The 57,671-nt window shown below is 60.2% G+C and carries 49 protein-coding genes and 3 pseudogenes (1 of these 52 running past the window's edge); 32 read left to right on the top strand and 20 right to left on the bottom strand.

Annotated features, from left to right (window positions below; genetic code table 11):
* Both K9B37_RS18430 and K9B37_RS18425 read right to left on the bottom strand, forming a co-directional pair.
* Positions 1-265: the 5' portion of a hypothetical protein gene (locus K9B37_RS18430; RefSeq protein WP_224314998.1), read on the bottom strand. The gene continues 26 nt to the left of window position 1, outside the view; the window shows 265 of its 291 coding nt (coding positions 1-265); it begins with the start codon at positions 263-265; its stop codon lies beyond the left edge, outside the window.
* A 114-nt stretch (positions 266-379) separates the two neighbouring features.
* Positions 380-535 carry a DUF1127 domain-containing protein gene (locus K9B37_RS18425; RefSeq protein ID WP_224314997.1) on the bottom strand — a complete coding sequence of 52 codons (156 nt, stop codon included), beginning with the start codon at positions 533-535 and terminating at the stop codon, positions 380-382.
* A 288-nt stretch (positions 536-823) separates the two neighbouring features.
* Between K9B37_RS18425 and K9B37_RS18420 the strand changes: the two are divergent.
* A pseudogene (locus K9B37_RS18420) lies at positions 824-919 on the top strand (IS6 family transposase); the annotation flags it as partial.
* A 167-nt stretch (positions 920-1,086) separates the two neighbouring features.
* On the opposite strand, the gene K9B37_RS18415 reads toward K9B37_RS18420, so the two are convergent.
* Entirely contained in the window at positions 1,087-2,154 is a 1,068-nt protein-coding gene (locus tag K9B37_RS18415; RefSeq protein WP_224314996.1) for an ABC transporter ATP-binding protein, read from the bottom strand.
* 118 nt (positions 2,155-2,272) lie between these two features.
* Here K9B37_RS18415 and K9B37_RS18410 point away from each other — a divergent pair, with 118 nt between their 5' ends.
* The 7 genes from K9B37_RS18410 to K9B37_RS18380 all read left to right on the top strand — a co-directional run bounded on the left by K9B37_RS18410 (position 2,273) and on the right by K9B37_RS18380 (position 9,612).
* On the top strand, positions 2,273-3,454 hold the full coding sequence (locus K9B37_RS18410; protein ID WP_224314995.1) for a mandelate racemase/muconate lactonizing enzyme family protein: 1,182 nt from the start codon (positions 2,273-2,275) through the stop codon (positions 3,452-3,454).
* On the top strand, positions 3,454-4,194 hold the full coding sequence (locus K9B37_RS18405) for a GntR family transcriptional regulator (RefSeq protein ID WP_224314994.1): 741 nt from the start codon (positions 3,454-3,456) through the stop codon (positions 4,192-4,194). Before K9B37_RS18410 ends, K9B37_RS18405 begins: the two co-directional genes overlap by 1 nt.
* A gap of 74 nt (positions 4,195-4,268) precedes the next feature.
* Positions 4,269-5,537, top strand: a complete 1,269-nt coding sequence (locus tag K9B37_RS18400; RefSeq protein WP_224314993.1) for an ABC transporter substrate-binding protein — start codon at positions 4,269-4,271, stop codon at positions 5,535-5,537.
* 69 nt (positions 5,538-5,606) lie between these two features.
* Positions 5,607-6,464, top strand: a complete 858-nt coding sequence (locus tag K9B37_RS18395; protein WP_224314992.1) for a carbohydrate ABC transporter permease — start codon at positions 5,607-5,609, stop codon at positions 6,462-6,464.
* Positions 6,465-6,473: 9 nt separating this feature from the next.
* Positions 6,474-7,376, top strand: a complete 903-nt coding sequence (locus tag K9B37_RS18390; RefSeq protein WP_224314991.1) for a carbohydrate ABC transporter permease — start codon at positions 6,474-6,476, stop codon at positions 7,374-7,376.
* On the top strand, positions 7,373-7,819 hold the full coding sequence (locus K9B37_RS18385; protein WP_224314990.1) for a GlcG/HbpS family heme-binding protein: 447 nt from the start codon (positions 7,373-7,375) through the stop codon (positions 7,817-7,819). Before K9B37_RS18390 ends, K9B37_RS18385 begins: the two co-directional genes overlap by 4 nt.
* 11 nt (positions 7,820-7,830) lie before the next feature.
* Positions 7,831-9,612 (top strand): GMC family oxidoreductase, encoded by a 1,782-nt coding sequence (locus tag K9B37_RS18380; RefSeq protein ID WP_224314989.1) that lies wholly within the window; start codon positions 7,831-7,833, stop codon positions 9,610-9,612.
* A gap of 558 nt (positions 9,613-10,170) precedes the next feature.
* Here K9B37_RS18380 and K9B37_RS18375 read toward each other — a convergent pair.
* Positions 10,171-11,322 (bottom strand): acyl-CoA dehydrogenase family protein, encoded by a 1,152-nt coding sequence (locus K9B37_RS18375; protein ID WP_224314988.1) that lies wholly within the window; start codon positions 11,320-11,322, stop codon positions 10,171-10,173.
* Between the two features lie 181 nt (positions 11,323-11,503).
* On the opposite strand from K9B37_RS18375, the gene K9B37_RS18370 reads away from it, so the two are divergent.
* From K9B37_RS18370 to K9B37_RS18355, 4 genes are all read left to right on the top strand, one after another.
* Positions 11,504-12,715: a CaiB/BaiF CoA transferase family protein gene (locus K9B37_RS18370; protein ID WP_224314987.1), complete on the top strand. Its 1,212-nt coding sequence runs from the start codon at positions 11,504-11,506 to the stop codon at positions 12,713-12,715.
* Positions 12,716-12,768: 53 nt separating this feature from the next.
* Positions 12,769-13,371 (top strand): TetR/AcrR family transcriptional regulator, encoded by a 603-nt coding sequence (locus K9B37_RS18365; protein WP_224314986.1) that lies wholly within the window; start codon positions 12,769-12,771, stop codon positions 13,369-13,371.
* 105 nt (positions 13,372-13,476) lie between these two features.
* Positions 13,477-14,709, top strand: coding sequence for a pyridoxal phosphate-dependent aminotransferase (locus K9B37_RS18360; protein ID WP_224314985.1), 1,233 nt, complete (start codon positions 13,477-13,479; stop codon positions 14,707-14,709).
* A gap of 65 nt (positions 14,710-14,774) precedes the next feature.
* Positions 14,775-16,343, top strand: coding sequence for an acetolactate synthase large subunit (locus tag K9B37_RS18355; protein ID WP_224314984.1), 1,569 nt, complete (start codon positions 14,775-14,777; stop codon positions 16,341-16,343).
* A 744-nt stretch (positions 16,344-17,087) separates the two neighbouring features.
* Here K9B37_RS18355 and K9B37_RS18345 read toward each other — a convergent pair.
* Both K9B37_RS18345 and K9B37_RS18340 read right to left on the bottom strand, forming a co-directional pair.
* Positions 17,088-17,765, bottom strand: a complete 678-nt coding sequence (locus tag K9B37_RS18345) for an ankyrin repeat domain-containing protein (protein WP_439651753.1) — start codon at positions 17,763-17,765, stop codon at positions 17,088-17,090.
* 51 nt (positions 17,766-17,816) lie between these two features.
* On the bottom strand, positions 17,817-19,127 hold the full coding sequence (locus K9B37_RS18340) for an amidohydrolase family protein (protein WP_224314982.1): 1,311 nt from the start codon (positions 19,125-19,127) through the stop codon (positions 17,817-17,819).
* A gap of 333 nt (positions 19,128-19,460) precedes the next feature.
* Between K9B37_RS18340 and K9B37_RS18335 the strand changes: the two genes are divergently transcribed.
* The 5 genes from K9B37_RS18335 (at position 19,461) to K9B37_RS18315 (ending at position 24,628) form a co-directional block, all read left to right on the top strand.
* The gene (locus tag K9B37_RS18335; RefSeq protein ID WP_224314981.1) at positions 19,461-20,318 is read left to right on the top strand and encodes a LysR family transcriptional regulator; all 858 of its coding nucleotides are present in this window, start codon (positions 19,461-19,463) and stop codon (positions 20,316-20,318) included.
* A gap of 503 nt (positions 20,319-20,821) precedes the next feature.
* Entirely contained in the window at positions 20,822-21,028 is a 207-nt protein-coding gene (locus K9B37_RS18330; RefSeq protein WP_224314980.1) for a type II toxin-antitoxin system ParD family antitoxin, read from the top strand.
* Positions 21,006-23,267 (top strand): PAS domain S-box protein, encoded by a 2,262-nt coding sequence (locus K9B37_RS18325; protein WP_224314979.1) that lies wholly within the window; start codon positions 21,006-21,008, stop codon positions 23,265-23,267. Before K9B37_RS18330 ends, K9B37_RS18325 begins: the two co-directional genes overlap by 23 nt.
* 222 nt (positions 23,268-23,489) lie before the next feature.
* On the top strand, positions 23,490-23,795 hold the full coding sequence (locus tag K9B37_RS18320; protein ID WP_224314978.1) for a hypothetical protein: 306 nt from the start codon (positions 23,490-23,492) through the stop codon (positions 23,793-23,795).
* Positions 23,792-24,628 carry an LssY C-terminal domain-containing protein gene (locus K9B37_RS18315; RefSeq protein ID WP_224314977.1) on the top strand — a complete coding sequence of 279 codons (837 nt, stop codon included), beginning with the start codon at positions 23,792-23,794 and terminating at the stop codon, positions 24,626-24,628. Before K9B37_RS18320 ends, K9B37_RS18315 begins: the two co-directional genes overlap by 4 nt.
* A 173-nt stretch (positions 24,629-24,801) precedes the next feature.
* Here the strand turns inward: K9B37_RS18315 and K9B37_RS18310 are convergent, their stop codons facing one another.
* Both K9B37_RS18310 and K9B37_RS18305 read right to left on the bottom strand, forming a co-directional pair.
* On the bottom strand, positions 24,802-25,212 hold the full coding sequence (locus tag K9B37_RS18310) for a VOC family protein (RefSeq protein ID WP_224314976.1): 411 nt from the start codon (positions 25,210-25,212) through the stop codon (positions 24,802-24,804).
* A gap of 267 nt (positions 25,213-25,479) precedes the next feature.
* Positions 25,480-26,421 carry a helix-turn-helix domain-containing protein gene (locus tag K9B37_RS18305; RefSeq protein WP_224314975.1) on the bottom strand — a complete coding sequence of 314 codons (942 nt, stop codon included), beginning with the start codon at positions 26,419-26,421 and terminating at the stop codon, positions 25,480-25,482.
* Positions 26,422-26,626: 205 nt separating this feature from the next.
* Between K9B37_RS18305 and glcF the strand changes: the two genes are divergently transcribed.
* The 3 genes from glcF to K9B37_RS18290 all read left to right on the top strand — a co-directional run bounded on the left by glcF (position 26,627) and on the right by K9B37_RS18290 (position 30,594).
* The gene (glcF, locus tag K9B37_RS18300; RefSeq protein WP_224314974.1) at positions 26,627-28,015 is read left to right on the top strand and encodes a glycolate oxidase subunit GlcF; all 1,389 of its coding nucleotides are present in this window, start codon (positions 26,627-26,629) and stop codon (positions 28,013-28,015) included.
* Between the two features lie 29 nt (positions 28,016-28,044).
* Complete coding sequence (locus K9B37_RS18295) at positions 28,045-29,574, top strand: FAD-binding oxidoreductase (protein WP_224314973.1); 1,530 nt, start codon at positions 28,045-28,047, stop codon at positions 29,572-29,574.
* A gap of 129 nt (positions 29,575-29,703) precedes the next feature.
* Positions 29,704-30,594 (top strand): aldo/keto reductase, encoded by an 891-nt coding sequence (locus K9B37_RS18290; protein ID WP_224315040.1) that lies wholly within the window; start codon positions 29,704-29,706, stop codon positions 30,592-30,594.
* A 73-nt stretch (positions 30,595-30,667) separates the two neighbouring features.
* On the opposite strand, the gene K9B37_RS18285 is transcribed toward K9B37_RS18290, so the two are convergent.
* The 7 genes from K9B37_RS18285 to K9B37_RS18255 form a co-directional block, all read right to left on the bottom strand.
* Positions 30,668-30,904: a hypothetical protein gene (locus K9B37_RS18285; protein ID WP_224314972.1), complete on the bottom strand. Its 237-nt coding sequence runs from the start codon at positions 30,902-30,904 to the stop codon at positions 30,668-30,670.
* Positions 30,905-31,185: 281 nt separating this feature from the next.
* Positions 31,186-32,202, bottom strand: a complete 1,017-nt coding sequence (locus tag K9B37_RS18280) for an LLM class flavin-dependent oxidoreductase (RefSeq protein ID WP_224314971.1) — start codon at positions 32,200-32,202, stop codon at positions 31,186-31,188.
* A gap of 327 nt (positions 32,203-32,529) precedes the next feature.
* Positions 32,530-33,159, bottom strand: coding sequence for a hypothetical protein (locus K9B37_RS18275; protein ID WP_224314970.1), 630 nt, complete (start codon positions 33,157-33,159; stop codon positions 32,530-32,532).
* A 39-nt stretch (positions 33,160-33,198) separates the two neighbouring features.
* Positions 33,199-33,975 carry a molybdopterin-binding protein gene (locus tag K9B37_RS18270; RefSeq protein ID WP_224314969.1) on the bottom strand — a complete coding sequence of 259 codons (777 nt, stop codon included), beginning with the start codon at positions 33,973-33,975 and terminating at the stop codon, positions 33,199-33,201.
* On the bottom strand, positions 33,959-34,786 hold the full coding sequence (locus K9B37_RS18265) for a cytochrome b/b6 domain-containing protein (RefSeq protein ID WP_224314968.1): 828 nt from the start codon (positions 34,784-34,786) through the stop codon (positions 33,959-33,961). The genes K9B37_RS18270 and K9B37_RS18265 overlap by 17 nt, the downstream gene beginning before the upstream one ends.
* Positions 34,787-34,910: 124 nt before the next feature.
* Positions 34,911-35,576 (bottom strand): transglutaminase-like cysteine peptidase, encoded by a 666-nt coding sequence (locus K9B37_RS18260; protein WP_224314967.1) that lies wholly within the window; start codon positions 35,574-35,576, stop codon positions 34,911-34,913.
* 182 nt (positions 35,577-35,758) lie between these two features.
* Positions 35,759-36,820, bottom strand: a complete 1,062-nt coding sequence (locus K9B37_RS18255; RefSeq protein WP_224314966.1) for a class I SAM-dependent methyltransferase — start codon at positions 36,818-36,820, stop codon at positions 35,759-35,761.
* Positions 36,821-37,179: 359 nt separating this feature from the next.
* On the opposite strand from K9B37_RS18255, the gene K9B37_RS18250 reads away from it, so the two are divergent.
* The gene (locus tag K9B37_RS18250) at positions 37,180-37,944 is read left to right on the top strand and encodes an SDR family NAD(P)-dependent oxidoreductase (RefSeq protein WP_224314965.1); all 765 of its coding nucleotides are present in this window, start codon (positions 37,180-37,182) and stop codon (positions 37,942-37,944) included.
* Positions 37,945-38,289: 345 nt separating this feature from the next.
* Here K9B37_RS18250 and K9B37_RS18245 read toward each other — a convergent pair.
* The 3 genes and pseudogenes from K9B37_RS18245 to K9B37_RS18235 all read right to left on the bottom strand — a co-directional run.
* A pseudogene (locus K9B37_RS18245) lies at positions 38,290-38,724 on the bottom strand (DDE-type integrase/transposase/recombinase); the annotation flags it as partial.
* Between the two features lie 64 nt (positions 38,725-38,788).
* Positions 38,789-39,052, bottom strand: a complete 264-nt coding sequence (locus K9B37_RS18240; protein WP_224314964.1) for a hypothetical protein — start codon at positions 39,050-39,052, stop codon at positions 38,789-38,791.
* A 461-nt stretch (positions 39,053-39,513) separates the two neighbouring features.
* Positions 39,514-40,572, bottom strand: coding sequence for a LacI family DNA-binding transcriptional regulator (locus tag K9B37_RS18235; RefSeq protein ID WP_224314963.1), 1,059 nt, complete (start codon positions 40,570-40,572; stop codon positions 39,514-39,516).
* Between the two features lie 266 nt (positions 40,573-40,838).
* On the opposite strand from K9B37_RS18235, the gene K9B37_RS18230 reads away from it, so the two are divergent.
* From K9B37_RS18230 to K9B37_RS18195, 7 genes are all read left to right on the top strand, one after another.
* The gene (locus K9B37_RS18230) at positions 40,839-41,798 is read left to right on the top strand and encodes an ABC transporter permease (RefSeq protein WP_224314962.1); all 960 of its coding nucleotides are present in this window, start codon (positions 40,839-40,841) and stop codon (positions 41,796-41,798) included.
* Positions 41,799-41,857: 59 nt separating this feature from the next.
* On the top strand, positions 41,858-42,682 hold the full coding sequence (locus K9B37_RS18225) for an ABC transporter permease (RefSeq protein ID WP_224314961.1): 825 nt from the start codon (positions 41,858-41,860) through the stop codon (positions 42,680-42,682).
* Positions 42,682-43,719, top strand: coding sequence for an ABC transporter ATP-binding protein (locus tag K9B37_RS18220; protein ID WP_224314960.1), 1,038 nt, complete (start codon positions 42,682-42,684; stop codon positions 43,717-43,719). The genes K9B37_RS18225 and K9B37_RS18220 overlap by 1 nt, the downstream gene beginning before the upstream one ends.
* A complete protein-coding gene (locus K9B37_RS18215; RefSeq protein ID WP_224314959.1) occupies positions 43,712-44,641 on the top strand; it encodes an ABC transporter ATP-binding protein in 930 nt (309 codons plus the stop codon). Before K9B37_RS18220 ends, K9B37_RS18215 begins: the two co-directional genes overlap by 8 nt.
* Positions 44,625-46,157 (top strand): ABC transporter substrate-binding protein, encoded by a 1,533-nt coding sequence (locus K9B37_RS18210; protein WP_224314958.1) that lies wholly within the window; start codon positions 44,625-44,627, stop codon positions 46,155-46,157. The genes K9B37_RS18215 and K9B37_RS18210 overlap by 17 nt, the downstream gene beginning before the upstream one ends.
* Before the next feature lie 80 nt (positions 46,158-46,237).
* Positions 46,238-47,626 (top strand): FAD-dependent oxidoreductase, encoded by a 1,389-nt coding sequence (locus K9B37_RS18205; RefSeq protein WP_224314957.1) that lies wholly within the window; start codon positions 46,238-46,240, stop codon positions 47,624-47,626.
* Between the two features lie 478 nt (positions 47,627-48,104).
* Positions 48,105-49,142 (top strand): NAD(P)-dependent alcohol dehydrogenase, encoded by a 1,038-nt coding sequence (locus K9B37_RS18195; RefSeq protein ID WP_224314956.1) that lies wholly within the window; start codon positions 48,105-48,107, stop codon positions 49,140-49,142.
* 94 nt (positions 49,143-49,236) lie between these two features.
* Here K9B37_RS18195 and K9B37_RS18190 read toward each other — a convergent pair whose 3' ends face one another.
* Positions 49,237-49,446 carry a hypothetical protein gene (locus K9B37_RS18190; protein ID WP_224314955.1) on the bottom strand — a complete coding sequence of 70 codons (210 nt, stop codon included), beginning with the start codon at positions 49,444-49,446 and terminating at the stop codon, positions 49,237-49,239.
* 20 nt (positions 49,447-49,466) lie between these two features.
* Between K9B37_RS18190 and K9B37_RS18185 the strand changes: the two genes are divergently transcribed.
* Together K9B37_RS18185 and K9B37_RS18180 are read left to right on the top strand one after the other, a co-directional pair.
* Positions 49,467-50,948, top strand: a complete 1,482-nt coding sequence (locus K9B37_RS18185) for a mannitol dehydrogenase family protein (RefSeq protein ID WP_224314954.1) — start codon at positions 49,467-49,469, stop codon at positions 50,946-50,948.
* A gap of 140 nt (positions 50,949-51,088) precedes the next feature.
* Positions 51,089-51,223: pseudogene (locus K9B37_RS18180) on the top strand (IS6 family transposase); the annotation flags it as partial.
* Between the two features lie 469 nt (positions 51,224-51,692).
* Here K9B37_RS18180 and K9B37_RS18175 read toward each other — a convergent pair.
* Positions 51,693-53,729, bottom strand: a complete 2,037-nt coding sequence (locus tag K9B37_RS18175) for an oxidoreductase (protein WP_224314953.1) — start codon at positions 53,727-53,729, stop codon at positions 51,693-51,695.
* A gap of 1,440 nt (positions 53,730-55,169) precedes the next feature.
* Here K9B37_RS18175 and K9B37_RS18170 point away from each other — a divergent pair.
* Together K9B37_RS18170 and K9B37_RS18165 are read left to right on the top strand one after the other, a co-directional pair.
* Positions 55,170-55,793 (top strand): YoaK family protein, encoded by a 624-nt coding sequence (locus K9B37_RS18170; RefSeq protein WP_224314952.1) that lies wholly within the window; start codon positions 55,170-55,172, stop codon positions 55,791-55,793.
* Between the two features lie 431 nt (positions 55,794-56,224).
* Complete coding sequence (locus tag K9B37_RS18165) at positions 56,225-57,238, top strand: SDR family NAD(P)-dependent oxidoreductase (RefSeq protein WP_224314951.1); 1,014 nt, start codon at positions 56,225-56,227, stop codon at positions 57,236-57,238.
* Positions 57,239-57,671 lie beyond the last annotated feature (433 nt).

Raw genomic sequence — 57,671 nt, 5'->3', positions numbered from 1 at the left:
GCTTCTCCACCACGACCACTCGTCGCCTTGGACCCAGTTGGGATACCCTAGGGATCTGACGTGGGATGCTGACGGCGGGCGCCGCTTTCAAGATCGCGGCGCGGACCTCGTCCTCAGGCAAGCCCATCAGCATCGCGGCGATCTGTGTTTGGCCTTCAATGCCATCGGCGAGCCCCTGCGCGGCAAAGATCGCCTCGTCGAGTGTCGGAGGTTCATGGCGCAACCGCGAACGGGTGCTTAAGGGCTTGGTCTTGGTAGATGGCATTTGGTGGTTTCCGAGCAGATGATGAACTGTTCATCTGGCGCAGCAGTCGAGCGTTAACAGCGAACACCCACCATAAGGCGGGCGAGAGCCTCAGGTCGCGTGACGGAACGCGGCTTACGCGAAGGCAGATTGGCGGGCGACGCGGACGATGTCGAACCGGGCCAGGCCGAGGTCGGCCAGCTCACGGTCGGAGAGTAGCGCCAGCTCGCGCACGGTCTCCCGGTAGAGGATATAGGCGCGGATCTTGGACAGGACGTACGAGATGAACATGGAAAACCCCAGCAGGTAGCCGATCGTCCTGACCGGCAGCACTTGTTCTTGTTGCAATGCAGCATATAAGGGTGCGCTGACATTCTGAGGAGCGGAAATTCTTGAGGATAGCTATGCTTTGGCGGCATACCGATCCAACGCTCCTCTGCGTCTCGTCCTACGATCCAGGCTGCGAGACTTGGGTGCCGTATCTTCGCGTCTCAGTCGGACGGCTGGACAACCGGATTCGTCGCAAACCCTTTATTTCAGAGTTCAGCTGCTGCCCCTCGATTCAGGGACGGAGGTAGCGTGTTCAAGAGCAAGCATTTTGATCCATCCGCAATCCTGCTTTGTGTCTGGTGTTATTTGGCGTACAGCTTCAGTCTCCGTGATCTGGAGTCCATTCGTATCCGACAAAGCGCTTACCTCAGTAATCGGATTGAGCAGGCCCTATCAGGTCTACCCAGGCATTCCGGAGTCGCAGAACATTGCCTGAACTCCAGCCTCAGGGGCTGAATGCGGCCTTGTCTGAATTACGCACCGAAGTCCGCCACTTCCTTTCAGCGATCCCGTCAAAGCCGCGGGAGGCGTAATTGGCTCGTAGGGTCGAAAAGGTGAGCTTTTGATGGGTCAATCCGCAGCGGAATATGCTCGCCCGGCCTCGCGGAGATCCGATCACGGAGAACGACGACAATTTCCTGGTCGCCGATGGCGGCAACGAAATGAGTCTCCGAGCCTGTCGGCTCAATGATACGGATTTCGGCTGGTGCGCCTTCGGAATCGATGTAGATATGCTCCGGACGAATACCAAGGACCGCCTGTCCCTCCTGTACCCTTCGGGTTGGCGCAAGCGGCAGCTCGATATTGCCTTTGGCCCGGAAGACGGGATTGGTGCCAGCGACGATCTGCCCCTTCAGGAAGTTCATCGCAGGCGATCCCAGAAAGCCCGCCACGAACTGGTTGGCTGGGTTGTCATAGAGATCGAGCGGGGCACCGACCTGTTCGACGCCGCCGTCGCGCATGACCACGATCTTGTCGGCCATCGTCATCGCTTCGATCTGGTCGTGAGTGACATAGATGGTGGTGGTCTTGAGACGCTGATGCAGCCCCTTGACTTCGGATCGCATCTTGACGCGAAGCTTCGCGTCAAGATTGGAGAGTGGTTCGTCGAACAGAAAGACCTGCGGATCGCGTACGATCGCCCGCCCCATGGCGACGCGCTGGCGCTGGCCACCTGACAATTCCTTAGGGTAGCGCTTCAGGAGATGTTGGAGCCCTAGAATTTCCGCCGCCCTGTTCACGCGGCAGTCAAATTCACTTCGCGACGCCCCCCTTAGCCGCATGGAAAATCCCATATTCTCAGCCACTGACATGTGAGGGTAGAGGGCATAATTCTGGAAAACCATCGCAATGTCGCGATCCTTCGGCGGCAGGTCGTTGACCACCCGTCCGCCGATCTTGATCTCACCGCTCGTGATCGGCTCCAAACCGGCAATCATCCTGAGCAACGTCGACTTTCCGCAGCCGGATGGCCCGACCAGCGCGACGAATTCGCCATCCTCGATGGGAATGCTCACGCCATGCACGACTTCCAGCGAACTATAAGATTTGCGCACGTTCGCGATGTCGATTGCAGCCATTTCTCACTCCCTTGATCGCGGCAGCTGAAGGTCTGCCTGCGCTTTCTCTCGAATTCACTTGACGGCGACGACCCATCGAGTCTTATAAGTTATAAATTATAATTTTATCGGAAATGCAATGAAGATCGTCCGCCTGACCGGAATTCCGCTCCTTGCCTCCTTCGCCGATATTTTCGGCGGCAAGGACAAGATTCCTCCGCATATCTCCTCACCCGCCAGCCACTTTCGACGCATCAAACGCACCGGACAGGTCACAACCCTCGTCGTGGCACAAGGAGACGATGGCTCGATCGGCTACGGCGAGGCATTCGGGCTGCCCCACCCCTACGCGGCCAGTGCGATCGTCAACGAAGTGATAGCCCCGTTTCTCGTCGGCGCGACCCTCGACGATCCGGCGGAAATGATGAGCGACCTCCAACGCTACTTTTCGGCGCTCGGCAGCACGCGCGGTCCGGCGATGGAAGCAATCAGCGGTGCGGATATTGCACTGTGGGATCTGAAGGCGCGCGCGAAAGACATGCCCCTGGCCACCCTGCTGGGCAGTTCTCCGGGGCCGGTCGCCACTTATGTGAGTCCGGTCGGCATGCACGCAACGGTGAAGGAATCGGCGCATGCGGCGCAGGCCTTCGTCGAGCAGGGTTTCGTCGCGATCAAACTCAAGATCGGACGCGGTCGGGAGATCGATATCGCGCATCTCGCGGCGGTTCGTGACGCGATCGGTCCCGAAATGCCTCTCTTCGTCGATGCCAATTGCGCATATGATGTGGAGACCGCGATTTCGATCGCATCCGCCCTTGCTCCGTACGATGTCGGTTGGTTCGAAGAGCCGATTCCGCCGGAGAATCCACAGGCGCTCGCGGAAGTGCGACGTCAATCGCCGGTGCCGATCGCAGCGGGCGAGAACGAGTTCACAATTGACGCCTACAGGTCGCTTGTTGCAGCCAATGCAGTCGACTTCCTTCAGCCCAACATCACCCGTGCAGGTGGCGTATCGGGCTTGCTCGCCGTCGGTGAGCTTTGCGCCGCGGAAGGCATTCAGATGGCACCGCATGGCGTGGGTGGTTGTGCTGCTGTTGGAGCCACCCTGCACGCATGCCGCGCGGCGAAGGCATTCTATTCATATGAGGCCAACCGATTGCTCAATCCGCTGCGGGATATAATGGGAATACACCCGGCTCGACTCGAGGACGGCAGTCTGATTGCGCAGGCGCTTCCCGGCCATGGAGGAGAGCCCAATCTCACATTGGTCGCGAAATACCGCATCGACGGAGGCGAGAACTTGCAGAGCGAGGTCGCCTGATGTCCATCTCCGTCCGTGATCGCAGTCAGTTGGGGGAACTCATCGGCAAGCCCGGCGAGACGCTGACGGAGACCCTCTTCCGTACACTTCTCGAGATGATCATCTCCGGCTACTTCGAGGAGGGCTTTCGTCTCTATCCAGAGCGGCTCGCCGAGCATTTTGGCGTCAGCCTGACACCCGTGCGCGAGGCGCTCATGCGGCTAGCGGCAGAAGGGTTCATCGAGGCCGTGCAGCGGCGTGGCTTCCACGTCCGCCAGCCCGACGCCAAGCAGGTTATCGAACTTTGGCAGGTGAGACAGGGCCTTGAGCTCACGGCGGGAGAGATTCTTATCGATCGCCTGCTCTCAGGTGAAGTCTCCGCAGATTGCCTCGCGGAACTGGAAGAGATCCAGTCGGTGCTAGACACTACCTGGCAAACCATTAGCCATGGCGAGAAGCTTGAGCTCAACAGTGCCTTTCACAACAAGATCGTGGAGCTGAGCGGCAACAGGATGTTGGGATCGGTCTACCGCGGCATCCAGATGCAAGTACTCGGGGCCTGGGTCCAGCGTGGGCTTACCTCGTGGCGCGAGCGCATGATGGATGAGGCACAAGAGCATCACGCGATTCTCGACGCTCTGCGGGCAAAGGATAGAATTGCCTACGCGAAGGCAACACGGCGGCACCTCGCGCGGTCCCAAAAAGGAGCGCTCGCGGATCTCGCCCAAAAACGAGACGCAGAAGCGCCGAAACGCGCCTGAAGACTAAGAATAACGCAAATGAAGTTTGGAGGAATTCCATGAGACCTTTCGTTCGGGCGTCGCTCGCAGTAGCCGTGCTGTCCCTCGGCATCTCAATGTCGTTGCCCGCGTTCGCGCAGAAGGCTACCGTCCGAATGTGGACTTTCTTGAATCCCAGCGGCACGACCCCGCGCGAGGTCACCCTTGCCAAGATCATCTCGGACTTTCAGGCCGCGAATCCTGACATCGAGATCGTCACCGAGACACACGCCTTCGACCAATTGACACCAAAGTTCCTCGCTGCGCACGGCACCGGAAAAGCACCTGACATAATCTGGGCCGCCACCGATTTCCTCGGAGACGCGATCGCATCGGGATCGCTCGCCGATCTGAACGAACTCTTCATCAATAAATGGACGCCGGAGCAAATCGCCGACCGCAAGGGACCGTACTGGGATCTCACCCTCCGCAATGGCAAACAGTACGCGCTTTTCACCTCGCGCAACTACATCTCGCTGCTGTATCGCCCGGACTTTTTCAAGCAGGCTGGCGTCGATCCGGATTCGATCAAGACCTGGGACGATTTCGTCAAGGCAGCGAAGGCGCTGACGGTTACCGACACTTCGGGCCAGGTCGTCCGCTATGGCTTCGCCCAAGGCTACAGCGAACATCAGGCCGATCCCTTGCTAATGATTCCGATGGCGCTCGCGAACGGTGACGGAATTTTCAAACTAGACGGACGGGCCAACTTCGCTCACCCTGCCGGGGTTGCGGCCATGAAGTTTCAAACCGACCTAATCAAGGAGCATAAGGTATCACCGCCACAAGCTGCGGCATGGACGGTCGACGATGTCTATGAGCAGTTCGCCTCCGGACGTGCGGCGATGATCCTCGGCGCTAGCGTACGTGTCTCCACGCTGCAATCGAAACTTGGTGATGACAAGGTTGGCATGATGCTGTGGCCAGGCAGCGGCGAAGTAGAGCATGCTCCGGCCGTTATGGCAGGCTGGGCCGTCGGTGTATGGTCGGGAAGCAAGGTCAAGGCGCAAGCGGGCAAGTTTGTCGAATACATGCTTGGGCCCATTGGCGACAAAATGTGGGTCGAGAAAGGCGGTCAATCCCCCGGCCTTCTGTCTACACTTGCCAGCTTGGGCGATTTCATCAAGCAGCCAGGCAAGGACTATCTCCGCGTTGCTGCGGAAGGAAGTGCGAAGTTCGGATGGCTGGCGCCGATCGACTTTTCAGCGGGCGGCTATCGTCAGGCTCTCAACAAGGCAGGCCAGCGCATTCTCGTCAACGGCGAAGATGTGAAGGCTTCGCTCGAGCGCGCCGAGTCCGACTTCAATCGGCAGCACAAGCGCTGACGAAGCGGAACCGGGTGCGGCGATCGTCGCCGCACCCTCACGTCGATCAGTCTCGCACCGAGAGTCGCAATGCATTCGAAATACGCTGGCATTCATTACATCGTTCCCGCTTTCGCGCTGCTGACGCTCGTCCTGTTTTCACCCGTATTCTATGGCGTCTGGTTTAGCCTGTTCCGCATTCAGTACGGAAGTCCCACCGATTTTGCTGGTCTTGATAATTTCCGCGATCTGCTGAGCGATCCGACCCTTCCGGCAACTCTGCACAGGAGCGCCATCTTCACGGCGGCAGCGGTCTCGATTACAATCGCTCTGTCGCTTGCTCTGGCGATATGGATTCACAGGCTCGGCGAGAGGCGTGGGTTCCTCGTCCAGATAATCGTTATCGTTCCGTGGATCATTTCAACAGTCGTTGCAACATTGCTGTTCCGGTGGGTCTTCGTGAACGACATCGGCCTTGCCGGGTCGATCGCCCGAATGGCCGGTCTCGACGATATCCAGATGCTCAACAATCCGCACTCTGCCATGGCGCTTCTCGTCGCAGTGTCCGTCTGGAAGCGCATTGGATATGCGGTCATCATTCTCCTTGCAGGGGTGAAGGGAATCCCGGACGACTATGAAGAGGCGGCACTCATCGATGGCGCGACGCCCTTCCAGATTTTCCGTCGGATCACTCTCCCCTTGTTGAAGACGCCCCTGTTGCTGGTCGCCATCGTTCTGACCCTCTCCAATCTCAACACCGTTGAAACTCCTTTGGTCCTGACCGGCGGAGGGCCAGGTGATGCGACGCGCATCCTGCCGATGGATGTCTTCGATCGCGCCTTCATCACGTATGACCTAGGCTCGGCGACCGCGTTAGCGCTGGCGATGTTCTTCGGCAATGTGCTCCTCGTCCTCGCCTATGTCCGTCTGGCCAAGTGGAAGACCTGAGGAACGCCGATGACCGCACATACAGCTCTTCTTGCTTGCTCCCAGGGACAATCTGTGAAAATTCCCCGTGCACACCGGCGCATCCTTTCGACTGTAACCGGTCTCGTCGTCGCAGCTCTGTTCAGCCTCCTCGTGATCCTGAACCTCTTGCCCCTTATTTGGGGAATGCTGACGTCGCTCAAGGGTGAACCGGATCTATTCCGCTTTCCTCCGGTGATCTTCGACTTCACGCCGACTCTGGAGAACTACCAGCGGGTGATCGACAGCGGTTTTCTCGGCAACATGCGGGCGAGCCTCGTCTATTGCGTCGTGACGGTCGTCGCGGCTCTTACCCTCGCATTGCCAGCAGCTTATGCCTTCGACCGATTCAACTTTCCACTGCGTCAGCCGCTTTTTCTTCTGATTGTCGCGAGCATCCCGCTGTCGCTCGGTGCGGCAGCACTTCTGATCCCGAATTATTTGTACTTCACGAAACTTGGCCTGACCAATGCGTGGTTCACGCTGCCGCTGATTTACACGGCGCATCAGCTGCCAATGGCAATCTGGATCATGAAGGGCACCCTCGAGGGCATTCCGAAGGAGCTCGACGAGGCCGCGATTGCCGATGGAGCAACTCATTTCGAGGTCCTGCGCCATATCATCCTGCCACTTAGCAGACCCGCGCTAGGCGCTGCCGGCGTCCTTACCTTCGTCGGTTCCTGGAACGAGTTCGTCGCTAGCTCGGTAATGGTCGACAGCCCAGGGCTGCGGCCTATCCAACCGGCAATTTACAACTTCATCGGCTTTTTCGGACGCGAGTGGGGACCGCTAACAGCCTCCGCGATGCTCGCAATCATCCCCATTCTAATCACGTTCGCCCTTTTGGGCCGTTTGATCGTGTCCGGCCTCACTAAAGGGTCTGTAAAAGGTTGACTTCGAATATGTATACGATCCAGAGAATCAGCGACGCCGATGCTAGGGCGGTCATCGACGCAGCGGCGGCCTGTGCGACGCAAATCGGAGTGCCGCAGAACATCGCCATCGTCGATGAATCCGGTCATCTCGTCGCATTCCGGCGCATGGACGGGGCGAAGTTCATCTCGATAGAGATCGCGCTGGCCAAAGCGTTGACGGCTTCCGGCACGCGCAAGGCGACGCGCGACATTGCGCCGGTCACGATTCCTGGAGAACCAGGGTTCGGCATCCAGAATCTGGCTGGCGGTCGGTTCACGACTCTGGCTGGTGGCATTCCTCTTGCTACAGGGAATGTCGTGGTTGGTGCCATCGGCGTCAGTTCCGGCTCGACACATGAAGATCAGACCGTGGCTCAAGCAGGAGCCGATTTTTTCGCGGCCCGCCACCACGGTCAGCGATAAGGAAGACTGCTATGTGGGACATCATCATTGTTGGCGGCGGGAGCGCGGGTTGTGTTCTCGCGAATCGGCTCTCCGCCGATCCTCAGCGCAAGGTTCTCCTGATCGAGGCCGGGCGAGACGTCAAACCTGGTGAGGAGGGGTCGGCGATTCTCGACACTTATCCCGGTCGTGCGGCTTTCGATCCCCGCAATCATTGGCAGGGACTGAACGTCACCACTGAGCCCAATCTTCACAATAGACCGGGAGTGGCGAAGGTTCGGAAATACGAGCAACCCAAACTGCTCGGCGGTGGCTCGAGCATTAACGGCCAGATTGCGAATCGTGGCACACCTCAGGATTATGACACCTGGGTCGCGCTCGGCGCGACGGGTTGGAACTGGTCGTCGGTCCTTCCGTACTTCAAGAAACTGGAGACGGATCTTGACTTCTCCGGCCCCCTGCACGGAACCAACGGCCCGATCCCCGTCCACCGCATTCCTCGCGAGCGATGGCCCCTGATCTCTCGTGCCGCGGAAACGGCACTGGGTGAACTCGGTTATGCGAATATCGTCGACCAGAACGGAAATTATGGCGACGGCTATTTTGCGATGACGCTGTCTAACAACGGCCAACATCGCGTCTCGGCCGCCATGGCCTATCTCGATGTCAAGACACGTGCACGGCCGAACTTACACATCATGACCGATACACAGGTCCTCACGCTCATAGTTGAGGCCTCGCGGGTGGTCGGAGTGGAGGTTCTGCGCGATGGGCAACGTGAACGGATCGATGGGCGTGAGGTCATCGTTTCGTCGGGGTCTCTGCATTCGCCCGCGCTCCTGATGCGCTCGGGGATCGGTCCGGCCGTGGCGCTACGGAAACTAGGAATCACATGCCATATCGATCTGCCGGGTGTCGGACGAAACCTTCAGGAACATCCCGGAATCTCGTTGTCGGCATTCCTAAAGCCGGATGGTCGCCTGGGAAATACGACGCGCCGTCACATCCATCTTGGTCTGCGCTATAGTTCGGGGGTAGATGGATGCGGCCCCTCCGACATGTTCATGATGATGGTTGCGAAGTCGGCTTGGCATCCGTTAGGCAGGCGGATCGCAACTCTCATCTCTTGGATAAATACGGTTGAGTCAGTCGGCGAGGTTTCGCTCGTCAGCGCCGATCCGCTGGCGGAGCCGACTGCCAGCTTCAACTATCTCTCGGACGCACGCGACCTGCGTAGATTGTCAGAATCGGTTCGACTCATGGCGAAGGTATTCGCCACGCGCGCCTTGTCCGGATTGATCGAGAATCCGGGGCCGTCAAGCTATAGCGGCTTTGCGAAGTCCCTTGGACGACAAAACGTGCGGAACTATCTGATGACCGCACCGATCGCAGTTGTCATAGATCTTTTGCCTCCCGTGCGGCGAGAGTTCTTCCGGCGCGCGGTCTCCGGCGGTGTAACGCTCGAGCAACTTCTCTCGGATCAAGATGCGGTCGAGGACTACGTGCGTGCCAACGCCTTCGGGCAGTGGCATGCCTGCGGCACGTGCAAGATGGGGCAGGACCGAGAGGCGGTTGTCAGACCGGAAAGCGCCCGTGTCATCGGCATCGACGGATTACGTGTCGTCGATGCTTCGATCATGCCGACTGCGCCGCGCGCCAATCTCAACATTCCGGTGATCATGATCGCTGAAAAGGTTTCGGATAGCATTATTGAAGAGTCACGGCTTCCCGTCGCCACGGAACGTCCACAGTCCACCGGCCGCGAAAGTGGCCACTCATCCTCACGTCGGACAACGAGTTCGATGCCCGGATGAATGAGCCGCAGGAAGAAGCGCTGAACTTGTCGCGGCCATTACATGATGGAACTCCGCAGGGCATCGTCACATCATGAGTGTCCGACGGAATTCAGGCCGGAAAGAGGTTGGGTGCAGGCGGCGAGTGCCACCGAGGTGACCTCTGCCCATATCTTGAGGGCCGTGGTTCGCACTCTACGGTAGGTATTGTCAGGTTGGTGCCAACACGGGGCCAGCGCGAGGGCGGAAGCGCTGCGGTACGTCATGGTCCATTCCTTTGATGCTGTGGTGGCCATTTAGAACTATCCTGCCCGACACCACTAGGGTCAGGCAGGATATCCAGTGGATGATTTCCTGGCCGTCCACTTGCGACTAAGGCGGTCCGGGCGCAAGTTGCGAATGGCCGCTAACGGCACGAGGCAGAAGTGGACCGAATGTTCGCTTGCGCGGCGGTACCAGACATTCCAAAACGACGGCGAACTTCGCTGCTTGACCCGTTCTGGACCTTTCGAGCGCCTCTTGCTCTTCTGATCACCCAGTCATTGAACTGCAATACAATGGCGGATGTCACTCGGCTTGTTATGACAACTCCTTGGCCATGTTCCTGGCGATGACGAGCTGTTGGATTTGGGAGGTTCCCTCATAGATTCGGAATAGCCTGGCATCCCGGTAAAATCGCTCGACACCGTAATCTGCCATATAGCCGGCGCCGCCGTGGATCTGGACCGCCCTATCGGCGACGCGGCCGACCATTTCACTGGCGAACAATTTGGAACAGGCGGCTTCAGTTGCGACGTCCTCCAAACGATCTTTCCGGCGTGCCGTCTCCAGCACCATGCATCGTGCCGCGTAGGCTTCGGTCCGGCTGTCAGCCAACATGGCCTGCACGAGCTGGAATTCCGCAATGGGCTGCCCGAACTGCTTACGCTCCATCGCATATCGCAGGCTGTCCTCGATCAGGCGCTCCGCCATCGCCACACAGATCGCCGAGATATGCAGCCGCCCGCGGTCGAGGACTTTCATCGCCGTTCTGAAGCCCTGACCTTCCCGTTCCCCGAGCAGGGCATCGGCTGGCACATGGCAGTCCTCGAAGATGACGTCGCAGGTGTGCGATCCCTTCTGGCCCATCTTACGGTCGTTCGGGCCGAGGATCAGGCCCGGAGTTCCGGCTTCCACCAGGAAAGCCGACACGCCCCTTGCCCCCGGTTGCTCCGGATCAGTTCGCGCGAACACGGTGAAGAGACCAGCGTGGGGTGCGTTGGTGATGAAGCGCTTCGTGCCGTTGATCGCATACCCGCCGTTGACGCGTGTCGCCATTGTCTTGAGCGATGCCGCGTCCGAGCCGGCTTCAGGCTCGGTGAGCGCGAAAGAACTGATCAACTCGCCCGACGCTAAGCGGGGTAGGTAGCGCCGCTTCTGCTCCTCGGTACCGTCAAGGATCAGGCCCTGCGAGCCGATCCCGTTGTTCGTTCCGACAAGGGAGCGGAACGCGGGCGATGTCTTGCCGAGTTCGAAGGCGACCTGGACCTCTTCCTCCATGGTGAGGCCGAGCCCGCCGAACTCCTCCGGGATCGACAAACCGAACAGCCCGAGCTCAGCGATCTCCCGGCGGACGTCTGGTGGAATCGCGTCCTCATCGGCGACCTGGTGTTCAAGAGGCTTCAGCCGCTCGCGGACGAAGCGCGACACGGTCTCCAGCAATCCCTGCATTGTCTCCTGATCCAAGGCCATTTCAGTTCACCGGTCTTTCGCCACGGTCAAGCCGGCCGCTTGACAACGGAGCTGACTTATATACCGTCTGGTCGGTAAGTAAATAGACACGGCCGCGCGGCATTTCCCCAAGTCGTGCTCGCGGTATTCTTTTCAGCGTGTACCGGGGCGGCTTGGCGGTCCTGGGGAAACGAGCCCGTCGATGAGTGGTGCGCTAGAGGGTATCAAGGTACTGGATCTGTCCCGGGTGCTGGCCGGGCCGTGGGCTTCGATGACCCTCGGGGATCTCGGTGCGGAGGTCTGGAAGGTCGAGCAGCCCGGTTCCGGCGACGATACGCGCGGCTGGGCGCCGCCATCCATCGAAGAGGTCTCCACCTACTTTCTCGGAGCCAACCGGAACAAGAAGGGCCTCGCGATCGACATCGCCACGCCCGAGGGCCGCGACGTCATCGTCGAGCTCGCCAAGCGGGCCGATATCCTGATCGAGAACTTCCGCCCGGCGACGCTGCGCAAATTCCGTCTGACCTACGAGGACCTGAAGGCGATCAATCCCCGCCTGATCGTTTGCTCGATCTCGGGCTATGGCCGTGGGCACGAGCTCGAGGAGCGCCCGGGCTACGACTTCATCATCCAGGCCGAGTCCGGCTTCATGGCGATCACCGGCGTGCAGGACGGCGAGCCCATGCGATTGGGCGTCGCATTTATCGATCTCATCTCCGGCATGAACGCCGTCCAGGCGATCCTGGCCGCCCTGTTCATGCGGGATCGGACAGGGCAGGGCCAATGGCTGGATATCAGCCTCACTGACAGCGCGCTCTTCATGCTGGCGAATGTCGCGTCCGGCTACCTCAATACCGGCAAGGAACCCGCCCGGTACGGCAACGCCCATCCCAGCATCGTTCCCTATCAGCTCTTCGATTGCGCAGATGGACGGGTCGCTGTCGCGGTCGGCAATGACGAGCAGTTCCGCCGGTTCTGCCACGCGATCGGAGAGGCCGGTCTGGCGAGCGAAGTGCGCTTCGCAACGAATCGCGGGCGCACCGAGCATCGCGCCGAACTCCTCCCGCTCCTGGAGGAGCGCCTCAGGTCGCTGCCGGTCGGCAGCCTGCTCGCGGATCTACGCGCGGCGGGTGTTCCGGCGGGCGAGTTGCGTACCGTAAGCCAGGCCTTCAACAGCGACGTCGCGGAGTTTCGAGAGACGGTGATCTCGGTTCCAGATTCGAGGATCGGGACGTTCCGCTCCGTCCGTAGCCCCTTGCGCATGTCTGGCTGTGAGTCTGCGCTCCCGACAAGCCCACCCGGCCTCGGCGAACACACCGAGATGGTTTTGGCACAGGAGATCGGAATGTCCCGCGATCACATTGCACGGCTCAAGTCGACCGGCGTGATCGTCGGAAGCGCTCAAGACGGCTGACTTCGGATTGAACGGTCACTGAGATGCAACATTTCACAAAGAGAGAACCTGACATGCAACCGAAGCGCCAAGGTCGGCCTCCCACAATCGCAAATGCGCGAGGCCGGATCCTTGAGGAAGCCGCCGCGCAATTCGCCCGCGAGGGATATGAAGGTACGTCGATGGACGATATCGCGGAATCCGTCGGCGTGACCAAGGCCGGGGTCTATCACTACTTCCCGAACAAGAAAGAGATCTACGAGGCGATCATCGTCAAAACGCTCGAGGGCCTGCTCCGCTCCGTATCAGCAGCAATCGCACAGGCCCGAGATCCGGAGGCCGCGCTCGGGACCTTCATGACGGCGCACGCCGACTATTTCGAGGAGCATCATGATGCCTTCCTGACGATGCTCGTTGCGTTCGGCGGCATGCAAAACGTCGTCATGATCGCCGAGGCTCAGAAGCTGAGGGATGATTACGAGGCCCTGCTGAGAAACATCATCGCGGACGGCGTATCGGACGGAACGTTCCGCCAGGTCGACGTGCGGACCTCCAGTCGGGCCGTGCTCTCGATGCTGAACTGGATGGCGCGCTGGTTCAAACCCGGTCACGGACGCCGCGCTTCGGATTTCGCCAAGGACTACTGCGATCTGCTCCTGGGTGGGATCCGGACGTAGCTATCGCTCCCAGAACAGGCATAAACCCCACCCTGAGAAAGCCAGCCGGTTTCGGGCAGGGCGACCGTCTGGCGCGTTCGTGAGTTGTTACGAGAGACCCAGCAAATGAACACCGCCAATGTGGTTGCCCCATCGATCTTCAAACCGTCACGGGCCTTGTCGAAGGTCGGGCCTTCGGCAATCTCCCGCATGATGGCGACGACGGTAGATCTGCAGCGCCAGGGCCGCAACATCGTTGGGCCGCATGTTGGGAAGCCCGATTTCGACACGCCGGAGAATGTGATCGAGGCGGCGATCCGTGCCATGCGGGCTGGCGAGACCCACTATACCGCGCTTGATGGATCGCCGGCGGTCAAAGCCGCCGTTCAGGGCAAGTTCGCGCGGGAAAACGGGCTCGACTTCACGCCGGACGAGATCGTGGTCACCACGGGCGCCAAGATGCTGCTGTTCAGCGCCTTCTTCGCGACGGTGCAGCCGGGCGACGAGGTCATCCTGCCGGCGCCATACTGGGTAAGCTACAGCGATATCGTCGAGATGATGGGCGCGAAACCCATCATCCTACCGACTCGCGCCGAGGACGGTTTCCGCCTGCAAGCCGATGACCTCGAGCGTGCGATTACACCGAACACGCGCTGGCTCCTGATCAACTCGCCCTCGAATCCCACCGGTGCGATCTACCGGAAGGAGGACTACGGGCCGATCCTCGAGGTGCTCGAGCGGCACCCACAGGTTTGGTTCATGGTCGACGACATGTACGAGCACCTCATCTACAAGGACGAACCGTTCGTGACGCCGGCGCAGCTCAGGCCGGACTTGCGCAACCGCATCCTGACCGTCAATGGCGTGTCGAAGGCCTATGCCATGACGGGCCGGCGCATCGGCTACGGCGGCGGTCCGGTGCCGTTGATGAAGGCGGTGCGGGTCGTTCTCAGCCAATCGACCTCGTGCACCTGTTCCATCGCTCAAGCCGCTGCAGCCGAGGCCCTCAATGGGCCACAAGATGCAGTCCGACGCTATCGTGGTGAGTATCGGAAGCGGCGCGAGCTCATCATGGACGAACTCTCCACGGCCCCGAAGCTCGCCTATAATTCACCGGACGGGACTTTCTATTCGTTCATCGACTGGCGCGGATATGCTGGGAAGAAGACGCCTGCTGGGCGTATCCTGACCGACGATGAGGCGCTCTGCGACTACCTGTTGCGCGACTGCGGCGTCGCCGTCATCCCGGGATCGTCGTTCGGGAGCCCCGGCTACTTCCGCATTTCCTTCGCGAGCGCAGAGTCGGTTTTGCGAGAAGGGATGTTGCGTATTCGAACGGGGTGTACGGCGCTTTCCTGATGGGGCCTGCGGCACTTCCATCCACTCCCGATCCCACAATGCCTGTTCGCGAAAGGTGTTTGACCATGCACTCCAAGAACCTGACCAATCAGATGATTGGTGCAGAGAGCCTCGTTCATACGCTTCTGATCTCGGAAGTGGATACGTGCTTTGCCAATCCTGGCACGAGCGAGATGCACTTCGTCGGGGCGCTTGATCGGATCCCGGGTATGCACTGCGTTCTCGGTCTCCAGGAGAACATTATGACCGGCATGGCTGATGGGTACTACCGCATCGCGCGAAAGCCCGCATGCACGCTGCTCCACTGCGGGCCCGGCCTCGCCAATGGTATGGGCAACTTGCACAATGCCCGGCGTGCCCGCGCCGGAATCGTCAATATCGTGGGAGACCAGGCGACCTACCATCGACCCTTCGATGCTCCATTGACGGCGGATACGGAAGGAATGGCCCGGACCGTCTCGCACTGGGTACGGACAAGTATCAATGCTGCCGATGTCGGCCGGGACGCCGCGGCAGCCGTCCAAGCGGCCGGCGCCATGCCCGGGCAGATTGCCACCCTCATCCTTCCCGCTGACGCGTCCTGGGAGCAAGGTGGTGTTGTGGCCGAGCCGCTTGCGGTGCCGCCAGCCCCGCCGATTGATCCGCACGCCGTCGAGAATGCCGCGCGGGTTCTCCGCGCGGGCAGAAACGTCCTCATCCTCCTGGCCGACCAGGCGACTCTCGCTCCGTCGCAGGCCCTGGCCTGGCGCATTGCGCACGCGACGGGTGCGAGCCTGCTCGCGAGCTACACGAATGGGCACATGGCTCGCGGGCGTGGGCGATTGCAGCTCGAGCGCGTGCCGTACGGGACCGACGCGGCCATCCAGTCCCTGGGCAGGTTCGAGCATATCATCCTCGTCAATGCGAAACCTCCCGTCGGGTTCTTCGCGTATCCGGGCAAGCCGTCGACCCACTACCCCTCCCACGCGCAGCTTCACGTCCTGTCGCGCCCCGATCAGGATGCAGATGCCGCCTTGCAGGCGCTGGTCGATGAGCTCGGCGCGCCGGAGGCACCGATCCCAGACCCCGGCCCGCGCCCCGAAGCGGTAGGCGGCGCTCCGACGCAGGAGGGTCTCGCGCAGACCCTTGCGGCCTTGATGCCGGACGATGCGATCGTCTCGAACGAGAGCATCTCGTTCGGTCGCGATTTTTACAAACTCACACACGCGGCGCCTGCCCACGACTGGCTCAATCTCAGCGGCGGCGCGATCGGTGACGGCTTGCCTGTCGCGACGGGGGCTGCGGTTGCTGCGGGCGGAAGAAGGCGCGTGATCAGCCTCCAGGCGGACGGCTCAGCCATGTACTCGCTGCAATCGCTCTGGACCCAGGCGCGCGAGAGATTGCCATGCACCACGATCCTGCTGAACAACCGTAAGTACAATATCCTGATCGGCGAATACAGGAATGTCGGCGCGGTGCCCGGTCCTACGGCAATGAGCATGCTCGACCTGTCGAACCCAGACCTCGATTGGGTCAAGCTCGCCAACGGCATGGGCGTCGAGGCGGCGCGGGCCACGACACTGGATGAATGCGCGGACCTGATGAAACGGAGCTTCAGGGAGCAGGCACCGTTCCTGATCGACCTGATGATCTGAGCCATGGCGGGGCGTATCACGGGTGTCGGAAGGGGGCCCATCGTCAGTCATCGATCCATCCACGGAAAATCCCTGCGCCGTCATTTCCCTCGGAGACATTGCGGATACGGCCCGGGCAGCTGCCGTAGCCGAGAACGCGTTTGAGACATGATCGGAGAGCGAGCCGTCGACGTGCCTTCGACTGGTCGAGCGCCTAACCGAGGATGCATCACATGTGGCCTTCCGGCGCCGCGATGCTACTGCGCCATTCGGATGGCGATTGCCCAGAGACGCGAGGGTGGAACGAACCTGGGGCCAACGATTGCATTGAACCGTCAGCGCCCTGACGGCAGAACCTGTAAGAGCGCACGATGACGGTGGAGCTGGAAGTGACTGTAGATTGGAGTATGGTAGCGAGAATCCGCTGGGCGTGGCGGGTTGACTTGAACCGACTCTTGATGCTGTTCGCGTAGGTCCGTCCGAAGCGCAGGCCCCACTCGCGGATGGTCTCGTAGTTGACCACAATGCCTCGCACAGAGAGGATCATTTCGACATTGCGCAGGCTGGTGCTGAGGCAGTGACACAACCAGACTGCCTAATTGATGATTCCAGCCGGGAAGCAGTAGCCGCGGTATGGATTGGATATCGTGTTCATACCGACACCGTGCCACAGGCACGAGTTATCACCAATTTAACAGTACCGTCCAGTCGTGCCGTGAGCCCTTGCAGCCTGGCAAGATCGCCGCTCTGGTCCGTCAGAGTAGCTCACATGGCTCCAGCTGCGACAAGGATCGCTTCGATCTCCCTGAAGCCGCGGCTACGCGCGTGCTGCAGCGGCTTCACGCCATCGCGATCCGCCAAGTTAATGTCGGCACCTGCCTTCACCAGAAGCTCGACGATCTGCTGATGGCGTTTGCCCCCGTCACTCAGAATGATTGCCTCCAGCAACGCCGTCCAACCGAGATTGTTGACGTGGTCTACATCGACGCCCGCCTCGATCAAAGTGCGCACGGTGTCGACATGGCCACGCTCCGCGGCCGGGATGAGAGCAGTGCCGCCATAGCGATTGGTGCTCTTGAGGTCCGCGCCGTGCGCAAGCGTCATCTTTAGGATCTCAAGATGACCCCGCGCCCCGGCATAGAGGTAGGGGCTGTCGTTGATCCGATCCTTTGCGTTGACATCGGCACCGGCCTCAATCAATGCCCTCGCAACCTCGATTCTGTTGCCGTGGGTTGCGACGAGCAACGCGGTGCGTCCGGCCTCATCCCTGGCATCGAGGGCGGCGCCGCGCGACAGAAGGGCTTGAATCTGCGCCGCATCGACATCCTTGTCTGCGACAGCGTTCAATACGTCTTTCTCACTCATCGATTGTCCAACGGTCGTCATTGAATGGCCCATCACACCTAGTGCAACAAATATCGAGATGGCGAGACTTCTTCGCATGAGTGAAACTCCTTGAAGGAAGAGTGAGCGTCTCGGCTGGAAGTCGCTGTCTCAGGCGCGCTCGACAGCACCGTAGACCAATCGTCCCTTGTGGAACGTCGCGCGCCGCGGTGAGCGGCGGGCAACGGCCTCGGCCGAACAGCTGGCATCAACCAGAACGAACTCAGCTGTGTCACCTGGCTTCGGCCACGCCATCTCTCCCTCATTGCTCAATGGCAGCACATCGCCGGTGGCGATTGCGAGGGCACGCGACAGACGGAATTCGTCACTACCACCGTAAAGCTGAGCGCAAAGATTGGCCTTTTCGAGCATGTCCCCGGTACCGAACGGTGACCAGTGATCGATTACGCTGTCTGTGCCGGTCATGATTGTGACTCCCTTGGCGCGCAGCTGCGGCAGCGGCATCGTCCTCTGTCCGATCGGTATTGTCGAGACCACGGTCACGCCCTGTGTGGCCATGCGCCCAGCCATCTCGTTCAGTTCGTCGAGGCGCAGAGTAGAAAGGGCGAAGGCGTGGCTGAGCGTCAGCCGGTTACGCAGTGCCGGGGTCTTCTCGATGGTTGCGATCATGTAATTGAGAGCCGCCACGCCGGCAGGGTTGGTTTCATGAATATGGATGTCGACGCCCTTGTCGTGGTCGAGCGCGATCTGGAACATCGCATCCAGCGATGCTTCCATAGCACCGTCAACATTGGTGGGATCCAGACCGCCGACATAGTGTACGCCCATGCTCATGGCTTCACGCATCAGCCTGTCGACCTTGGAATGCAAAAGGCCGTGCTGCGGGAATGCGACGATCTCGCATTCGAAGCTGTCACGGTAATTCGCCAACGCAAGCTGCAGATGCTCCAGGCTTTTCAATCCGCTCACTGGATCGATGTTGCAGTGACTGCGCGCCACCGAGCTGCCTTGCGAGAGGAGGAGGTCGATAAGCCTCTCCGCACGTGTTTGCGAAGTTGGCAGCAGCTTTGGAAGAAGCACTTCCTCCCGCGCAATCATGTCCATGATGGTCTTGCCTTGGCGGGGAAGGGGAGCCTGCCAAGGTCCGCCGTAGAAGGTCTTGTCCAGGTGGATATGCATGTCCCGGAATGCAGGGAGAAGCAGCTTGCCCTGCGCGTTATAGCGCGGCAGGGCTGGCTCCAGCGCGGCATCCGTGCCGTGCAACGCCTTGATACAACCATTCTGGATTTCCAGCGTATGGATCCCAGTCCGGGTGCCGACGACCACCTCTCCCTCGTGCTCGAAGCCTTCCTCAAGGCGCACTTCACTCAAATAGTAGTGGCCGTCGGTAACTGTCGGGATGTGCCGACCGGGCTGATCCTTGTTAGCGATGGTGGCGGCCCGGGTCTGCGCGCCGCTCAAGCCTAGTATCGCGGATGCAGTCGCCAGCCCACCGGAGTGGCGAAGAAAGGCTCTGCGGCTCTGGTGACTTGCAATTTGCATGGGTCGCTCCTCTTTGCTTCTCGTTGAGGTGTGATAGGCGCCATTTGAGCTTGCGTTGGCTGCCGAATTCCGGCTTGGCCGCTACAAGGCGCCTGCCGGTTGCCCCCCTCAAGGAGATCCCCTTAGACCGTCAAGGATTCTTTGCTGCAACATCCAGAGGATAGTGGCTGCTTACTCCATCTGGAAATTAAATGTTCAGATGGCTATTATTGATTATCTAAATGCAAAATCCAGCGAACCGACGAGTGGCTGATGCTCGACCCACGCTTGTTGCGAAGCTTTATTTCAATCGTTGAAGCGGGAGGCTTTACCAAGGCGGCTGAACGTTTGCATATGACTCAGTCGACCTTGAGTCAGCAGTTGGCCCGGCTTGAGGAAGCCGTCGGACAGACGTTGTTGGATCGGGACGCTCGTCCCATTCGCCCCTCCGCCGCGGGAGAGCGCCTTCTCGGATATGCCCGCCGGATCATGACGCTCCAGAACGAGGCGACAGCGGCATTAGGCAATCCGGCCGGCACGTCGCCCATTCACATCGGGCTTCCGGAAGATGTCTTCAGCCGCCCCATGGCCCGACTTTTCGGCGAGTTTGCCAAGCGCCACCCGGAGATCCGTCTGGACGTCAGCGCTGGACTGAGCCGCGACTTGACCCGGCGTTACCGTGGCGGCGAGTTCGACATCGTTGTCGTCAAGGAGCCGACACCCAGCAACGATTGCCGGGCAAGCTTCCCCGAAGCCATAGGCTGGTTTGAGAGCAGGGATGCTCTCGAGGACTGGCCAGATCCTATCCCCCTTGTGACCTTCCCTCCCGGCGGTCTTTACCGCGAAACCATGTTCGAACGCATCGAGCGTGAGCGCCGCCATTGGTACGTCGCTTTTTCGGGCAGCAGCCTCAACAACGTGCTCGTCGCCGTCGAAGGCGGCCTCGGCATAACGCTCCTCCCGGTTGCCGCGACGCTCGGGCGCCACGTCAGGTCTTCTACGCAATTCGGCGATGAAACTCCGATCATGGCTTCTATCTATGCCTGGGAGAGCACCGGCCTCATCGCGGAACTGGTACAACAGATCGGTGCCGCCTTGTCCGATCGCAGCGGCCGTCCCGGAAAGTCGTGAGTGTTCCTCGCGGCGGGATTGTCACCACAGTACTGAACGACTTCCGCCAGGGATCCGAATTTAGCCAAGTGGTTGATCTATACGTGCTCGACAAAAAGTATGGCCTTTCGTAAAGCACCACTACATAGCAGGCAGTAAATTCCCTTTTGGTTCTAGCTTGGCGGTCAATCATTCTCAGAAATTGAGACCAGGGTAGTTCAAAGTTGCCTTAGAAAACGGGCAGCGACTTGTGCCAAGCCTATCTACACGGCCTTGGCAAGGGGATGGGCTCACGGTGCAAGACCAATACCGAATTTGCAGACACCTTTGTCAATGCATTCAATAAATTCCGCGCGAGTACTGCTATTCCGACTTCGGAATGGAGGAACGTGGACGGCCTGGCGAGCCGCCAACTTTTCAGAGGCGGCCAGGAAGATTTTTCTGATCCCCTATAGCTTGAGATCGTGAGCTGGAACTTGACTGGGTGGGTGGCAATTATTGCTACCTGACAGGGAACAAGCACGGTGCCATCGAAATCAAGCCTGAACGTCTCCCTCACCCCCGAGCTCACCGGCTTCATCAGTGCCAAGGTTGCCAGTGGGCGCTATCGCAGCGCCAGCGAGGTGGTGCGCGCAGCCCTTCGTCTGCTCGACGAGCAGGATCGCGCTGTGGAGCAGAGCCAGGACCGGAGCAATCACGATGGGCAGAATGTCGCCTTTACGCAGCCCTGACTTTCTCGCAGGCGGCGGCGAGATGGGCGCCCTCATGCGCACCTACGACTGGTCGACGTCGCCCCTCGGCCCGCCCGAGACATGGTCGCTGTCGCTTCGCACACTCGTCGCCGTGATGCTCGGCTCGCGCCAGCCCATGTTCATCGCTTGGGGACCAGATCGGATCATGCTCTATAACGACGGCTACGCATCGATGTGTGGTCAGCGTCACCCAGCGGCGCTCGGGCAAGCCTTCGAGCGGGTGTGGTTCGACATCATGGACACAGTGGGGCCGATCCTCGACCGAGCCTATGCGGGCGAGGCGACGCACATGGACGACATCCAGTTCACCATGCACCGCAATGGCTATGCGGAGGAAACGCACTTCGCATTCTCCTATACACCTGTGCGTGATGAGCGCGGCCAGGTGGCTGGCATGTTTTGCGCATGTATCGAAACGACACAGCAGGTTCTGGCGCAACGGGTGCTGGCGAGAACCCAGGAGCGTCTGTCGTATGCCCTCAAGGCTTCCGGCATGGTTGGCACCTGGGACTGGAATCTCCAGACGGACACCTTCTATTCGGATGCACGGTTCGCCACCATGTTCTCGGTCGACCCCGAGAAGAGCGAGACGGGCACCTCCCCGGCTGCCTACCTCGCGGGCGTTCATCCCGACGATCGAGCGCGCGTCGCAGAGGAGATAGCCCGCACCATCGCCACCGGAGAAAAGTACACCCAGGAGTATCGCCTGCTTCAGAAGGACGGCACGATCCGTTGGATCGAGGCAAGAGGCGAGTGCCTCTATGACGATAGCGGGAAGCCATGGCGGTTTCCGGGGGTCGCGACCGACATCACCGATCGTAGGCAGGCTGAAACCGCGCTGCGCGAGAGCGAAATCCGTTTCCGGAATCTTGCCGACAACTCGCCCGTCATGATTTGGGTCACTGACCCGGACGGAACCTGCACATACCTCTCGCGCTCCTGGTACACATTCACCGGCCAGGCACCCGAGACCGGTTTGGGCTTCGGCTGGCTTGATGCAGTGCATCCGGATGATCGCGGCTGGTCCGGCGAAATATTCATCGCCGCCAATGTCAGGCACGAGTCGTTCCGGCTCGAATACCGTCTCCGCCGCGCCGATGGCATCTACCGCTGGGCTATCGACGCCGCTGCGCCGCGGTTCGGTCCGGATGACGAGTTTCTCGGCTATGTTGGTTCCGTGATCGACATCACCGAGCGCAAGGAGGCCGAGCGTTCGGCACGCGAGAACGAAACGCGGCAACGCCAGATCATGAACAGTGCGTCCGATTACGCCATCATCACCACCGATCTGAGCGGCAGGATCACGAACTGGAGCAAGGGCGCAACCAAGGTGTTGGGCTGGAGCGAGGACGAGATGCTCGGCCAGTCGACCGAGCGGTTCTTTACCCCCGAGGATATCGCGGCAGGGAAGATCGAAAGGGAAATGGAATGTGCGCTTAACGCAGGTGCCGGCACCGATGAACGCTGGCACCGACGCGAGAATGGTGAACGCTTCTGGGCCAGCGGTGAGATGACGCAGCTGAAGAACGATTCAGGCGAGACCATAGGCTTCGTCAAGGTTCTGCGCGATCGCACCGAGCAACGCCGCGCCGAGGAGCATCAGCGACTGCTGATCAACGAGCTGAATCACCGAGTCAAGAACACATTGACCACAGTGCAGGCGTTGGCGAACCAGACCCTGAAAGCAGAGCACGCTAGCCGCGAAACGCGCGAGACGTTCGAGGGGCGTCTGTTCGCGCTCGCCAAGGCGCATGATGTGCTGACGCGGGAGAAGTGGGAGGGGGCCGAGCTTCGGGCGGTGCTGGCCGAGGTTGTCGAGCCGTATCTGCGGCTGGGACCAGAGCGGGTGACGATGGCGGGACCGGCTCTTTATCTCTCCCCGAGTGCGACGCTGGCGCTTGCCATGGCTGTTCATGAGCTGGCGACAAATGCCAGCAAGTATGGAGCGCTGATGATCCCTTCGGGCTCGGTATTGATTACCTGGAGCGTGGAACACGATGAATTCTTTCTTTGCTGGCAGGAGCGGGGCGGCCCTACGGTCTCGATCCCGGCCCGAAAGGGATTCGGAACACGACTGATTGAGCGCAACTTGGCCCAGACCCTCGGAGCCACCGTGGATCTTCGGTATGAGCCCACAGGGGTTGTCTGTACGATCCAGGCATCCCTGGATGAGATTACCGCCAAATCCGAGTACTTCATCAAGCCTGTCAACGCTTAGGTCGCGTCATATGTCAGAAACCCAAAAAGTGCCGTGACAGGTGCGTTTGTCCAAAACAAGCGGTGGAGCTCTCCGAGTGTTCTAGGATCTACCCCTGGCAGTTTTAAGGTTTTACTAGGTGGCCCTGACGCTTGCGCGGTACTATTCTGCCTTGGGACCTGGACGCACCGGGCCGGCCGCAGTCCAGGATGAGGCTGGCATCCTCGTTCGGGAGTCATCTTGATGCGCCGTTATCGTTATCTCGTCGCCCTTGGTTCGTCGATCACCACAGATCCCGTTTCGGCGCTGGAAAGCGATAGGCCATTTACGTCTTTGGGAAAGATTCAGGTCACGTCCAGGCTAGCGACTGATCAGCTGCTCGACAGTAATACCGTGCCACCGCCAGACAAGAAGTTCTCGGCCAATGATGCAAAGGCCATCCAATGGATGGGTCAACGGGGCAAGCGCATCGATCGTGACGTCGTGAGGGGCATCCTCATGGAGTGCCGGTTCACCGATGCATCGATCATGACGGAGCTCGGATCATGAGATTGCTGAACCGCCTCCTGCAACGCCTCGTCGTCCTTGGGTTGGGCATTTTCTCTGTCTGGCTAATTGTTTTTGTGGTCTTTGAAACGGCGGACCGAAGGCTGCCATGGATTCTGGCCGTGAGCCTCACTTATGCCATCGGTGCCTATGTCATTCTCCCATGGATCATTCGCATGGGCCTCAAGCTCCTTCATCGGAAGCGGGTGCCCAGCTTCACAACAACAGGCGATGGGCTGCCGGGTGATCCCGTCAATGTGGCGCTCGTGGGAACACTCGCACAGCTTCGCGCGGCCTTTGCAGCTCTTGGCTGGTCAGAAGCCGACCGACTGGGCTTGGTAAGCTCCTGGGGCATGGTTCGAGCATTCGTGTTTAACTCGCCATATCCAACTGCCCCGTTCAGTACCCTCTATCTGTTCGGACGTGGCCAGGACGTCGGGTTTCAGAAGGCGATCGGCAACAGTCCCCGGAAGCGCCATCACGTACGGTTCTGGTCCTTGGGCCTCGTGCGGGCCGAGAACACATGGGCAGGGGGATCCGCAAGCTTCTGGCTGAATACCGACCGTCCGCCCGATGACGAACGTGTTCTCTGGGTCGGAGCAGGCACGAGGGATACGGGTCTTTCCCTGACACGCCTGACATTTCAAATCACCCACGCCACGGATTCTGACACGAATGTCGAGCGCGACTTTATCATCGCTGACCTGGAGAGCATCGGGTCCATTGCGGAAGTGAAAGTGTATCAGGCTGGCCAATGTCTCGCCACGGAACACGTCAACCACTACACGTCCGACGGACGGGTGACGTTGGCGAGCCTTGTCGTCCAGGCCAAATAAAGCGGTGTGTGCTGCGTCGAAGCGAAGGTTCTAGAACTAGTCACGGACGTTGGTGAGTTTCACCAAACACGCGGTGCGTTTGCCGAAGCTCCGGTGGATTACCGTCGCATGACAGCGGCGCTCATCTCTGCCGGTAGAGGATCCCTGTGCGCGTCGTGACAGTTCGAGGTCTGTCAGCCGGTGCTCACGGCATTGATTTCAATGATATTGCGGTCTGGATCAAGGATGTAGATCTGCGGGTATCCCACACGCATCGAGGTCCTGATGCTCATGGGGTCATTTGGGTGCGCGTTCTCGCGGTATCCTTTGGCCTTGAGCGCATCCAGAACCTCTCGGTAGTCTTTCACTCGAACGGCAAAGTGGATGTCATTGCTATCCATTCCTTTCGTGCCCCGGAACGTTGTGTGCGGATCACCAACGACCAAATGCAATTCCTGGTGATTGCCGATCCGAAACCAAGCTCCAGCCACTGGAAGGGCAGGGCGGGGAATTTCCACTAAGCCGAAGACCTCCTGATAGAAGCGCCGGGAGCGCTCCAGATCGGAACACGGGAGAGCCACGTGGTGGAGACAGTCAATGTCCATGATTCTCTCCTGACGAGAGACTGTCAGTTCGCATCGAGCGAGTGCTGAAACCCGTCCTTGTCACTATGACGAGGCCGAGTGCGTCCCGGCAATTCGCCTTGGGAGGTAGCTAGCGCGGCCGTACGGTTGATCGGTCTGCTTGTTCGGTTTTGGCCGACGCTCATGGCGTGCAGAGGCTCGGCACTGCCTGACCCGTTCCGGACCTTCTCAACGTTGGTTCACTCGTTCACCTACCCGATCCGTTAAAGTCGGGGCTCTGGATGCCGTTCAAACTTCTGCGCTGGCACGCCACTCGCGGGGAGTCATGCCGAACCTGTTGCGGAACGCCCTGTTGAAGTGTGAGAGATCGCTAAAACCCCACCGGTAGGCGATCTCTGAGATCCCGCAGGAGGACTGAAGCGGATCACGCAGATCCCTCCGGCAGGCTTCAAGTCTGTTCTCAACCACCCACCGGCCGAAACTCTGGCCGATCCGCTCGAAGCGCAGGTGAACCGTGCGGACTGAGATACGGCAGTGGGCTGCGACCATCGCGGGCGCAAGGTTCGGGTCTGCGAGGTGTTGCTGGCAGAAGGCCAGCACCTGCTGGTGCTGGATATCCGCGAGTCTTTCACTCGATCCGGGATCCCTGGCGGTCGCCAGTGCCAGCAGGTTGCAGAGATTCTCCGTGAGAAGCGATGCCTCGCTTGTGTCCGGTGTCTCCTCGCGGAGCGCAAGCTGGAGGAGATGCCGCCGGGCCAGATCTGCGTAGGGGGAATCCGAGCCGATCTTACGGATCGTGCCCTTCCGGAGCCAGGGTGCCCGTCTCTCCAGCAGTGTGCGGGGCATCACGGCGAGCACACGCTGAACCTGGGTCGGGAAGCTGACGCGAAAGGGCCGCTGCCCATCAAGGATCGCGATCTCGCCGGGCTCGAGGATGAAGGCCTCGTCGGCTTGGGATATCTGGCTCCGCCCGTGGATCTGAAAGCTGACGAGGTAGTGCTCGTCCACGGAGCGGGCGATGTGACTCCGGCTCCGGACGATCTCGTGCGCATCCGCGGCAAAGCAGGCGAACCGAAGACCGTCGAGGCTATGACCGGAAATGCTGGCCCGGAAGCCGGCGCACGGGGCTTCGGTGGAAACGTTGAGAACCGCCTGGCAGACGGCCTCGTGCCAGTACGAGAATCCCTCGCTGGTTCCAACAGTATCCGTCGACCAAGTACTGGCCGCCAACTCCTGCACCCCTCGGATCTCAAGACAAATGGTTCGCCGGGCAAGCAACGATACATGGGGTTGCGCCGCCAGCCAATTCGAATTGCGCTCTCAGCCAAGACGGGCCAGGCACCCGCTTTCTAAGCTGGTCCGGCTCCGTCCCTTCGGCACCATCGATCGCCAGGACGGACCCATCGAGGCCCTTTCGAGAGGTGATGGCCCATCCATGCGGACCAACTTCAGCAAGGCGCAACTGGCCAATCCGGAAATCGCCGAGGCGAAACGGATCCTTGAGACCTGCGTCCACTATGGCTTCTGCACCAATACGTGCCCGACCTATGTCCTCACCCGGGACGAGAACGACTCGCCCCGCGGCCGGATCGACCTGATCAGGAGCATGCTCGAAAAGGGTGGTCCGCCGGATCCGAAGACAGTTCACCATCTCGACCGCTGTCTCTCTTGCCTTTCCTGTATGACGACCTGCGCCGTGAAGGTCGACTACGTCCACTTGATCGACCACGCCCGCGCCCATATTGAGCATCACCATCGGCGTCCGTGGCTTGAGCGTCTGCTCCGTGGCATGCTGGCCAAGGTGCTGCCCCATCCAAAACGCTTCGAATGGGCTCTCAGGGCTTCCAGAGTGGCAAAGGCGGCGCCCTCGCTGGTGCCGCCCAGGCTGCGGCCCGCGGTCGCCATGATCCCCGAGCCCGCGTGCCTGGATACGGACATCCTAGCTCCAGGTGTGCATCCTGCGGAAGGACAGCGCCGCAAGCGGGTCGCCCTGCTGGCCGGCTGCGCGCAACAGGTCCTGAACGGCAACATCAACCGGGCCACCATCCGGCTTCTCCAGCGCCATGGCTGCGAAGTGGTCGTATCCCCTGGGGTCGGCTGTTGCGGCTCCCTGACCCTGCACATGGGACGCGAGGCTGATGCCAAGGCGTCGGCCAGAGCCGCCATCATGGCCTGGTCGAGAGAGATGGAAACGGGAGGCCTGGACGCGATCGTCATCAATGCCTCGGGGTGCGGAACCTCCGTGAAAGATTACGGACACCTCTTCGCGCAGGATCCTGACCTAGCGGAACCCGCACGCCGGATCGCTGCCCTTGCCCGCGACGTCAGCCAGATCATTGTCGAATTAGGACTGAATCGTTCCGTTGAGCCTAGGGCCTACCGGGTCGCCTACCACGATCCATGCTCGATGCAGCATGGGCAGAAGGTGACGCGACAGCCACGGGAGCTCCTGCGCGCAGCGGGATTCCAGGTCATGGACGTGCCCGAGAAGCACTTCTGCTGCGGCTCGGCCGGCACCTACAACCTGCTTCAGCCGGAGATGGCAGCGATGCTGGGGCAGCGGAAGGCCGATCACATCGTCAGCACGGATCCCGACATCGCCGCGACCGGCAACATCGGCTGCATGATGCAGATCGGGCAGTACCTCGGCAGGCCGGTAGTCCACACCGTCGAACTGCTCGACTGGGCCACCGGCGGCCCGCGTCCGCCCGCGCTGGTGGGGGTCGCACTAAGGGATCCGACGCGACCTGCCGAAGCGGCGGAGCCGGACGGTCTAGCCGTCAGCGACGGTGGGGGAGCCGCGAACGACGTCGGGATCTGGTGATCAAGGACAACAAACAAATGGAGGCCATCATGCGTAATCAGGAAGCCCGGATCGAGCCATTCTTCGCCGAAATCGAGACGGCGCTAGGGCCGGCAGGGGTCAACCGCGCGCCCGCTACCTTGCGGCGGTATGCCGAGAACACGATGCCGGGGGGCGACCGAATTCCGGCGGGAGTCGTCTATCCGGCCTCGACGGCGGATGTGCGGGCTATCGTGCGTGCCGCGAACCGACACGGCGTGCCGCTCTATCCCGTGAGCACGGGCAACAACATCGGCTTGGGAAGTCGCTCGGCCGTCCATCCGAGCCAGGTGATCGTCGACCTCGGCCACCGCATGAACCGGATCATAGAGGTTGATGAGAAGTTGGCCTTTGCCGTCGTCGAGCCGGGCGTGTCCTACCAGGCGATGTATGATGAGCTCGTGCGTCGCGGCAACAAGCTGATGCTCGACGTCACATCCGGTCCTCCCCAGGGCGGCATGATCGGCAACGCCCTGGACAAGGGGGCGGGCTATACGCCGTACTTCGATCACTTCGGCTTCGCCTGCGGAATGGAGGTAGTTCTGGGCAATGGCGAGGTGTTGCGCACCGGCGACGGGGCGCTCGAGGGCGATAATCTCATCAACTGGCACACATCGAAGTACAGCTTCGGCCCCATCCTCGACGGCCTGTTCACGCAGTCGAACTACGGGATCGTGACACGAATGGGAGTCTGGCTGCTGCCGCGCCCGCCGGCGATCCGGTCTTTCCACTTCGCGTTTCCAGACGACGACGACCTCGAGCAGATCATCGAGCTCTGCCGCCCCCTGAAGCTGTCGAACTTCGTCCCGACGCTCTTCCGGGTCGCCAACGACCTCTACCTATGCGGCTCAGAGGGCGAGAACCCCGAGTACCGCGCCAGCGGTGGCAAGCGGTCCATCTCGGATGAGGGACGCCGCGCTCTGCGGGAGCATCACGGCGTCGGGGCATGGACTGTCTCGGGGGCATTCTACGGTCCGAGCGCCGAGGCGCTGGAGCCGCAGATCAAGCGGGTCAGAGACCTCTTCTGCCAATCGGGCAAGGCGCGCTACATCCCGCATGAGGAGGCGGAGGGGATCGCCCCCCTGCAAGTCGCGATCAACGCCTTCTCCGGCGTTCCCAGCGTGGGCGAACTCGGCCTTCTCAAGTGGCGGCCGGGCGGCGGCAACACTTGGTTTCTTCCCGGGACGCCGATGGACGGCAAGACCACCAACGAGTTCCAGCGGGTGTGCCGCAAGGTCTACGAGGACCACGGTCTCGACTACACGGTGATGAATGTCTGCGGTCCTCGCTTTGCCCGCGGCCTACACGTGATCACGTTCAACCGCGAGGACGAGAACGAACGTCGGCGTGCGGATGACTGCTACAGGAAGATGTCGGAGGAGGTGGCTCGTCTCGGTGTCTTCGTCGGACGGGCACCGCTTGACTATCACGCCTTCCACATGGGCCAGACCATGGACTCGTTCCGAGACGCATGTTCCGGCATCAAGCAAGCCCTCGACCCGAACGGCATCATTGCCCCGGGCCGTTACGGAATCGGATGATTGTCGGTCATGCACGAGGACACGACGAGCAGCATAATCGCACCTTCAAATCCAGACGAAGGGCTGCTATCCCTCGGAGCGCAGAAACAACCGGGATCGACGTTTTCTCACCGAAGAGGATTGGGATTGATTGCTCGTATCAGGATTGCAGGCGGCGTTGAACTGTCGCGGATTGCCTATGGCATGTGGCGGCTGGCCAATGATCCCGATACATCGCCGGACCATGTACGGGCGAAGGTCGAGGCTTGCCTTGGCCAGGGCATCACCACAATGGACCACGCCGACATCTACGGCGGCTACAAGGTCGAGGAGATCTTCGGGGAGGCGCTCCGCGACACCGGCCTCAGGCGACGCATCGAGATCGTGACCAAGTGCGGGATCGTGCGGCCGTCTGGTCGCTATCCCGGAGCGGCGGGCAAACACTATGACACGAGTGCGGACCATATCCGCGCGTCGGTGGAACACTCCCTGCGGCTGATAGGGACAGACTACATCGACCTGCTCCTGATCCACCGTCCGGACCCGTTCATGGATCACTTCGAAACGGGTAACACCCTGGATGCCCTGGTTCAGGAGGGCAAGGTGCGGGCCGTCGGGGTTTCGAACTTCCGGCCTTGGGATCACGAGCTGTTGCAATCGGCGATGACGACGCCGCTGGCGACCAACCAGATTGAGCTGAGCCTGGAGAAGCACGACGCCTTCACGAGCGGCGATGTTGCCCACTTCCAGCGGCATGAGATTCCGCTCACGGCTTGGTCGCCGCTGGCGGGTGGGCGACTGATGCAGGACGACGGCACCTCATTAGGCATTGCGCTGGATAAGGTCGCTCGGGAGCAGGGTGTCGACCGTGCCGCAGTGGCGGTGGCCTGGCTGCTGGCACATCCGGCGCAGATCTTACCGGTGCTCGGCACGAACAACCTGGAGCGTATCCGCAGCCTGTCCGATGCGATGCGTGTAAGGATCGACCGGAGCACTTGGTTTGCGCTCTACACGGCTGCGATGGGCAGGGATGTTCTGTGAGAGCGTCGGCTCCTTGGCTCCTGTCGGTGCATCCGTTGGATCCGTGTCGTCGGGCGTGCATCGAGCAGACAGTCTACTTGCAGCCTCCGAAGAGCTCAGCGCAGATGCCCAGCGAGACGCCTGTTGCGACCACGTAGCCGATGGGCACGTAAAGAGCCGCCAAAATCCCGCCGATCGCGCCTCTGTTGAGATAGAGGCACGACACCGCTCCGAGGATTAATACCGGCAGCAGATACCAACTGAACCAATCGAAGACGAGCAGCGCCGGAGGAACAAATTTTGGTGCGACCGCAAGTCCAGTCGCCCACATCGACGGAAAATCGTGGCCAGGAACAGTGCAATCGTCATCCTGGCCCAGCGGGGAGGTGTCATCGGCTTAACGATCTTCGCGTTTGTTGCACCGTTGGTCACACGATATCGGAGAGGATGTGAAGGACTGCGTTCGATCCCCTCGTGTCGGGAGTCTGATTCTTCGAAGGGAAGGCCGGTTTTTTTCCGGGAGGCGATCGCCTTGGAAAGGCTGCGCTTGGTTGACAATGCCGTCCCAAAATCGCGCCACGCAGTTTGCTGGGCCGGCCCTCAACCCGTTCGTCATCGCCAGCCCAGCGGCGGAGCGACATGCTTCAGGATGGCCTCGATGACGTGCGCGTTGTAATTGACGCCGAGCTGGTTTGGCACAGTCAGAAGTAGTGTATCAGCTTCCGCAATCGCTTCATCCGCCTTGAGCTCCTCTACAAGCCTATCCGGCTCTGCGGCGTAGGAGCGGCCGAAGATCGCGCGCATGTTGTCGATGATGCCGATCTGGTCGTTGTCCTTGCCGCGCCCAAAATAGGCGCGGTCGCGGTCATCTACGAGCGCGAAGATCGAGCGCGAGACAGAGACGCGGGGCTCGCGAGCATGCCCCGCATTCTTCCACGCCTCCCGATAGCGGCGGATCTGCTTGGCCTGCTGGACGTGGAAGGGCTCGCCAGTCTCGTCTTCCTTCAGGGTCGAACTCTGGAGGTTCATGCCCTGCTGTGCGGCCCACGTCGCAGTCGCATTGGACGCGGACCCCCACCAGATGCGCTCGCGCAGCCCCTCCGAATGCGGCTCGATGCGCAGCAAGCCAGGCGGGTTGGGAAACATCGGGCGTGGGTTCGGTTCGGCAAAGCCCTCGCCCTTGAGGGCGTTGAGAAGCACTTCTGTGTGGCGGCGGGCCATGTCGGCGTCGCCCTGATCCTCTTCGGGCACATAGCCGAAATAGCGCCACCCATCGATCACCTGCTCAGGCGAGCCGCGACTGATGCCGAGCTGGAGACGCCCGCTGCTGATCAGATCGGCCGCGCCCGCATCCTCGGCCATGTAGAGAGGATTCTCGTAGCGCATGTCGATGACAGCGGTGCCAATCTCGATGCGGCTTGTCTTCGCGCCGATCGCCGCCAGAAGCGGGAAGGGTGAGGCGAGCTGGCGTGCGAAGTGGTGGACCCGGAAGTAAGCGCCGTCGGCGCCAAGCTCCTCGGCCGCCACGGCAAGATCGATGGATTGAAGAAGGGCATCCCGGGCGGAGCGCGTCTGGGACTGAAGGGAGGGCGACCAGTGCCCGAACGAGAGGAAGCCAATCTTCTTCATGAGGCGGTCCTATACAAATGTCTTAGGTCGATTCGACACCCGAGCAGGCAGATTGGCTCGTTGTGCCGAAGCTTGTCTATGAGCGCTGACACGGCAGATCAATCCTGCCGCCTGCCTGCTCGAGGGTGAAGTGATCGAATAAGAACGATACCGCTCGCCCTTCTCGGGTAGTGTGGCGCGCCCGTCTGAACGGCATTTAGTGGCATGGATCACCTGCGCTTAATCCAGGCTTCAGCCGGTCTTCGACATCACGGCTGGAGCGGGGCAGGTCGATCGAACCTGAAGCGGGAGCACACCGAACGGCCCGCTTCGTCACAGCGCGAAGAGTTACATCGGCGGCTCGATGCCGTCCTTGCCCACAAGGATGCGGGTCGCTTGCATGGTCCCGTCCGGTTGCTTGCTCGCCGTGACGATCACCTTGGCGCCCGGTGCAAGATCGTCTCGGGTTGCTTGAACATAGGTCACGATCGGCGCATCCGGCGGGACCACGACTGTCTTTTCGGTGCCCTGATACTTGATGGTCAACTGCCGTCCGGTGCTCGCTTCCGTGACCTGACCAATCGTGCCATTCGTCATCGAACTCTTCGGCCCCAGATCATACTCGTGAGAGCCTTCGCCAACCCCGCGCATGTTTTCGGGGAATACCTGCACTTCCAGTGATCTCGCGTTGCCCGTGGCCTGCTCAATGGCGGCGGTGCCCACAAAGGTCCCCGGCTTGATGTCAGCCCACGATGCCTTGATCAGCCCGGTGATCCTGGCATCACCTGCAAGTCGGAGGGTGGCATCAGCCCCACCTCGGGTCTTCACCTCCATGGTGTCTCCTTCTATCCGCTCGATGGTTCCCCGCACTCGCACCGGCGGCGAGCCTTGCGCCCAAACGGACGGGGCCACCACGGCCCCGGCAATGCCCAAGACGAGGACAAGGGTATGCACCCGAGGAAGGACTTGAGTGATCATGCCACGCTTCTCCTGAGCTGATCGCAAACCTACAAATTCCTAAATGCCCGCGTACCACTCGTAGCCACGGTCCTCCCAGAAGCCGCCGCGGCCGCGACCGATTCCGGTAAAACTCTCCACGAGTTCAATCCGCATGATGTACTTTGCCATCTTGTAGCCGAGCTGACGCTCCACCCGTAGCCGCAGCGGCGCCCCATGCGGGATCGGCAGTGGATGTCCGTTCATGTCGTAGGCCAGGATCGTCTGTGGGTGATAGGCATCCTCGAATCCGAGGCTCTCGTAATACTGCCCCGTGCCATCCAGCGTCGGCTCGAGCGTGTCCGCGCAGTGGAACACAACATAACGCGCTTGGGATTGCACGCCGGCTCGCTCCAGCACGGAGGTCAGCGGCGTGCCTGTCCACTTGCCGATGCAGCTCCAGCCCTCGACACAGTCATGCCGCGTGATCTGGGTGCGCGAGGGCATCGCCCGGAGCTCAGCGAGAGAGAGCCGTTGTGGGCGTTCGACCAGGCCGTCGATCTGCAGTCGCCAGTCGACAAAGCCTTTCTCGGCGAGGGTCTGATAATCGAAGTCGTCGACCGAGACCGAGCCATTCGCCTTGAAGACTGGCGAGAGGTCTGCCTCCGTGTATTCGCGGGCGAGGGGACCTGAGCCAAGCAGAAACCGCTGCGCTCTTGAGGTGGCGCCCTCGGCGCTGTCCAGGACCTGCCGGAACCAGGGGGTCTCAGACAGGCGATCACAGCCACCGAGCGCCAGCGTTCCGGCCAACGCGGCGGTTCGCATGAGGAAGCCGCGTCGCTCAGGATCGGTCTGCATGAACGCTGTCCTGAAGGAGGTACGAACCGGTGATCATGGAACGGAGGTTGTTCCAGGCGCCCGAGAGCAGGACCATGGCCACATGCACGGCTACGAAGAGCACCAGTCCGGATGCGGCCAGGAAGTGGATCGTGCGGGCGGACTGCCGGCCGCCGAAGAAGCTCAGGAGCTCTGGAACGGCAGCGTCCATCCCAGGCGACATCGTCAGACCGGTGAGAACCGCCAGCGGCAGCAGCACGAGAGCGACGGCCAGATAGGCCAGCTTCTGGAGCACGTTGTAGCGCCGGGCCTCGTCGCCACGCGGAAAGCGCAGAAGCAGGTGCTCGCGGATCGTATGCCCGATTGCTCTGAGCTGTCGGCCGGTCGGCAAGAGGTCGCGGCGCAGATGACCGCTAACGACGCCGTAGAGGAAGTATACGGTGCCGTTGAGGACAAGCAGCCAGGCGAAAAAGAAGTGCCAGCGGCGCCCCGTCGCGAGATCCTGGTAGCTCGGGAGCGTCAGCCAAGATGGGAAGCCGCGCCTTTGGAGCTCCGCTCCTGATCCGAGTGATGCGCCGAGGATGCCCGTCGTGTCAAAGGTATGCCCGAAGATCTCCGTGACACCCCTGTTTCCAGCCTCGCCGCCATCTGTGGCCGTCAGGGCAAGGATAGGGTGATCGAAAGCTGAGGCCTGGCCCCAGTAGAGCGCTGGATGGGCGTTGAAGATCTGGAGGCCGCTCATCAGAAGGATCAGCAGGCACACGGCATTGATCCAGTGTGTCACACGGACCATGAGCGAATGCCGGCGAATAAGGGTGTGTCGCCCGATCATGAGTGATCCCGTCAAGCCGCTCGGGATCATACACCAGCGTGTACCGAGGGGCGGCAGGCTGACCAACACAATTCGGTGAGCTGTTTTGGCTCCGATGAGCGGGACCGAGGAGGTGAGGATGTCCTCAGCGGCCAGCGGTCGCCACCAGCGAGGCAGAGGCGCCACCCAACGAAGCCCACGCGGAGCCAGCGTCGCCCTCCCGCTTTACGTAACTATAGCCGGTCTGCTGCCACGACAGCACGGCATTGCGCTTGTTGTCGAGGATGAAGTCACCTCGGTCGGTGCGCACCATCATCACGGCATGTCCGGCGCCATCCTCGTCGATGACCACAGTCATGCGCAATGCCCGGCGGGGGAAGCCGGCCTCGACCAAGCGCCTGCGCTTGACGAGCTGGTAGTCCTCGCAGTCGCCGTAGCCGTCCTCGGCGAAATCCCAGCGATCCTCGACGCCCCAATGCTCCATGTCGGTCATCGGCTTGATCGCGGCATTTACTTGCCGGTTGACCCGCACGATGGTCTGCCAAGCCTCTGGCGTAAGGGTGATCTTGGCCGGTTCGGACGGATCAACGGCGCATTCCGCCGGCCACTGCCGGCAGAATCGAACCCAAGCCGCAAGCGGCGGGGCGGAACCCGTTCTCGCAACGGACAGAGAAGCGGTCGGTGGGTGGGACTTCGGCTTGGCCATGGCTCCGCCGCCGAGCATGGCGAGAGCCAGGGTGCCGATTACCAGTCGAACCGTGTTGGTAGAAAAAGCCCAAGCGTTCAGTCGCCCGCTGAGAGGTGTTCGCATTGCCCCCGCCATGTCGTTAAGGAATCGTTCATCTTTCCTGACACGGCGATCCGGGCAATCTCAAGGCAGAGGTCAAACGGAAATCAACGAAAGGCGTCGAGTTTCGTTCCCGCATCCGCGACATAAGGACAGGCCGTAGCGGTTGGACGGCATGAATTGTCGTCAAACACAAACTCGGGATTTCACTCGGTCGGCCGCACCGCCGAAATCAGGGCGGCGCCGGGCATGGTCTTGAGCCAGACCGGTCGCGAGGGGCGCAGTCCCGCCGCCATTTGCCAATTCTGAACGGCCTCAACCGACCACGTGCCCGAGGTGCTTGTCAGGGCGAAGTACACGTCCAGCACCGCCCCGAGTCTTCGGTCGGGCCGGTTCGCCTCCGCCGGTGATGTGATCCGGATGGCATCCATGACCATGAAGACTCCACTTGGCTTGAGAGCGCGAGTGACCTTCTGCGCCAGCCTGAGATTCTGCTCGGCATTGAAGTGGTGAATGAGGTTGGCGATCAGCACGGCATCATAAGTCTCGTGCCCGAGATCATCGGCAAGTGCATCGCCGGCGACATGCGACACCCGATCCCCCATACCCTCCCTCGCCAGGATCTCGGCCGCGGTCGGAATGGCCTCCGGCAGTTCCAGGATGGTTGCCTGCAAGCCGGGATGGCGCCGGCACAGCTGGACCGCATAAAAGCCATGCGATCCGCCAATGTCGAGCAAGGTCCTGGCCGCTTTGGGCAGGCGCGCCCGCCAAGCCACTTCCGTCGCCGGCGCCGTTGAGAAATCGCGCATGCCCCACTGGTAGCGGCGCCACTCCTCGGGGGTGAGCGCCCGGTGCATGTCCCGGGCTGCCCCGTCGTAAAGCCACTGGTCGAACCCTTCCGTCCAGCGCCACTCGATCTCCTGGAAGTCAAGCTTGTGAACCACCGTATGTGGACTATCGGCCAGCAGCCACTTTCGGGACAGGCGATTGAGCTCGTACCGCCCGTTGCGATAGCGCAGGTAGCCATGAGCTAGAAGTGCATCCAGCGCCTTTCCCGTCGCTCTGGGATCCGTGTTGCGCGAGTCCGCAATCTCCTGGGCCGTGCGCCCGCCATGCTGCAGCGCCTCGAACAGGCCCGCTCGGGAGGCCGCCATGATGATCCGAGCGAACTGGAAGGCTGCCTGGGTATCGGCCAGAGGCTTGGGGCCGAGGTTCAGCTTAAGGGCGAGCCACTCAAAAACGGTTTCGGCATGAGCGCCCAGTCGCATTGCTTTGCATCCCTTCGGGCCACCAAGAACTATACTGCGCCCGAAGAGCTGGCCATCAAGGAGGCTCCGTCGCAAATCGAGAGCAGAGACGAGAAAGGATGAAGTGTTTGTGGAGAGATCATACGGCGAGCAGGTCACGTTGTGGCGCTTGCTGAACCGGAACTCGACCTTAACCCTGCAAGATCACGGACCGGTCAACATGACGGCCTTCAAGCATCATGCACCTCCGGAGATGGCATGTAACGAACTCAGTCACACAAGAGCTTGCGACGGCTCCAGCGCTCTCTCGTGCAGAATTTCGACCCGACACGTCCATTTGATGGATAAGCTACTGGGCAGGCGATGCGGGAGAAGTTCAAATGACGACGATGTTCGACTTGTCAGGGCGGCGCGCGGTCGTGACCGGCGGGGCATCCGGCCTGGGCCTGGCCATGGCGCATGGGCTTGCAGATGCCGGGGCGAGCGTCGTCCTCGTGGGGCGCGATCGGAACAAGCTTGAGAAGGCGGTGACCGAGATCTCCGAGGCTGGCGGGACGGCGCAGGGACGAATCTGCGATCTTCTCGACCGGGAGGCGATCGCCCGCCTCGTGGAAAATCTCGAGCGCGAAGATGGCCCCATCAACATTCTCGTCAACAATGCCGGCGTTCAGCAGCGATCTCCCTTCCCCGCCTTTCCGGCGGAGGGATGGGACCGCATGATCGCAACCCATCTCTCCGCGCCCTTCTTCCTGACCCAGGCGGTGGTCGGCGCCATGATCGCCCGCAACAAGGGGAAGATCATCAACACGTTGTCCTTGATGTCCGAGCTGGGTCGACCGACCATCGTGCCCTACGCCACGGCGAAGGGCGGTCTGAAGATGATGACCCGCGCCCTCGCCGCGGAACTCGGCCCGCACAACATTCAGGTCAACGGCGTCGCTCCAGGCTATTTTCAGACCCCCATGAATGAAGCGCTGCAGGCGGATCCGGATTTCGATCGCTGGGTCAAGAGCCGTACGCCCGCTGCCCGCTGGGGCGAGCCGAGCGAAATTGCCGGAGCCGTGGTGTTCCTGGCCTCCGACGCCGCGAGCTTTATCACCGGCCAAGTTATCGTTGTCGACGGCGGCTTGTCGTCTTCGGTCTAAAACCAGTCGGAAATAAAGCGCTTCCGTTTCGATGCTTTTCACGAACACAACGTAACTATGAAACGGTGCGAGCGCTTGACCTCTTCTGATTCTGAAACATCAAAAAGTTGCAAGGCATTGCCACGTTGTCGGTGGGAGACGCATCGATCAACGGTTTTGGTCCGGATCAGGGGGCGCTCGCGATGCCAGTCACCTCAGCTCAGAGCTGAAAGGCCCGAGCGCGGGCGAGGCGATAATCGGCGGCGGCGGGTTGGCGGGACGACGGAAGAGGCTTGCCACCTGATCAGTGGCCGGGAAAAACCGCTGGGGATCTGTCGCGAAGCTTCGATGCGGGCGGAAAGATGACTATTCCACCTGCAAGTCTCGCACAGCTAAAACGTTGAGCTGCTCGGCGAGGAGAAGCTGAGAGGGGTAGGCATACTTCGCATCCTGCCTGCGCGTCATGTGAACCATCTCGATGTTGCCAAGAGTCACGGGAGCGCTATTCACCGACTTGAACCCAAACGTTGGGCGAACTTGCCTTTTGACTGCACAATGATCCTGCTCGATGCAGTTATTGAGCTATTGGCTCTGCCGGATCCCGATCACATCAAGATGATGCCATGAGCGGTCCTACAGACGGATTTCTGCGTCACAAGACACGATCGCCTCGCGATTTGTCTGGTTGTCATCGATAACGATCTACTCGGGCCGGCCATGCCGATTGAGTGCTTTGCGCAAAAACTGTTTGGCGGCAGTGAGGTTTCACCGTTCACTGAACCAGAACTCAATTGTGGAGCCGAGCTTGCTCGGCTTAGTGACTGCCCGATTGACGATCCCAAATTCTGTGTGGGATCAGAGTTAGCTATCGCCGCTTTCCTGTCGATTTCGCCAACATCTGTTGCATCGCTGCTTCAGCCCGCGCTCTGGCTTCCGCATCATGAGACAGGTTGCGCACCTCTGAAGGCTCCTCTTGCTGACGCAGGCCACTCTTGTGTGCCCGCCACTGCTTCGCCTGCGCGGCGGTGGCAGCCGCGCTCGCCAGCTTCTCCAAGCGGTCGAGCTGGGAGGTGCTGGCAGAGCCTTTGGTACCAGGCTGCGTGTTCTCTTGCTCTGGGCGTTCGGCCATATGATCGCTTCCTCACAATGAATGTCGCGTGTTCTCTAGGCTGTTATGGGCTGCTTTTTCAAGACGTGTCGATTAACGGCCTTGCACCGTGAAGGTCCGAGGTACATGGATCTTGTCTGGTGAGAGGACCTTGGTGATAGCGGCGTTTGCCGACTTGGGTCGTCTGAGGCTATCTAACGAACAGCTATGACTACACTCTGAAACAAGGGGTTTGCGGCGGATTCGATTACGATCGTTTTGGCTGAGGGGTGCTCGGCAGCCTTGCTCAACGTCGCCATGGCGCGTTTTCCGGCCTTCGAGAGCGAAAGCGTGAGATAGCCCAGACGGCTCTTGGTATGCCTCTCTCCTTTGACGACGATCCAAGCGCGGCGGTTCCCCGTGTCGACTTCTTCTCTGTAAACCTTCACCCAACGGCTTCGGTCGGAAAGCCGGGCTCGATGTCGGATTGTACTTTCCGCGGATCAGCGTGTGGTTGAAGCGCGGATAATAAGTTCCGGTACGATACGCTCGGTGATGATCTGATCATCGGCGGTGCCCTGGATCCGATCGAGAAGTCGACGCGTCGCCCGACGTGCGACTTCCTGGAAGGGCAAAAGCAGTGTGGACAGAGGCGGTTCCATGAAACGTGTGAAAGGATGGTTGCCCCACCCCATCACCAGCACATCATCGGGGACCCGTATGCGGCGCTCGCGTAGCGCGCGGTACAGGCCGAGGGCATAGTAGTCGTCCCCGACCACGAAGGCGTCTGGTCGGCGACCGCGGTCGAGAAGGTCGCTGGCGACGCGGTACGCGTCGTCGGCGTGCCAGGACTGGGAGACTCGGAAGGAGCGAGCCGGGGGAACGAGGGCGAGCTGGTGCCGAGGATCGAAGGGAAGCCCGTGGCGCTCGAGCGACCGCCGGAATCCTTCGATCCGGAGCCTGATGGTAGAGAAGGGCATGTCTTCGTCGAGCAGGACGACGTCCTTTGCGCCCAGAGCCAGGACTGCGTCGGTTGTTAGCCGGATGCCGGCCTCGTTGTCAGTCGAGTAGAAGTCGACCCCTAGCTCGGGGAGCTCGCGACTGACCAGGACGAGGGGGATGCCTGCTTTGATCACCGGTGTCCATGCGTTGAAGCGCTCCTGCACGGGGGCCGCGATGAGGCCGTCCAGGCCCGATCGCAGCGCCCTGTCGATGGCATCCCGCTCACGTTCAGCCGATTCGTAGGAGAGAAGCAGCAGGACAGTGTAGCCGGCTTCCTGCGCTTGGAGCTCGACCTCGCTGACGAGGTCAGAGAAGAACGGGTTGGAAATATTGGTGACGATCACGCCGATTGTCTTGCGTGATCCAAGCACGAGCGAGCGGGCGTGGACATTCGGGACATACCCAAGCCGCTCTGCCTCGGCTTTGATCAACGCGCGGGTGGTCGCGCTGACACCGGGCCTATCGTTGAGCGCGCGGGAGATCGTGTTCGCGGTGAGGCCGACGACATTCGCGAGGTCCTGAAGTGTTGGCTGACGACGCCCGTTCGTTACATCCGCCATGTCTTCCTCTTCTATTCGACGCTCGAGCTTAACTACGGGCATGCGTTGGGCCCACTCAATGCATCCATACTCGTTAGCCCAACATTAGCGCTATCGTAAAGATGTTCGTCAACCCCGCCTGACGCACGACGCGCATGGCGCCGGCGTGTGCATAAATGCTAGTAAAAGCAAGGGCTTTACCCCTATTTTGACGTTGGGTTGACTGCCAAAGACGCGTGTGGCAAAGTACATTAGCGTTATCGAAAAATAATCGGACGAAGATCCGAGTGGTCGCGGGTCGGCCCGGCGGCGGAGGGGGAACAGTGCTTGGTTATGTGGTCCGTCGTCTGCTGCTTGCCATCTTCGTGCTCTGGGGCGTCGCGACAGTAGTCTTCATCATCGTGCGCATGGTCCCTGCCGATCCCGCGCTGCTCATCGCAGGGCAGACGGCGACCCCAGAGCAGGTCGCCAGCCTTCGGCAGCAGATGGGGCTCGACCGACCGCTGACCGCGCAGTACGTGCAGTACCTAGGGCAGGCGGTGACCGGAGACTTCGGGAACTCCTACACTCACAACGTCCCAGCCGTGTACTTGATTGGGCAGGTCCTGCCCAACACAGCACTCCTCGCTGTCTTGGCGTGCACGCTCGCAATCGTGGTGAGTATCCCGCTCGGTGTGTTGGCCGCCCTGCAGGTCAACCGCATCGGCGACCGACTGGTCACCACGGTATCACTGATCATTCAGGCGCTGCCCGGCTTCTGGATCGGCGTCGTGATGCTCCTCGTCTTCTCCCGCTCGCTGAAGTGGCTTCCGAGCGCCGGTCTCGTCGGGGCGCAGAGCCTGATCCTGCCGACGATCGTGCTCGCGCTGCCCTTCATCGCAATCCTCACCCGGCTGACACGGAGCGGGCTCATTGAGGTGAACGGAGAGGGCTACATCAACACGGCTCGGGCCAAAGGCTTGGGCGAGCTGACCGTCGTGTTCCCGCATGCGATACGGAATGCGTTGATCCCAATCGTGACTGTCATCGGCCTCCAATTCGGCACACTGCTTGGCGGTGCGGTGGTCACAGAAACTGTCTTCTCGTTCCCAGGGATCGGCAAGCTGCTCGTGTCGTCCATCCAGCTACGCGACTACAACGTCCTGCAGGCCAGTGTTCTTGTCATTGCCGCCACGTTCGTCATCGTCAATTTGCTCGTCGATCTTCTGTACGCGTACATCGACCCGAGAGTGAGGCTTTCGAAGTGAGCGCAGATCAAGCCGTAATCACAATTGCACCATCCCACGCGCGCCGCCTCCGAGCCACGGTGAGCGCCCGAATCTTGGTGCCGCTCGTCGTCATCGGGATTCTCGGGATCGGGGCGATTGTTGTGCCGGTCCTCTACAACTACGATCCGCTGCACGCTGATCTTCTCGTGCGCCTGAAGCCGCCGGGAACGGCGATGCCCGACGGCTCAATCGCGATCTTCGGAACCGACAAAGTCGGCTCGGACCTCTTCGCCGAGATGATGGCCGGCACCCGAGTGTCTCTCATCGTCGGCGCGTCTACTCTTCTCATCGCTGGCATAGTCGGAGGAATCCTTGGGCTCCTCGCCGGCTACTTTGGCGGCTGGCTCGACACCGCCCTGATGCGGATCGCAGATATCCAGCTGGCGTTCCCATCGATCCTGCTCGCGATCCTGCTCGTCTCGGTACTGGGTCAGGGGATCCTGAACGTCATCATCGTGCTCTCGATTTCCAACTGGGTGATCTTCGCGCGAGTCATCCGAAGCCAGGTGCTCGGCCTGAAGAGCCTCGAATATGTCGAGGCAGCACGCACCCTCGGTGCCAGTCACTTCCACATCATCTTCCGTACCCTACTTCCGGGCTGCATCGCTCCGATGCTCGTCATAGCCAGCGTAGAATTCGGTTATGTCGTCCTCGCAGAGGCGGCGCTCTCGTTCCTCGGTGTCGGTGCGCCCTTCGGCACTCCGAGCCTCGGAAGCACGATCTCGACCGGCACTCAGTACCTGGCGAGCGCGTGGTGGATCTCGACAATTCCGGGACTGCTGCTCCTCGTGCTTGTACTTGCGACCGGGGTGCTCGGAGATGCGCTACGTGATCGCTTCGATCCCCGGCTCAGGAGCGCCTGATGGCCGAGATGCGGATTGGCTCGGATGCCGTAACCAGGAGCGCTGCAGCCTCATTGCTGTCCGTCCGGGATCTGCAGGTGGAGTTCACGACGGCGGCGGGGGTCGCGCGAGCTCTCGACGGGGTGAGCTTCGACGTGAGTCCGGGCGAGACGCTTGCGATTCTCGGTGAGTCCGGCTCGGGAAAGTCAGTCACTGGACAGGCAGTGATGGCACTTCTGCCTAAGCCAGCCGGTTCGATCGTCGGCGGCTCGATCGTGTATGACGGGCTCGACCTCACGGCGAGGCCGGTCAAGGACGTCAGGAAGCTCTGCGCGACCGAGATCGCGATGGTCTTCCAGGACCCACTCAGTTCCCTGAACCCGGTGTTCCAGGTGGGGTACCAGGTCGCGGAACCCTTCCGTCGCCGGCTCGGGATGGGCAAGCGGGAGGCGTGGGGCAAGGCGCTCGAACTGCTCAAGCGGGTAGGGATACCTGACGCCGAGACGCGGATCGGCGACTACCCGCATCAGTTCTCGGGAGGGCAGCGCCAGCGCATCATGATCGCGATGGCGATCGCCCTCGAGCCGAGACTCCTCATCGCCGACGAGCCGACCACGGCGCTCGACGTGACTGTGCAGAAGCAGATCATAGCGTTGCTTGCCGACCTGCAAGCCGAGACGGGCATGGCAATGATCCTGATCAGCCACGATCTCGGCGTCGTTGCCCAAGTCGCGGAGCGGGCCGCGATCATGTACGCCGGTCGAATCGTCGAGACCGGGCCGATCCGCGAGGTCTACGACCGGCCGGCCCATCCTTACACGCGAGGTCTGCTCGACTCGATCCCGAGCGCGGCCGAGATTGGAGGAAGGCTCACCCCTATCGTCGGTTCTCCACCGAACCTGCTCGCACTTCCGAGCGGGTGCTCGTTCAATCCCCGCTGCCCGTTCGCGACTGACCGTTGTCGCACGAAGGTCCCCGCGCTTCGCCAGCCGGCGAGCCGGGGAAGCGATCACGCCGCCGGTTGTCATTACTCCGAGGAGGTGCTCGCCGATGCCTAAAGCCGCGCCCACGCATCAGCCACTCCTCAGCGTCTCGAACCTTAAAGTCGCCTATCCCATCCGCTCGTCCGTCCTTCGTCGGATTGTCGGCGAGAAGGTCGCCGTTCGCGACGTGACCTTCGAGGTCAAGCCGGGGGAGACGGTCGGGCTGGTCGGCGAGTCAGGCTCGGGCAAGTCGACGGTCGCGCGCAGTGTGATAGGCCTAATCAAACCCGATGCTGGCGCCATCGGCTTCAACGGGCACGACATTACGCGTTACTCGCCCAGACAGCTGAAGTCCGTGCGTCGCGAGATGCAGATGGTATTCCAGGATCCCTATGCATCCCTGAATCCACGGCTGACCGTGCGCGACCTGATTGCGGAGGGTTGGCGGGTGCATCGGGACGTGGTGCCTCGTGGTAACTGGACAGCTGTGGCTCAGGAGTTGATGGAACGGGTTGGCCTCAATCCCGACTACTCGGACCGCTACGCTCATCAGTTCTCCGGCGGTCAGCGCCAGCGCATCGGGATCGCCCGAGCGCTGGCCTTGAAGCCGAAGCTCATCATATGCGACGAGGCTGTGTCGGCGCTCGACGTGTCCGTTCAGGCGCAGGTGCTCAATCTTCTCCAGGACCTCCAGGAAGAACTCGGCCTCGCATACCTCTTCATTTCTCACGACCTCTCCGTAGTCGAGCACCTCTGCGCTCGTGTTCTCGTGCTCCACGGCGGCGAGGTCGTCGAAGAGGGGAGCGTTCACGATATCTTCGATCGACCGCAGCACGACTACACGAAGGCGCTTCTCGCGGCAGTCCCTGTCGTGCGCCCTTGGCTGGGCCGATCCGTGAGCAGCTCCACATCTACCCACCCCGAGAGGCTAACTCAGGGGGGAACTATCGCACCAAATATTCAATCAAGGGAGGAACGAAATGACATCTACTCGTAAGTGTTGGGAGGGGCTAGCGGCCGCTGTGGCGGTTGCTGTCATTGCCCTCACTGGCCTCAGCGGTGCAGAAGCGGCGTCACCGGCTGAGCGACTCCCCGACAATCAGCAGAACCTCACGTTCGTTCCGAACTTCGGCGTGCCGTCCCTCGACTCCGCGATGGTGCCGCTGGAGATGGGCACGAACCAGATCATGTCGAATGTCCTTCAGGCTCTGGTTACGCTCGACAAGAAGTCGATCCCTCAGCCACAGCTGGCGACGTCATGGAAGTGGACGACCCCGACCAGCCTGCAGTTCAAGCTCCGCGAGGGTGTGACCTTCAGCGACGGACAGCCGTTCACCTCGGCCGATGTCGTCGGCAGTTTCGACCGCTTCATTGCGAAGAAGGCGACTCTCTCCGCGGCGCTCTCGATCATCACGTCGTATACGGCAGACGACCCGACCACCTTCACGATCAACACCAGTGCCCCGACAGGAACCCTGCTGGGTGTGCTCTCTCTGGTCAAGATCGGCCAGGGTACGCATTCGACTGATGACGTGTGGTGGGGCAAGCCGATCGGAACCGGGCCATTCGTCATCACCAGCTACGTGGCGAACGACCACGTCAAGTTGACACGCAACGACACCTATTGGGGCGAGAAGGCGAAGCTTAAGACGCTAACGTTCAGCCTTATCACCGACACCAATGCCAAAATCACGGCGCTCGCCAACGGGCAGGCACACGTCCTCGGCGACGTGATCTACGACCAGTTCCCGACGGTGAAGGCCATGGAGAATGTGACGCTCACTCCGGCCGACGCTTTGACCTACTACTTCCTATGGTTTAACAACGCCAAGTCGCCGCTCACCGATCCGAAGGTGCGCAGGGCTATGTGGATGGCGCTGGACCTGCCGACGATCGTGCAGAGCCTCTACGGCGAGACTGCATCGCCGATGGACTCGTTCTGCCCCTCTAGTGCCTTTGGATGCGTTACCGCAGCCGATATGCCGTCCTACGATCCCAAGGGCGCCAAGGCGCTGTTGGCCGAAGCAGGCTACCCGAACGGCCTTACCGCTGACATCCTGCTTAACACCTCCAACGCGGGGATGGATACTCTCGTGTCGGCATTCGTTTCTCAATGGAAGGCCGTCGGCATCACGGTGAAGCCGCGAGCACAGGACCCCACCACTTGGCTCGCCGACTTCTCCGCGCACAACTGGGATATGGTCGTAAATCCGAACGCGACGATCACAGGGGATGCGGACTATACGCTGAATCGTCTGTACAACTGTGCAGCAAATCGTCTCGGCTACTGCAATCCGAAGCTGGACGCCCTGTTCACGAAGGCGCAGCAGTCGTCCGACCCGAGTGAGCGGACCGCCCTCTATCAACAGGCGGTGAATATCATGGCGCAGGATGCGCCGGGAATTCCAATGTTCCAGACCAAGTCGAACGTGGCGGCGCTGAAGAGTGTGCAAGATCTCAGCATTCCACCGACCGAGTTCATCGACTGGAGCACGGTCTACCTGACCAAGTGAGTACGGGCAATGGTGCGTGGACGGCGGCAGGACCATCGCCCACGCACACTCAAGCACCAGCCAGATTAGTAGAGAAAAGTATGTCGGCGATATCCGGAGAGAATGTGTCGGTCAAGGAGCCCAGCAGAGAGGTGCCTGTAGCCGGTAGCTACGATGTCATCGTCTGCGGTGGAGGACCATCGGGTCTTATCGCGGCCGTAGCCGCGGCACGCAATGGTGCGAAGACGCTCCTGATCGAGCGCTACGGCTTCGTCGGTGGCATGTCGACGAGCGCACTGGTGACACCCATCAGCGAGTTTCGCCATTTCGGCAAGCAGCACATAGGGGGAATTCCCTTCGAACTTCTTAAGAAGGCCGCTGACCTCGGCGGCGCGAATGTTGCGCTAGAGAGCGGGAATTTCCCCGTCAACGACGAAATACTCAAGCTCGTCGCCCAGCGCCTTTTGCTTAAGAGCGGGGTGACGCTTTTGTACCACTCTTGGTTCGCGGACTGTGCGATGGAGGGCGATCGAATTACCCATATTATCGTGCAGAACAAGGCAGGTCGCGTCGCGTACGAGGCAAAAGTGTTCGTCGACTGCACGGGTGACGCCGATCTCGTGCGTGCAGCAGGCTTCCCAACGGTGAAAGGTGACGTGCTGCAGCCGGCCACCTTATGGTTCCAGTTAGGCGGCGTCGACACAGATGCGCTAGACTACCTGTTCGGCGATGCTGTCGACGGGATGCTGCCGGTCTCCGACGTGATCCGTAGCCGGCTGCTCGAGCTCAACGAGCAAGATGAAATTCCGATCTTCGGCGGTCCGTGGATCAACAAGTTCTTCCGCGACGGCATGGTGAGCATCAACTTGCTTCGCGAAGCGACCGATGCGAGCGACCCAGAGTGGTTCACGCGCACTGAATGTAGCCTTCGTGAGAATCTGCACCTCATCGTCGATGTATTGCGCCGCGAATTCCCGGAGTTCCGGGACTGCTGGCTCGCGAAGTCGGGTATTCAGACCGGAGTGCGCGAGTCGTACCACATCGTTGGCCTCTACAAGCTTCAGAAGGACGATATTCTGGTGCCGAAAGCTTTCCAAGATACGATCGCCAAGGGTGCGCATGTCATCGATATTCACGCGAGTGACAGCAATGACCAGAACGATCTCGTCATCCCGCGACAGGAGTACAACGTTCCCTTCCGTTGCTTGGTACCCCAAGGCAGTGTCAACCTCGTCACAGCTGGACGGTGCCTCAGTGCGGACGGCCCCGGATTCGGCTCGGTTCGCGTGATGGCGACCTGTATGGCGATGGGGCAGGGCGCGGGGACGGCCGCCGCCCTGAGTGTCAAGCATGGGTACAGCATGTCCAGCATGAACTTCGAGCATCTGCGAGAGACATTGATCGAGCAAGGCGCAGTCGTGGATTTCGACAACGTCATCAACCCTGAGGCTCCGATCGAGTTGTCTGTGTACCCCGCAGTCAGAGCTTGACACGTCAGACTCGAAGGAACAGCGATGGAAATCGCACAACGGGCAGCGCTGCTATACGGGCCGGGCAACCTTCAGATCTAGGAGCGCCCGACTCCCGAAACGGGCGCGGGTGAGACGCTGGTCCACAGTCAAGCGGCCGGGATCTGTGGATCCGATATCCACTATTACCGCAACGGTCGCATGGACCGTTAACGGGATAAGGTTGCGCGGTGGGAGGATCATCGGGTTAGCAGTAGTTACCAGTGGCGAGCCTCGCTGTCACGGAGGTAGTCAAATGGGTGTTGGGTTTCCGGCATGAAAGGCGGAAGTTGCTGCATTTCGCCGGAGCATCGCTCCGAGATGGATTCAACCGCTATCCTCCATCTCGGCCTTGATGACCTGCACCTCTCCTCTTCGACCGTACATCCGGTCTGCGGCTGAGCCGGGTCACTTCGTCAACTGAACCTGTCGGCGCAAGCCGCCATAGGGAAATACGGCAATGAAAGCACTAGTCCTAGAACGCCAACATGAACTGGCCCTGCGTGAGATCCAACTCGAAACAGAACCCGGGCCGGGTGAAGTCTTGATCAAGGTTCATACGGTCGGCATCTGTGGATCGGACATTCACTATTATACCCATGGTCGCATTGGACCCTTTGTGGTCGACGCGCCGATGGTGCTGGGCCACGAAGCCGCCGGAACCGTGGTGGCTATCGGAGAAGGTGTCACCAATCTGAACGTCGGCGATAGGGTCTGCATGGAGCCGGGCATTCCGGACTCCAACTCGAGAGCTTCGCGGCTCGGTATCTATAATGTCGACCCGAGCGTAAAGTTTTGGGCGACGCCGCCGGTGCACGGCGTTCTCAGACCAATTGTCGTTCACCCCGCTAACTACACGTTCAAATTGCCTAGAAACGTGAGCTTCGCCGAAGGCGCGATGGTTGAGCCATTCGCTGTCGGCATGCAAGCGGCTATGAAGGCAAGCATTAAACCGGGCGACACGGCCGTTGTCATTGGCGCGGGTCCCATCGGAATCATGGTGGCGATTGCAGCCCTGGCGGGCGGCTGTGCTCGAGCGATCGTCGCCGACCTTGCACAACCTAAACTCGATATTGCTGCCTCATATGAGGGAGTCACTGTGGTCAATATCCGCGAGCAAAGTCTCAAGAACGTCGTTTCCCAGATCACCGACGAATGGGGCGCCGATATCGTGTTCGAATGCTCGGGAGCCGCGCAGGTGTGGACAGACATTGCGGATATTCCGCGACCGTGTGGGACCATTGTCGTGGTTGGGCTGCCTGTCGACCCTGTACGGTTCGACGTCGCTATGTTGTCCACGAAGGAGTTGCGTGTGGAATCGGTGTTCCGCTACGCCCATCAGTACGATCGCGCTCTCGCTCTGATGGGTTCTGGACGCGTAGACCTGAAGCCGCTGATCTCGGAGACGTTTTCCTTCGAAAATGCGGTAGAAGCCTTTGAACGCGCCGCAGAAGGACGCCCGTCCGACGTGAAACTCCAAATCCGTTTAGACGACTGATTGCCGTTAGCACCGTGCAATCTGATACATTCACGACATTGAACAAAGAAGAGAGTAATGGTGAGGGCGCCGTAATCAACGACTGCGCTTTCCGCTAAACCTTAATCGTTTCTTCGAAGCGCTGCCTACGGCTCGGCGGATCACAATCGACGATCACTGTTGAGGCCAGCGTGGAGTTGATTTCGTCGATCAAGGCTTGTTCTATCAAGCCTTGGTGTCGAGCCTGATCGCAGAAGCAATTTCCGTTCGCAACAAACCAAAATTTGACCATGACATAAATCGGTTTTGGCATCGAGATCGTCATTCCAAGTAGGTCTATCTCACATGTACAACCGCCTTACCCTTGCCACTCTTGCGAGCCTGCCCAAAACTATCACCCGTCCGCGCTATGCTCGCGAGGCGCTGCGCCCTGGCATTCTGCATATCGGCGTCGGCAACTTTCACCGCGCGCACCAGGCTGTCTATCTCAACGACCTGTTCAACGCTGGCAAGAGCCATGACTGGGCTCTCATCGGCGCCGGCATCCGCCCGGCGGACCGGGCCATGCGTCAGGCGCTCGAAGCACAGGATTGGCTCACCACCGTGGTGGAGCTGGAGCCCGGCGCTAACACCGCGCAGGTGATCGGATCCATGATGGGTTTCGTGCCGGTGGGTGAGGATGCTCGGGCGATCGTCAACGCGCTAGACGATCCGAACCTGCGAATCGTGTCGCTCACTGTGACGGAAGGCGGCTACTGCATCGACCCAGCGACCGGATCATTCAACCCAGAGCACTCGGACATCGTCTACGACGCGTCGCATCTGGATGCGCCGCGTGGTGTGTTCGGCGCGCTGGTCGCAGCGCTCCGGCGCCGTCGCGAATGGGGCCTCGCGCCCTTTACGGTAATGTCGTGTGACAACATCCCCCATAATGGCAGCGTGACCAGGGATGCGGTGGCAGGACTGGCTGCCCTCGTCGATCCTGAACTTGCTGCTTTCGTGCATGGGAGCGTAGCGTTTCCCAACAGCATGGTCGACCGCATCACGCCGATCACCACCGACCGGGAGCGCACCATGCTGACCGAGCGCTTTGGCATCGAGGACAAGCGGCCAGTCTTCTGCGAGCCGTTCCGGCAATGGGTGATCGAAGACAATTTCCCGACCGGACGTCCTGCTCTTGAGGACGTGGGTGTCACCTTCACGCCCCATGTGGCGGCGTTCGAACTAATGAAGCTACGCATCCTCAACGGAGGGCACGCGGCGATCGCCTATCCGGCTGGATTGCTGGGTATTCACTTTGTGCACGATGCCATAGCGAATCCGTTGGTACGCGGCTTCCTTGACAAGCTTGAGACGGAAGAGATCATCCCTCAAGTGCCGCCGGTGCCGGGCGTCGATCTTCACGATTACTATCGACTCATCGCCAGCCGCTTCGCTAATCCCGATGTGGGCGACACGATTCCGCGCCTCGCTCAGGACGGCTCCAACCGCCAGCCTAAGTTCATTCTGCCTGTGACGCGCGACCGGCTCGAAAGTGGAGCCGACGTGACGGGGCTAGCGCTCGAAACCGCCCTTTGGTGCCGCTATTGCGCCGGCACCACCGATGAGGGTGAGCCCTTCAGGCTCGATGACCCGAATGCAGCCCGCCTGACGCCTGCAGCTCTTGCGGCCAAGGACGATCCAGCGGTCTTCCTGAACCTGCGGGATACATTCGGTGACCTCGCCGATGCGCCGCAATTCTGCTCCCGTTTCGGGATAGCCTTAAAGAGCCTGTGGCGCGAGGGCACCCGCGCTACCCTGCAACGCTATCTGAACGACGGTTTCTAACCGGGCATCTCGATCTGCACTTTCACGGAGGCCAGCGGCATCTTGGAGGTGATACTGGCGTATCGGTGCTTGCGATGTCGGGACCACCAGTGATGTCACGGTAACTTTTGACTAGCGGCTTGTGGCTTAAGAGCCGTGGCGTGACCGAGGCCTTCAGCTACAAGCGTTCCTGGCTTCCGCCTCAGATCATCGCTCGTGCGATCTGGTGGTACGTCAGATTTCCTGTAAGTCCATGGCTCATGGAGGAGATGCTGCCTGAGCGCGGCATCGCTGTGCTCGATGTCACGACAACGGTCTTCCCTTCGATCTGGAGGTTCGTCGCTTCCTAGGTACCTGGAACAGGGAGAAGGATTGGGTTGAGCTCATTGCGGATCCAGGAGCAAGCTATGACGCGCACGAGGCGATCGATCTCTCGTGCCTGGAGCCTTTGATGGCCATGCTATCGGGTCCCGGGAACGGGCAGCCCGCATGCGAGATAGCGGGTCAAGCCATATGGGAGATATACTGTGCGCGATCGATTCGCACTGCATTCTTGTAATGAGCGAGGATCTTACTGCTGAAAACGTGACACGAAGACGGAGTTACTGGGTTCGCCACTCTATGTCACCCCGGCAGAGCAACGCCGTGCTTTGTGGCGGCTTGGCCAATTGGGTAAAGGAGAGCATTCGCTCCCAACCTCGGAGGCCTTGACTAGGCGTTACCTCGACAACTCCCGTAAAACATGTTTTGTCTAGCGTCAGGAACTTAGAGCATCCATGCGGCTCGTTCGCCATCAAGGATTGCGTCATCGATCTTTCTAGGGGCTACGCAATCTCCAATACGATATAGTTCGCTCACCTGTCCCAACAGCTCTTGATAAAGCGTATTAACGACTTCATTTCCTGTCGACAGAACGAAGGTATCGAATGCCTCGGACGAATGAGATTGCCCCGTAAAGCGATCGATGGAAACCATCCTGTCACCCTCGATCGAGGTCGCAAGGCGGCCAGGCGCGACGGTAATCCTGAGCTCCGCGAGGCGATGGTAGAGATTCGGAATGAAATTGATGTGGAGTTCGCGCCCTGCATACAACTGAGGCGTGATAATTTGCACCTCATGCCCCACTGTAGCAAGGAACTCCGCAGTATAAACTCCTGAGAAATGAGGATCGTCATCCAAGAGGAGAACTCGTTTTCCGATGCGTTCCGGCGTGGAGAAAACATCAAATACAGTCAATACATTGTCCTGATCGCTTCCTGGAAGGAAGGCGACATCGGGACGAAAGCTCGAGTACCCCGACCGGATAGGGCGTGATCCCGTGGCAATTATGACTGCATCCGGGTTCTCATTCCTGACGAATTCCGCTCCGATGTTCGAGTCAAGGACAATTTTAATCCTGGATTTGCGAAGTTGAGATTCTTGCCAACGTGTAACCTCAGCAAATCCTCTCCTGCCGGGTATTCTTGCAGTCATTCGGTTCTGTCCGCCCAGAGCAGCACCTTTTTCATAAAGAGCTACATCATGCCCACGCTCGGCGGCTACACGCGCGGCGGCCAACCCGGCGGGTCCCCCACCCACTACAAGAACCTTCTTCGCGCGGTTTGCTCGTCGCATTTTGCCGATGCCAAGTTGAGCTTCCTTGCCGACTGCAACATTCTGCATACAGGCGACGCCACGGCCGAGTGACTGGCCCATGCTGCAAGATTGGTTCGAATAGGTGCAGACCCGAATATCTTCGCTCTGCCCACGCAACGCCTTGCTGGGAAGTTCAGGATCCGCAATGAGTGCCCGCGCCATTCCAATGAGATCGGCGCGACCGGTCGTGAGCACCTCTTCAGCAACTGCCGGGGACCCGATCCGCGATGTGACACACACCGGTACTGGAGATGCTGATTTTCGGATTTCGCCAGCAGCTTCCGAAAAAAGAGCCTCGGCGGCATTGAAGTCCGCAATCCATGCGGGGTATTGCAGATAAGTCATTCCGCTGACATGCAGGTAATCCACATGTCCCTTCGCGGTTAACCGTCGTGCGATCTCGCTCGTCTCTGAAACCGTTAGCCCTCCGGGTGCATAATCCTGCCCGTTCATGCGTATGCCCACAATGAAGCTGGAGCCCACGCGGCTTCTGATGGCTTCGATCGCTTCAACAACGATCCGCATCCTGTTTTCAGCATTTCCGCCATACTCGTCTGTGCGCCGGTTGGTATGGGGGGATAAAAACTCGCTCAAAAGATAACCTTGAGCGGCCAGCAACTCGACGCCATCCGCCCCGGCTTTCTGCAAATTGCTCGCAGCGTCGCCAAAAGCGTCTAAGAGCTCCGCGATGTCAAATTTTGTCATCTCCCTTGGGATCTGGCGTGTTCTGGGACACGGCAGTGAAGATGGTGCGAGAAGCGGAATGCCGAAATTCGTCATCCCGGTTGAATAATATTGGCGCCCGGTCGCGTTGAGCTGTGAAACAAAGAGCGCGCCCTCGTCTTGAATCGCCTTGGCGAGACGCGAATATGCAGACAGGAGCGATGCATCGTCGGCCATATCGAGTGTGCCGAACGACGTTGTCGACAGATTACCGCCCCAGTTGCCGAGTTCTTTCCATGAGCGCGGCATGACAAAGTTGGACATCACAATCATGGCCGCGCCGCCCCTGGCACGTTCGACGTGATAGTCGATCACTCGGTCGATGGCGTTACCATAGCCGCCGAGAAACGAAACTCCATGCGGAGCCATGACGATCCGGTTCCGAAGCGTCCTGCTGCCGAGTGTCAGGGGGCTGAAAAGAAGCGGATAGGATTGTGAGTTCATCGGAGTCTCGCCGGCCACAAAGCTCAAGGCGGGTGTCAATCCCGCCTTCCGTTCTAGATGGATAGACAACGCACAAGTTTGCGCCGGAGTCATAGTCCGTCCGGACGAAGTTGCGAATCCAACCGCTGCGACCATTTTAGAAGGTAGAATTTTGCTTGTGTCGCAGATTGGGAAAGCAGGCAAGAAAAGAACAAATGTTGTTGTTCTGTCGCGCTTAGGGTAGACGCGACCAATTCAAGGGGTGAGAATATCAGGCACTCCCGTGGAGCCCCGTATATCCCTCATGATAGCGCATGTTGATTTCTTTAGAGGAGAGAGGCGTGGCTTCTTTCGGATTAACGTCCTGCCATATTTAAGCATCGCGCCTGCCATTTCCCGTGCCGATGCACCACTTTTCTTGGGAGGCCTAGATGATCAAAGTTTTTCAAGCCGATGCGCAGGGTGCTATATATGATATTTTGAGGAGAGACGGTCGAAATCTTTGACGGATTATTCATCGCAGGATTCGCATCTTTGAGATCTTCGTCGCGACCTCAGAAAACGTCTTGAGCTAATGCTCGCCACGAATGGCTTTGACGCGACCCAATTAAATCGAGTTCTTACACAGCATCTTAAGGATGCAGACCGTCTCCTAGAGAAACAAAAATCACAAGCCGATAAGGAATTTGCTATAAAGCCTCGCCAATATCGAGAAGGAAATGAGCATCATAGGAGAGCTTGCGAATTCATTGGCGGAAAGTCTCTAACAATAACGCCAATAATGGTGAGTGCGGCTTTTTCGACATTTGCTATCCTGCCGACATTCTAGATGATGATCATATCGAAGCTTGGGATAGTTGGGTGAAGTTCTTCCATGGCGATAAAGTGGATACAGCTTCTAAGACCGTTTGGATAAGCTTTCAGCTGTTTTACTCGATAAACGGACGTGGCCGTTTTTGGGCGTGCCGGCGGGCGATCGCGTTTTGTCGGAGAGCGGCTCCTTGCATCCTTCGGTACCCACTTACGTCTCGGTGCAGAAAGGCCGCGTCGCCTCTACCGGTGGAATAGGCGAAGGTCCGTCCAACTCTCGCGCGTTCTTCAGCTCCTCCGACCGAGCGACGTTATATTAGCCGACATCTTGGATTGAGAAATTGGACCTCCGCGGAGAGAGTTTGTGCATCAGCAATGAGACAAACCGGCGGTGCGCTCTAGGTGACTGCGGCCATGGTTCTGATTTGTGGGGCAAGGTCGAGGCGCGATGCGATTGTGGCCGTGTTGCGCGGATTGGATGACGCACGCACCGAACGCACCTGTAGACCGAGTTCGAGCGATGTGTACGGAGTTTGATTGGCCCGTCGTATAGGCGCCTACAAGACTTTCTCGTATACATTCCGCCCATGGTCAGGATTTGCGACAATACCCTGGGTGCGGTGGCATCTGCCCGTGCACAGATGAGGTATCATGCAGCTCTTTCTCGGATTTCTCCTCACAGCTGTGGCCGGTTGGGTAGACGCCATTGGCTTCCTGCAGCTTGGTGGGCTCTACGTATCGTTCATGAGTGGCAATAGCACTCAGATCGGAGTAGGCCTCGGCAAGATGGACTTGCCCACTCTCGTCCTTCCACTGGCTCTTGTCGGTGCCTTCTTCGCTGGAGCCTTCGTGGGCAATCTGTTGTCATTGCTGGCGGGCCGCTGGTGCCTGTCAGCCGTCCTTGGGATGATCTCCTGTCTCGTGGGATTGGCGTTCTGGTCCTTCGATCAAGGTGGCGCAATCCATAGCCCGACTTTGATCCTGGCTGGAGCTATGGGAGCCCAGAACTCGGCCCTGCGACGGGTAAACGGCATTCGGACTGGGGCCACCTATGTGACCGGCACCCTCTTCGGCGCGGGTCAGGATCTCGCAGCAGCCGTGCTGGGGAGGGGACCACGCTGGAGATGGCTCCTTCATCTCTTGGCTTGGGCATCCCTGGTGGCAGGCGCAGCGGGAGGCGCGGCCATGTACAACTATGCCAGCCGATGGTCGCTTGCCATTCCGACTGCCGTGCTCGTTTTGTTGTCGGGCGCGATTGCTATTCGGGAGCGGTAAGCGGGACCAAGCGCCCCGAAAGCTTGCTCGTGAACGTTGGAATACCTTCGGAAAGAGTGCCTTTGATTTGTATAGCACCTTTTGGTGCTGCGGGTATTCCTTCGGCCTGCGACGGCTTCTCTAGGCTAATGTTGCTCACCTCGGTGTTCACTGGCACGCCCACGAGAAACGCGCCGAGCCGGGAACCCTGGTCGCCTCGTTGTAGGATTGTTTTGCGGAACGATCCCAACATCGTTAAGTGCAACCGGAAAGGTTCTTGTCGGCGACCGTTAGCCGACCTCTTCCTTCAAAGACTAGGTAGAAGCCGTCGAGCTGGCACGTGCCCCTGTTTGTTCCCGCGAGATTCAAATTGATTTGTGGGATTGAACATTATTGGACGTGAAGGGTTTGGGTTGAACGGCTAGTCTCCTGATCCAGAAAAGGCACGCGGAATGGGCGATCGGTCCTCAGTACCCAATCACTCCGTCAGCACCTCTCCGCCCCAGCGCAGAGCGACCCCGACCGGCGGTGTCGTGGCTGCCGCCTTCGCGGGGACTGCTGCGGCGCAGTTACCCGGGAATGCTCCCACCGCAGGTCCGATCGCGCCCGGGCGTGGTTCACAGCTCACGGACAAAGTCGCCGTGGTCACCGGTGCCGCGCGCGGAATCGGTCGGTCGATTGCGGTTGAATTGGCGGCAAACGGGGCCGACGTTGTGGCGATCGACATCTGCGGTATCGTCTCACCCGCATCCAATGCGGCTCCTGCCACGCCCGAGGATCTCGCTGAGACGGTCCGACAGGTAAAGGCCATGGGCCGGCGTGCGCTCGCGATCCAGGCTGACATTCGGGACATCGGGGCGCTAAGAGCAGCCGCTGATGATATCGAAGGTGAGCTTGGAAAGATTGATATCGTCGTGGCCAACGCGGCTATCCAGCGCTGGAAGCCACTCCTTGAGATGGAAGACACAGACTGGCGCGATGTGATCGACAATAACCTCAACGGAACAGCCAATACCATCCGGGCCTTCGCGCCCAAAATGGTAGCCCGCCATTCGGGCCGGATCATCGTGCTGTCGTCGATGCAGGGCAAGCACGGCACAAAGGACGCCAGTTCCTATGCAGCATCGAAGTGGGGCATCCTCGGATTGATGAAGAGTGCCGCGATTGAACTCGGTCCGCACGGCATTACAGTCAATGCGCTGATCCCGGGGCTCGTCGACACGTCGCTGACCCGTTACGAAACCCGCTATAGGGAGGCGATCGCCGAAACCCAGTCCAACCCGCCCGAACATCCCACTGCCAAACAGGCCTGGGATGCGAGAAAGGTCCAGGTGCCGTTGAAAGTAGGTTGGCTTCGTCCGGAGGATATCTCGCCGGCCGCCGTCTTCCTGGCCTCCGATGCTGCCGCGATGGTCACCGGAGCCGAGTACGAGGTCACAGGCGGAGACAGCGCGCATAACGTGTAAGTGCATAGACCCGGTGCCTGGACGGTTCGAGGTCGAAATGGAAGAGAAGAGGTCTTGTGAGGTGTTCATGGTGGAGTGGTTCAAGCTGCTCGCAGCATAATCGGACACGAACTGCGCCAGGATTTTTTGTCACCGGTCAGAGCTGACTCGACGAACGACAATAGTAAGGACCAAAGACAGGTAGCTGACTAACCGCCTCACAAAGCCTCATCTTCACCAAAACTCCGGATCCAGCGATTGGAGCTGACTGGGCGCCAGTCCAGTCTCAGGAAATCCACCATCTATACTATTATTGCTCGGCCTAGCTGTGAGATCTGAGGAGGTTGTTCATCCCGTCTGAGGGCCTGAAGGTGGTCGTTGCCACACGATTCACCCGATGGACCTGAGGAATGAACAACCCGCATCAGAATGCCCGCACGACCCGGCTGGGTCG

Source organism: Microvirga puerhi (assembly GCF_020089865.1).
GTDB classification, from domain to species: domain Bacteria; phylum Pseudomonadota; class Alphaproteobacteria; order Rhizobiales; family Beijerinckiaceae; genus Microvirga; species Microvirga puerhi.
Note: the sequence above shows the minus strand (reverse complement) of the source record. Positions and strands in the feature narration are given on the sequence as shown.

Bases quoted from the DNA above. Each gene is read 5' to 3' on its own strand.
- K9B37_RS18335 (WP_224314981.1), top strand. From the start codon at position 19,461: ATGCTCGACCCACGCTTGTTGCGAAGCTTTATTTCAATCGTTGAAGCG.
- K9B37_RS18370 (WP_224314987.1), top strand. From the start codon at position 11,504: ATGAGTGGTGCGCTAGAGGGTATCAAGGTACTGGATCTGTCCCGGGTG.
- K9B37_RS18195 (WP_224314956.1), top strand. From the start codon at position 48,105: ATGAAAGCACTAGTCCTAGAACGCCAACATGAACTGGCCCTGCGTGAG.
- K9B37_RS18260 (WP_224314967.1), bottom strand. From the start codon at position 35,576: ATGCGAACACCTCTCAGCGGGCGACTGAACGCTTGGGCTTTTTCTACC.
- K9B37_RS18280 (WP_224314971.1), bottom strand. From the start codon at position 32,202: ATGAAGAAGATTGGCTTCCTCTCGTTCGGGCACTGGTCGCCCTCCCTT.
- K9B37_RS18345 (WP_439651753.1), bottom strand. From the start codon at position 17,765: ATGCGAAGAAGTCTCGCCATCTCGATATTTGTTGCACTAGGTGTGATG.
- K9B37_RS18390 (WP_224314991.1), top strand. From the start codon at position 6,474: ATGACCGCACATACAGCTCTTCTTGCTTGCTCCCAGGGACAATCTGTG.
- K9B37_RS18410 (WP_224314995.1), top strand. From the start codon at position 2,273: ATGAAGATCGTCCGCCTGACCGGAATTCCGCTCCTTGCCTCCTTCGCC.
- K9B37_RS18220 (WP_224314960.1), top strand. From the start codon at position 42,682: ATGGCCGAGATGCGGATTGGCTCGGATGCCGTAACCAGGAGCGCTGCA.
- K9B37_RS18240 (WP_224314964.1), bottom strand. From the start codon at position 39,052: ATGGCCGAACGCCCAGAGCAAGAGAACACGCAGCCTGGTACCAAAGGC.
- K9B37_RS18380 (WP_224314989.1), top strand. From the start codon at position 7,831: ATGTGGGACATCATCATTGTTGGCGGCGGGAGCGCGGGTTGTGTTCTC.
- K9B37_RS18205 (WP_224314957.1), top strand. From the start codon at position 46,238: ATGTCGGCGATATCCGGAGAGAATGTGTCGGTCAAGGAGCCCAGCAGA.
- K9B37_RS18285 (WP_224314972.1), bottom strand. From the start codon at position 30,904: ATGTGGGCGACTGGACTTGCGGTCGCACCAAAATTTGTTCCTCCGGCG.
- glcF (WP_224314974.1), top strand. From the start codon at position 26,627: ATGCGGACCAACTTCAGCAAGGCGCAACTGGCCAATCCGGAAATCGCC.
- K9B37_RS18405 (WP_224314994.1), top strand. From the start codon at position 3,454: ATGTCCATCTCCGTCCGTGATCGCAGTCAGTTGGGGGAACTCATCGGC.
- K9B37_RS18190 (WP_224314955.1), bottom strand. From the start codon at position 49,446: ATGACGATCTCGATGCCAAAACCGATTTATGTCATGGTCAAATTTTGG.
- K9B37_RS18360 (WP_224314985.1), top strand. From the start codon at position 13,477: ATGAACACCGCCAATGTGGTTGCCCCATCGATCTTCAAACCGTCACGG.
- K9B37_RS18375 (WP_224314988.1), bottom strand. From the start codon at position 11,322: ATGGCCTTGGATCAGGAGACAATGCAGGGATTGCTGGAGACCGTGTCG.
- K9B37_RS18265 (WP_224314968.1), bottom strand. From the start codon at position 34,786: ATGATCGGGCGACACACCCTTATTCGCCGGCATTCGCTCATGGTCCGT.
- K9B37_RS18175 (WP_224314953.1), bottom strand. From the start codon at position 53,729: ATGAACTCACAATCCTATCCGCTTCTTTTCAGCCCCCTGACACTCGGC.
- K9B37_RS18295 (WP_224314973.1), top strand. From the start codon at position 28,045: ATGCGTAATCAGGAAGCCCGGATCGAGCCATTCTTCGCCGAAATCGAG.
- K9B37_RS18320 (WP_224314978.1), top strand. From the start codon at position 23,490: ATGCGCCGTTATCGTTATCTCGTCGCCCTTGGTTCGTCGATCACCACA.
- K9B37_RS18415 (WP_224314996.1), bottom strand. From the start codon at position 2,154: ATGGCTGCAATCGACATCGCGAACGTGCGCAAATCTTATAGTTCGCTG.
- K9B37_RS18310 (WP_224314976.1), bottom strand. From the start codon at position 25,212: ATGGACATTGACTGTCTCCACCACGTGGCTCTCCCGTGTTCCGATCTG.
- K9B37_RS18255 (WP_224314966.1), bottom strand. From the start codon at position 36,820: ATGCGACTGGGCGCTCATGCCGAAACCGTTTTTGAGTGGCTCGCCCTT.
- K9B37_RS18270 (WP_224314969.1), bottom strand. From the start codon at position 33,975: ATGCAGACCGATCCTGAGCGACGCGGCTTCCTCATGCGAACCGCCGCG.
- K9B37_RS18395 (WP_224314992.1), top strand. From the start codon at position 5,607: ATGCATTCGAAATACGCTGGCATTCATTACATCGTTCCCGCTTTCGCG.
- K9B37_RS18325 (WP_224314979.1), top strand. From the start codon at position 21,006: ATGTCGCCTTTACGCAGCCCTGACTTTCTCGCAGGCGGCGGCGAGATG.
- K9B37_RS18210 (WP_224314958.1), top strand. From the start codon at position 44,625: ATGACATCTACTCGTAAGTGTTGGGAGGGGCTAGCGGCCGCTGTGGCG.
- K9B37_RS18235 (WP_224314963.1), bottom strand. From the start codon at position 40,572: ATGGCGGATGTAACGAACGGGCGTCGTCAGCCAACACTTCAGGACCTC.
- K9B37_RS18425 (WP_224314997.1), bottom strand. From the start codon at position 535: ATGTTCATCTCGTACGTCCTGTCCAAGATCCGCGCCTATATCCTCTAC.
- K9B37_RS18355 (WP_224314984.1), top strand. From the start codon at position 14,775: ATGCACTCCAAGAACCTGACCAATCAGATGATTGGTGCAGAGAGCCTC.
- K9B37_RS18165 (WP_224314951.1), top strand. From the start codon at position 56,225: ATGGGCGATCGGTCCTCAGTACCCAATCACTCCGTCAGCACCTCTCCG.
- K9B37_RS18185 (WP_224314954.1), top strand. From the start codon at position 49,467: ATGTACAACCGCCTTACCCTTGCCACTCTTGCGAGCCTGCCCAAAACT.
- K9B37_RS18215 (WP_224314959.1), top strand. From the start codon at position 43,712: ATGCCTAAAGCCGCGCCCACGCATCAGCCACTCCTCAGCGTCTCGAAC.
- K9B37_RS18170 (WP_224314952.1), top strand. From the start codon at position 55,170: ATGCAGCTCTTTCTCGGATTTCTCCTCACAGCTGTGGCCGGTTGGGTA.
- K9B37_RS18250 (WP_224314965.1), top strand. From the start codon at position 37,180: ATGACGACGATGTTCGACTTGTCAGGGCGGCGCGCGGTCGTGACCGGC.
- K9B37_RS18275 (WP_224314970.1), bottom strand. From the start codon at position 33,159: ATGATCACTCAAGTCCTTCCTCGGGTGCATACCCTTGTCCTCGTCTTG.
- K9B37_RS18365 (WP_224314986.1), top strand. From the start codon at position 12,769: ATGCAACCGAAGCGCCAAGGTCGGCCTCCCACAATCGCAAATGCGCGA.
- K9B37_RS18315 (WP_224314977.1), top strand. From the start codon at position 23,792: ATGAGATTGCTGAACCGCCTCCTGCAACGCCTCGTCGTCCTTGGGTTG.